The 56,710-nt window shown below is 65.5% G+C and carries 52 protein-coding genes and 2 pseudogenes (2 of these 54 cut by a window edge); 31 read left to right on the top strand and 23 right to left on the bottom strand.

The features are described from left to right. The 3 genes from P2PM1_RS13575 to P2PM1_RS13565 form a co-directional block, all read left to right on the top strand. Positions 1–233: the 3' portion of a tripartite tricarboxylate transporter substrate binding protein gene (locus P2PM1_RS13575; RefSeq protein ID WP_371636730.1), read on the top strand. Its footprint begins 727 nt before the window's first position; the window shows 233 of its 960 coding nt (coding positions 728–960); the start codon falls outside the window, past its left edge; its stop codon occupies positions 231–233. Positions 234–296: 63 nt separating this feature from the next. Continuing rightward, a complete protein-coding gene (locus P2PM1_RS13570) occupies positions 297–728 on the top strand; it encodes a tripartite tricarboxylate transporter TctB family protein (RefSeq protein ID WP_186386008.1) in 432 nt (143 codons plus the stop codon). A 17-nt stretch (positions 729–745) separates the two neighbouring features. After that, on the top strand, positions 746–1,810 hold the full coding sequence (locus P2PM1_RS13565) for a 4-oxalomesaconate tautomerase (protein WP_186399392.1): 1,065 nt from the start codon (positions 746–748) through the stop codon (positions 1,808–1,810). Between the two features lie 78 nt (positions 1,811–1,888). Here the strand turns inward: P2PM1_RS13565 and P2PM1_RS13560 are convergent, their stop codons facing one another. The 4 genes from P2PM1_RS13560 to P2PM1_RS13545 are packed head-to-tail and all read right to left on the bottom strand — an operon-like array spanning position 1,889 to position 6,326. Beyond that, positions 1,889–2,704 (bottom strand): amidohydrolase, encoded by an 816-nt coding sequence (locus tag P2PM1_RS13560; protein WP_371636715.1) that lies wholly within the window; start codon positions 2,702–2,704, stop codon positions 1,889–1,891. Positions 2,705–2,749: 45 nt separating this feature from the next. Continuing rightward, positions 2,750–4,687, bottom strand: a complete 1,938-nt coding sequence (locus P2PM1_RS13555; protein ID WP_208985268.1) for a TRAP transporter fused permease subunit — start codon at positions 4,685–4,687, stop codon at positions 2,750–2,752. Positions 4,688–4,718: 31 nt separating this feature from the next. Next, a complete protein-coding gene (locus P2PM1_RS13550) occupies positions 4,719–5,645 on the bottom strand; it encodes a TAXI family TRAP transporter solute-binding subunit (protein ID WP_186399389.1) in 927 nt (308 codons plus the stop codon). 27 nt (positions 5,646–5,672) lie between these two features. After that, positions 5,673–6,326 carry a TetR/AcrR family transcriptional regulator gene (locus tag P2PM1_RS13545; RefSeq protein WP_186395693.1) on the bottom strand — a complete coding sequence of 218 codons (654 nt, stop codon included), beginning with the start codon at positions 6,324–6,326 and terminating at the stop codon, positions 5,673–5,675. 125 nt (positions 6,327–6,451) lie between these two features. Between P2PM1_RS13545 and P2PM1_RS13540 the strand changes: the two genes are divergently transcribed. Then, positions 6,452–7,183 carry a transporter substrate-binding domain-containing protein gene (locus P2PM1_RS13540; protein ID WP_186399388.1) on the top strand — a complete coding sequence of 244 codons (732 nt, stop codon included), beginning with the start codon at positions 6,452–6,454 and terminating at the stop codon, positions 7,181–7,183. Positions 7,184–7,300: 117 nt separating this feature from the next. On the opposite strand, the gene P2PM1_RS13535 is transcribed toward P2PM1_RS13540, so the two are convergent. The 3 genes and pseudogenes from P2PM1_RS13535 to P2PM1_RS25810 all read right to left on the bottom strand — a co-directional run. Continuing rightward, positions 7,301–8,095, bottom strand: coding sequence for a cyclase family protein (locus P2PM1_RS13535; protein WP_186399387.1), 795 nt, complete (start codon positions 8,093–8,095; stop codon positions 7,301–7,303). After that, positions 8,092–8,958, bottom strand: coding sequence for an SDR family NAD(P)-dependent oxidoreductase (locus tag P2PM1_RS13530; protein ID WP_371636728.1), 867 nt, complete (start codon positions 8,956–8,958; stop codon positions 8,092–8,094). The genes P2PM1_RS13535 and P2PM1_RS13530 overlap by 4 nt, the downstream gene beginning before the upstream one ends. A gap of 6 nt (positions 8,959–8,964) precedes the next feature. Then, positions 8,965–9,228 (bottom strand): annotated as a pseudogene (locus P2PM1_RS25810) (Zn-ribbon domain-containing OB-fold protein); the annotation flags it as partial. Here P2PM1_RS25810 and P2PM1_RS25805 point away from each other — a divergent pair. Beyond that, positions 9,222–9,272: pseudogene (locus P2PM1_RS25805) on the top strand (hypothetical protein); the annotation flags it as partial. The pseudogenes P2PM1_RS25810 and P2PM1_RS25805 sit on opposite strands and share 7 nt — an antisense overlap. Before the next feature lie 72 nt (positions 9,273–9,344). On the opposite strand, the gene P2PM1_RS13525 reads toward P2PM1_RS25805, so the two are convergent. The 3 genes from P2PM1_RS13525 to P2PM1_RS13515 are packed head-to-tail and all read right to left on the bottom strand — an operon-like array spanning position 9,345 to position 11,776. Further along, entirely contained in the window at positions 9,345–10,526 is a 1,182-nt protein-coding gene (locus tag P2PM1_RS13525) for a thiolase family protein (protein ID WP_186399385.1), read from the bottom strand. A gap of 9 nt (positions 10,527–10,535) precedes the next feature. Next, on the bottom strand, positions 10,536–10,967 hold the full coding sequence (locus P2PM1_RS13520; RefSeq protein WP_186399384.1) for an organic hydroperoxide resistance protein: 432 nt from the start codon (positions 10,965–10,967) through the stop codon (positions 10,536–10,538). Further along, positions 10,964–11,776 (bottom strand): aspartate/glutamate racemase family protein, encoded by an 813-nt coding sequence (locus tag P2PM1_RS13515; protein WP_186399383.1) that lies wholly within the window; start codon positions 11,774–11,776, stop codon positions 10,964–10,966. Before P2PM1_RS13515 ends, P2PM1_RS13520 begins: the two co-directional genes overlap by 4 nt. Before the next feature lie 250 nt (positions 11,777–12,026). On the opposite strand from P2PM1_RS13515, the gene dctP reads away from it, so the two are divergent. From dctP to P2PM1_RS13460, 11 genes are all read left to right on the top strand, one after another. Next, a complete protein-coding gene (gene dctP, locus P2PM1_RS13510) occupies positions 12,027–13,043 on the top strand; it encodes a TRAP transporter substrate-binding protein DctP (RefSeq protein ID WP_186399382.1) in 1,017 nt (338 codons plus the stop codon). Between the two features lie 9 nt (positions 13,044–13,052). Continuing rightward, complete coding sequence (locus P2PM1_RS13505; RefSeq protein WP_186399381.1) at positions 13,053–14,168, top strand: C4-dicarboxylate ABC transporter substrate-binding protein; 1,116 nt, start codon at positions 13,053–13,055, stop codon at positions 14,166–14,168. A gap of 89 nt (positions 14,169–14,257) precedes the next feature. Continuing rightward, entirely contained in the window at positions 14,258–14,755 is a 498-nt protein-coding gene (locus P2PM1_RS13500; RefSeq protein ID WP_186386021.1) for a TRAP transporter small permease, read from the top strand. A gap of 4 nt (positions 14,756–14,759) precedes the next feature. After that, positions 14,760–16,076 (top strand): TRAP transporter large permease, encoded by a 1,317-nt coding sequence (locus P2PM1_RS13495; RefSeq protein ID WP_186399456.1) that lies wholly within the window; start codon positions 14,760–14,762, stop codon positions 16,074–16,076. A gap of 71 nt (positions 16,077–16,147) precedes the next feature. Continuing rightward, positions 16,148–17,782: an ATP-dependent acyl-CoA ligase gene (locus tag P2PM1_RS13490; protein WP_186399380.1), complete on the top strand. Its 1,635-nt coding sequence runs from the start codon at positions 16,148–16,150 to the stop codon at positions 17,780–17,782. Positions 17,783–17,920: 138 nt separating this feature from the next. Next, complete coding sequence (locus P2PM1_RS13485) at positions 17,921–19,570, top strand: AMP-binding protein (RefSeq protein ID WP_186399455.1); 1,650 nt, start codon at positions 17,921–17,923, stop codon at positions 19,568–19,570. An 83-nt stretch (positions 19,571–19,653) separates the two neighbouring features. Further along, positions 19,654–20,802 (top strand): acyl-CoA dehydrogenase family protein, encoded by a 1,149-nt coding sequence (locus P2PM1_RS13480; protein WP_186399379.1) that lies wholly within the window; start codon positions 19,654–19,656, stop codon positions 20,800–20,802. 14 nt (positions 20,803–20,816) lie between these two features. Beyond that, a complete protein-coding gene (locus tag P2PM1_RS13475) occupies positions 20,817–21,185 on the top strand; it encodes a hypothetical protein (protein WP_186386023.1) in 369 nt (122 codons plus the stop codon). A gap of 71 nt (positions 21,186–21,256) precedes the next feature. Beyond that, the gene (locus P2PM1_RS13470; RefSeq protein WP_208985267.1) at positions 21,257–22,012 is read left to right on the top strand and encodes an SDR family NAD(P)-dependent oxidoreductase; all 756 of its coding nucleotides are present in this window, start codon (positions 21,257–21,259) and stop codon (positions 22,010–22,012) included. 39 nt (positions 22,013–22,051) lie between these two features. Further along, complete coding sequence (locus tag P2PM1_RS13465) at positions 22,052–22,561, top strand: flavin reductase (protein ID WP_186386025.1); 510 nt, start codon at positions 22,052–22,054, stop codon at positions 22,559–22,561. A gap of 174 nt (positions 22,562–22,735) precedes the next feature. Continuing rightward, positions 22,736–23,530 carry a cyclase family protein gene (locus P2PM1_RS13460; protein WP_186395636.1) on the top strand — a complete coding sequence of 265 codons (795 nt, stop codon included), beginning with the start codon at positions 22,736–22,738 and terminating at the stop codon, positions 23,528–23,530. A gap of 51 nt (positions 23,531–23,581) precedes the next feature. On the opposite strand, the gene P2PM1_RS13455 is transcribed toward P2PM1_RS13460, so the two are convergent. From P2PM1_RS13455 to P2PM1_RS13435, 5 genes are all read right to left on the bottom strand, one after another. Continuing rightward, a complete protein-coding gene (locus P2PM1_RS13455) occupies positions 23,582–24,082 on the bottom strand; it encodes a MarR family winged helix-turn-helix transcriptional regulator (RefSeq protein ID WP_186399377.1) in 501 nt (166 codons plus the stop codon). Beyond that, entirely contained in the window at positions 24,075–24,554 is a 480-nt protein-coding gene (locus P2PM1_RS13450) for a MarR family winged helix-turn-helix transcriptional regulator (protein ID WP_186386028.1), read from the bottom strand. Before P2PM1_RS13450 ends, P2PM1_RS13455 begins: the two co-directional genes overlap by 8 nt. A gap of 85 nt (positions 24,555–24,639) precedes the next feature. Next, positions 24,640–25,119: a thioesterase family protein gene (locus tag P2PM1_RS13445; protein WP_186399376.1), complete on the bottom strand. Its 480-nt coding sequence runs from the start codon at positions 25,117–25,119 to the stop codon at positions 24,640–24,642. Beyond that, positions 25,116–26,675 (bottom strand): indolepyruvate oxidoreductase subunit beta family protein, encoded by a 1,560-nt coding sequence (locus P2PM1_RS13440; protein ID WP_186399375.1) that lies wholly within the window; start codon positions 26,673–26,675, stop codon positions 25,116–25,118. The genes P2PM1_RS13445 and P2PM1_RS13440 overlap by 4 nt, the downstream gene beginning before the upstream one ends. Then, the gene (locus P2PM1_RS13435; RefSeq protein WP_186399374.1) at positions 26,672–28,834 is read right to left on the bottom strand and encodes an indolepyruvate ferredoxin oxidoreductase subunit alpha; all 2,163 of its coding nucleotides are present in this window, start codon (positions 28,832–28,834) and stop codon (positions 26,672–26,674) included. Before P2PM1_RS13435 ends, P2PM1_RS13440 begins: the two co-directional genes overlap by 4 nt. 244 nt (positions 28,835–29,078) lie before the next feature. Between P2PM1_RS13435 and P2PM1_RS13430 the strand changes: the two genes are divergently transcribed. The 10 genes from P2PM1_RS13430 to P2PM1_RS13385 all read left to right on the top strand — a co-directional run bounded on the left by P2PM1_RS13430 (position 29,079) and on the right by P2PM1_RS13385 (position 43,179). Then, a complete protein-coding gene (locus tag P2PM1_RS13430; protein ID WP_186395632.1) occupies positions 29,079–30,593 on the top strand; it encodes an aldehyde dehydrogenase in 1,515 nt (504 codons plus the stop codon). 43 nt (positions 30,594–30,636) lie between these two features. Next, positions 30,637–32,007 carry an aminotransferase class III-fold pyridoxal phosphate-dependent enzyme gene (locus P2PM1_RS13425; protein ID WP_186399373.1) on the top strand — a complete coding sequence of 457 codons (1,371 nt, stop codon included), beginning with the start codon at positions 30,637–30,639 and terminating at the stop codon, positions 32,005–32,007. Positions 32,008–32,177: 170 nt separating this feature from the next. Next, entirely contained in the window at positions 32,178–33,272 is a 1,095-nt protein-coding gene (locus P2PM1_RS13420) for an NAD/NADP-dependent octopine/nopaline dehydrogenase family protein (RefSeq protein ID WP_186399372.1), read from the top strand. Positions 33,273–33,331: 59 nt separating this feature from the next. Further along, on the top strand, positions 33,332–34,276 hold the full coding sequence (locus P2PM1_RS13415) for a 3-hydroxybutyryl-CoA dehydrogenase (protein ID WP_244301513.1): 945 nt from the start codon (positions 33,332–33,334) through the stop codon (positions 34,274–34,276). A 194-nt stretch (positions 34,277–34,470) separates the two neighbouring features. Next, positions 34,471–35,919, top strand: a complete 1,449-nt coding sequence (locus P2PM1_RS13410; RefSeq protein ID WP_186399370.1) for an APC family permease — start codon at positions 34,471–34,473, stop codon at positions 35,917–35,919. A 327-nt stretch (positions 35,920–36,246) separates the two neighbouring features. After that, a complete protein-coding gene (locus P2PM1_RS13405) occupies positions 36,247–37,743 on the top strand; it encodes an aldehyde dehydrogenase (RefSeq protein WP_186399369.1) in 1,497 nt (498 codons plus the stop codon). Between the two features lie 33 nt (positions 37,744–37,776). Continuing rightward, positions 37,777–39,303 carry an ABC transporter substrate-binding protein gene (locus tag P2PM1_RS13400; RefSeq protein WP_186399368.1) on the top strand — a complete coding sequence of 509 codons (1,527 nt, stop codon included), beginning with the start codon at positions 37,777–37,779 and terminating at the stop codon, positions 39,301–39,303. A 165-nt stretch (positions 39,304–39,468) separates the two neighbouring features. Beyond that, on the top strand, positions 39,469–40,482 hold the full coding sequence (locus P2PM1_RS13395; RefSeq protein WP_186399367.1) for an ABC transporter permease: 1,014 nt from the start codon (positions 39,469–39,471) through the stop codon (positions 40,480–40,482). Between the two features lie 3 nt (positions 40,483–40,485). Then, complete coding sequence (locus tag P2PM1_RS13390; protein ID WP_186399366.1) at positions 40,486–41,337, top strand: ABC transporter permease; 852 nt, start codon at positions 40,486–40,488, stop codon at positions 41,335–41,337. 3 nt (positions 41,338–41,340) lie between these two features. Beyond that, the gene (locus P2PM1_RS13385; protein WP_186399454.1) at positions 41,341–43,179 is read left to right on the top strand and encodes an ABC transporter ATP-binding protein; all 1,839 of its coding nucleotides are present in this window, start codon (positions 41,341–41,343) and stop codon (positions 43,177–43,179) included. Positions 43,180–43,224: 45 nt separating this feature from the next. On the opposite strand, the gene P2PM1_RS13380 is transcribed toward P2PM1_RS13385, so the two are convergent. The 3 genes from P2PM1_RS13380 to P2PM1_RS13370 form a co-directional block, all read right to left on the bottom strand. Next, positions 43,225–44,517 (bottom strand): FAD-binding oxidoreductase, encoded by a 1,293-nt coding sequence (locus tag P2PM1_RS13380; RefSeq protein ID WP_186399365.1) that lies wholly within the window; start codon positions 44,515–44,517, stop codon positions 43,225–43,227. 74 nt (positions 44,518–44,591) lie between these two features. Continuing rightward, positions 44,592–45,014 carry a RidA family protein gene (locus P2PM1_RS13375; protein WP_186399364.1) on the bottom strand — a complete coding sequence of 141 codons (423 nt, stop codon included), beginning with the start codon at positions 45,012–45,014 and terminating at the stop codon, positions 44,592–44,594. A 98-nt stretch (positions 45,015–45,112) separates the two neighbouring features. Continuing rightward, positions 45,113–46,252, bottom strand: a complete 1,140-nt coding sequence (locus tag P2PM1_RS13370; RefSeq protein WP_186399363.1) for a tyramine oxidase subunit B — start codon at positions 46,250–46,252, stop codon at positions 45,113–45,115. 221 nt (positions 46,253–46,473) lie between these two features. On the opposite strand from P2PM1_RS13370, the gene P2PM1_RS13365 reads away from it, so the two are divergent. Further along, on the top strand, positions 46,474–47,535 hold the full coding sequence (locus P2PM1_RS13365) for an AraC family transcriptional regulator (protein ID WP_186386045.1): 1,062 nt from the start codon (positions 46,474–46,476) through the stop codon (positions 47,533–47,535). 84 nt (positions 47,536–47,619) lie between these two features. Here the strand turns inward: P2PM1_RS13365 and P2PM1_RS13360 are convergent, their stop codons facing one another. After that, positions 47,620–49,113 carry an MFS transporter gene (locus P2PM1_RS13360; RefSeq protein ID WP_186399362.1) on the bottom strand — a complete coding sequence of 498 codons (1,494 nt, stop codon included), beginning with the start codon at positions 49,111–49,113 and terminating at the stop codon, positions 47,620–47,622. 100 nt (positions 49,114–49,213) lie between these two features. Between P2PM1_RS13360 and P2PM1_RS13355 the strand changes: the two genes are divergently transcribed. Then, complete coding sequence (locus tag P2PM1_RS13355; RefSeq protein WP_186386047.1) at positions 49,214–49,768, top strand: TetR/AcrR family transcriptional regulator; 555 nt, start codon at positions 49,214–49,216, stop codon at positions 49,766–49,768. A gap of 30 nt (positions 49,769–49,798) precedes the next feature. On the opposite strand, the gene P2PM1_RS13350 is transcribed toward P2PM1_RS13355, so the two are convergent. From P2PM1_RS13350 to P2PM1_RS13335, 4 genes are all read right to left on the bottom strand, one after another. Beyond that, a complete protein-coding gene (locus tag P2PM1_RS13350; RefSeq protein ID WP_186399361.1) occupies positions 49,799–51,082 on the bottom strand; it encodes a TRAP transporter large permease in 1,284 nt (427 codons plus the stop codon). Next, positions 51,079–51,549 carry a TRAP transporter small permease gene (locus P2PM1_RS13345; RefSeq protein WP_186399360.1) on the bottom strand — a complete coding sequence of 157 codons (471 nt, stop codon included), beginning with the start codon at positions 51,547–51,549 and terminating at the stop codon, positions 51,079–51,081. The genes P2PM1_RS13350 and P2PM1_RS13345 overlap by 4 nt, the downstream gene beginning before the upstream one ends. 138 nt (positions 51,550–51,687) lie before the next feature. After that, positions 51,688–52,680: a TRAP transporter substrate-binding protein gene (locus tag P2PM1_RS13340; RefSeq protein ID WP_186399359.1), complete on the bottom strand. Its 993-nt coding sequence runs from the start codon at positions 52,678–52,680 to the stop codon at positions 51,688–51,690. Positions 52,681–53,005: 325 nt separating this feature from the next. Then, positions 53,006–53,755, bottom strand: a complete 750-nt coding sequence (locus tag P2PM1_RS13335) for a GntR family transcriptional regulator (RefSeq protein WP_244292899.1) — start codon at positions 53,753–53,755, stop codon at positions 53,006–53,008. Between the two features lie 120 nt (positions 53,756–53,875). Here P2PM1_RS13335 and P2PM1_RS13330 point away from each other — a divergent pair, with 120 nt between their 5' ends. The 3 genes from P2PM1_RS13330 to P2PM1_RS13320 all read left to right on the top strand — a co-directional run. Further along, positions 53,876–55,000, top strand: a complete 1,125-nt coding sequence (locus P2PM1_RS13330) for a cupin domain-containing protein (protein ID WP_186386051.1) — start codon at positions 53,876–53,878, stop codon at positions 54,998–55,000. A 14-nt stretch (positions 55,001–55,014) separates the two neighbouring features. Further along, positions 55,015–55,926 (top strand): fumarylacetoacetate hydrolase family protein, encoded by a 912-nt coding sequence (locus P2PM1_RS13325; protein ID WP_186399358.1) that lies wholly within the window; start codon positions 55,015–55,017, stop codon positions 55,924–55,926. Between the two features lie 187 nt (positions 55,927–56,113). Beyond that, positions 56,114–56,710 carry the 5' portion of a carbon-nitrogen hydrolase family protein gene (locus P2PM1_RS13320; protein ID WP_186399357.1) on the top strand. The gene runs 435 nt beyond the window's last position, so 597 of the gene's 1,032 nt are visible here — the first part of the coding sequence; it begins with the start codon at positions 56,114–56,116; the stop codon falls past the right edge of the window.

Here is a 56,710-nt window from a genome sequence, read left to right as displayed (position 1 = left end):
TCGTGGACGAGATCTGGCGCGGGATCGCCGTGAAGGCAGGCACGCCGGACGAGGCGGTGAACGCCATCCAGAAGGCCATCGACAAGGTCACCGCGTCTCCCGAATGGCAGACGTTCCAGGCGGACCAGAAACAGGAAAGCCCGGATTGGCAGGAGGACGAGTTCACCGCCAATGTCGGCAGGCAGCTTGACAGCCAGGCGGCATTCCTGAAGGCCGCAGGTATCACCCAGTAACGGATGCGGGCGGCGGCGTCCGCGCCGTCGCCCGTCATTCGACCCCGGCCACGGAGAACGGTCATGACGCGCTGGTTTCATTTCCTTGCCGCCGTGGGCTTCCTCGGCTGGAACGGGTTCTTTCTCGTCAGCGCACTGTCGCTGCCGGCCAGCGCTTCGCGCGGGGATGTCGGGCCGGCGGAACTGCCCGTCGGCATCGCCGCAGTCGGCATGGCGCTTGCCGTTACCTATGCCGCCGCGGCGCTTCTCGGCCGCGAGGGCGGCATCGACGGCGCGCTGTCCATCAGGCCGCTGATCTTCGCCCTGCTGTTCGCCGGCGTGATCCTGGCCGCGCCCCATACAGGCCTCGCGGTGGCTCTGGCGGCCGCCGTCGCGCTGGGCGTCGTGCTCATCGATGGAACCGCCGCAATTCTGCGGGCGGGGGCCGCCGGTCTCGGCGCTTGGGCTCTTGCCGCTTTGGGTTTCGGCGGACTGCTCGGTCTGCCTCTGCCCTGATGCCTGTATGGAGATGAGTGATGGATGACGGTATTGCCTGTATGATGATGCGCGGCGGCACGTCGAAAGGCGCCTATTTTCTCGCCCGGGATCTGCCGGAGGATGGCGAGGAGCGTGACCGACTGCTCCTGTCGATCATGGGCTCGCCGGATGCGCGCCAGATCGACGGCATCGGCGGGGCGGACCCGCTCACCAGCAAGGTGGCCGTGATCCAGCCGTCCAAACGGCCGGGTATCGATGTCGACTACCTGTTCCTGCAGGTCTTCGTCGACCAGCCACTGGTCAGTTCCGGCCAGAATTGCGGCAACATCCTTGCCGGCGTGGCCGCCTTCGCGGTGGAGCGGGGGCTGGTCCGGGGCGCGGACGGGGAGACGACCGTCACCGTCTTCATGGAAAACACCGGTCAGACGGCGCGCGCCACCATCCCCACCCCAGGCGGGAGACCGACCTATCGGGGCACGGCAGCGATCGACGGAGTTCCCGGCGGGGCCGCCCCGGTGCTCCTGAGCTTCGCCGATGCGGCCGGCTCCACCTGCGGCGCACTCCTGCCCACCGGCCGCGCCTGCGACGAGATCGAGGGCATAGCCTGCACCTTGATCGACAACGGCATGCCCGTTGTCGTCCTCAGGGCCGAGCATCTGGGCATCAGCGGCTACGAGACGCGCGAAGAGCTGGAGGCGAACGCGGATCTGCGCGCCCGTCTGGAGCGTATCCGCCTTGCCGCCGGCCCGCTGATGAACCTCGGCGATGTTGCCGAGAAAAGCGTGCCGAAGATGACGATGGTCGCCCGGCCGAGCAACGGCGGTACGATCATGACGCGGACCTTCATCCCCCACCGCTGCCATGCCTCGATCGGCGTGTTCGGCGCGCTCAGCGTGGCGACCGCCTGCCTCCTGCCGGGTTCGCCGGCACACGCCCTGGCCTCGATCCCCGAAGGAGACCGCAAGGCGTTGCGCGTGGAGCACCCGACCGGACAGTTGGAGATCGTCGCCGCCATGGACGAGACCAGCGGTGAGATCCGCGAGGCGGCCTTCGTGCGCACCGCGCGCAAGCTGTTCGACGGCCGCGTCTTTCCGCGCTGAACTGGAGAGGGAGAGGACGGACGCGGCGGCGCTTTCCGTCCTCTCCCGCTTTTTGCCTCCTCGCGGGTCTTGCAGCCGTCAGGACCAGTACAGCCGCGTCGGATTGTCCACCAGAAGTGCCTGAAGCTGCGCGGGTTTTGGCGCGATGATCTGCAGAAGATCGACCAGCGCGCCGTCGTCCGGCATGTTCTCCTTGATGTTGGGATGCGGCCAGTCCGTGCCCCAGAGAACGCGGGAGGGAAAGCTCTCCACCAGAAGCTGCCCGTATCGTGCCGCGTCGTGAAAGGGCGGTCCGGTGCGCGAAACGCGCTCGGAGCCGCAAACCTTCACCCAGAAACGTTCGTCTTCCATCAGGTCAAGGAGAAGCCGGAAGGCAGGCTGGTCGACACCCGCGCTGGCGTCGATCCGTCCCATGTGATCCACCACCATCGGCAGGTCGAGCGTCTTCAGGAAAGGCGCCAGTTCTTCCAGCCTGTGCGCGTCGAAATGGACGACAGCATGCCAGCCGAGCGGGATGACCTTGGCGACGATCGCCCGGATCGCGGCAAGATCGGCGGGAGCGCCGAGATGAGCCACGAAGTTGAAGCGAACGCCCCTCACGCCGCCCTCGTGCAGCGCCTGCAGGTCTTCCTCCGTAACGTCACGCTCGACCATCGCGACGCCGCGATAGCGGCCGCCGGCCGCGGCGATGGCGTCCAGCATCGCGCGGTTGTCGGTGCCGTGGCAACTCGCTTGTACCAGCACAGAACGCTCGATCCCGAGATGCCGATGGAGGGCGAAAAGCGTCTCCTTCGGCGCGTCGATGGGGGTGTAGGTCCGCGAAGGGGCAAACGGGAAGCGGGCCGCCGGGCCAAACACGTGGCAATGGGCGTCGCAACTCCCGGCGGGCAGCACGATTTCGGGCTTCTTCGGATTTTGATGAAACGGCAAAGCAGTCATTTATGGTCTCTGGTTGCGGGGAATCCGAGGGTCGGGCCTGGCCGCGGTGTTTGCGCTCCTGAAGACAGCGCCGACCAGCACCGCAAGCCCGACCGCGCGAGCGGCCAGGGTAAGCGCGTCGGTGGCGTCGACTGCCGTCGGCCATGCGACCAGAAGGGCACCTGCGGCGAAAGCGATCCTTTCGAGCCCGCTCAGGGGCCGCACGAGCCAGCCCGCGAACGCCACCGAGAGGCCGGCGATTGCGAGGGTGGCGAGCACGATCGAAATGGCGATCTGCATGCCGGTGCCGGTCATCAGGAGGCCGGGCATGGTCACGAAAGCAAAGGGCACCAGCAGCTTCACGAAGCCGAGGCGCATGGATTCGACCGCTGTGGCATTCGCGTCGGCGCCGGCGATGCTTGCCGCCGCATAGGCCGCAAGCGCCACTGGCGGTGTGATTGCCGAGACCAGCCCGAAATAGAAGATGAACATATGCGCCACGATCGGCGACAGTCCGAGCCGCGTGAGCGCGGGTGCCACGAGGACAGCCAGAAGCAGATAGGCCGCCGATGTGGGCAGGCCCATGCCGAGCACGAAGGAGGCAAGCGCTGTCAGCAGCAGGATCGCCCACAGATTCGCCCCGCCCAACTCGACGATGAGGCTTGAAAGCATCAGGCCCATTCCGGTCAGGTTGAGCACCCCGATGACCACGCCTGCGGCGGCGACCGCCGCAACGATGGGGAGGGTTGCGGTCAGCGTGTTGCGGCAGACCAGGGCGAGGTCCAGCGGCCCCATCCGTGTCTCCTTGCGCCACGGGCTGATCAGAAGGGCGAAGGCAAGGCAGTGGACGGCCGCCTGGGTGGGCGTCATGCCGCGCATGAGCAACACGACGAGAGCGATCAGCGGCAGGAGGAGATATCCGCGCCGCGCCAGCGTCTCCCAAAGAAACCGCCACCCGCCGGACGTATCGCGCTCCAGCCCCAGCCGGCCGGCTTCCAGCCGGACCGCGATCAGGAGAGCGAGAACGTAGAGCAGGCCCGGCACCAGTGCTGCAAGGGCGATCTGCTGGTAGGGCACGCCGATCATTTCGGCCATGAGGAAGGCCGCCGCTCCCATGATCGGCGGCAGGATCTGTCCCGCCGATGAGGCGGCCGCCTCGATCGCGCCGGCGAGCGTCGGCGAATAGCCGACGCGCTTCATGAGCGGGATGGTAAAGGTGCCGGTGGTGACCACATTGGCCACCGCGCTGCCGTTGATGGTGCCGAGCATCGCGCTTGAGAGTGCGGCAGACAGACCGGGGCCGCCCTGCACGCGCCCGGTCACGCCACGCGCGATGTCGACGAACACCTCGCCGGTGCCCATCTTCATCAACAGCGTGCCGAGCAGTGCGAACAGGAAGATGTATTCCACCGCCACACCCATGGGCACGCCGAAGACGCCTTCGGTGGACAGGAACAGCGTGGAGGCGAGGCGCGAGATGTCATAGCCGCCATGGCCGTATTTGCCGGGAATGAGATACCCGAAATAGGCATAGGCAAGGGAGACGGCGGACAGCACCACCAGCGCCCGACCGAGGGTGAGGCGCACGAGGATGATCACGACGAGAAGCAGCGTGAGAAAGATGATCTCGTCCGTGCGGGTCGCGATCGCCCCGCGCATGATGACGTCCAGATAGGAATGCCAGAGATAGGGGCCCGGCACGAGGGCCCCGGCCGCCAGCACATAGCATGCGACGCGGCGATAGCCGGGGCGCATGCGCAGCGCCGCCCCGGCAAGTCCCGCCGCCGCCACACCCGAAAAGAACAGGGAGCGCAGGAGCAGTGCCGTTATGCCGCCGAAATAGGCGCCATAGACGACAAGACCGGTGACCGCCAGCGCAAGCAGCGTGTAGATGATCGAGACCATTCCCGCTTCCCGCTTGCCGGTCAGATACCACGGCAGCCGGAGCTTGCTCATCATGTCGGCCATCGCAGGATAAAACCGGCCGGGACTAGCGGCGTTCATCGAAGTAGCGCTGCGCGCCCGGGTGAAGCGGGATCGGCGTGTTCGGCGCCGTTTCAAGCGCGATGGCGGCCGCCTGCGGATGCACCTGCGCCAGGGTGTCGAGATGATCGAAGACCGCCTTCGTGATGCTGTAGATCGTCTCTTCCGGTGCGCTCTCGCTGGTGAAGAGGGTCGCGGGGTCGTTGATGGCGATCACCGGCGCGTCCTGGCCGCTATAGGTGCCGGCGGGGATCTCATAGGACTGGTAGAAAGGGTAGCGTGCGACAAGATCTGCCAGCCGCTCGGTTTCCACGGAGATCAGCCGCATGTCCCGCTGGGCTGCGAGATCGATGAGGGCCGCGGTCGGGGCTCCGGCGAGAACCACCGTGGCATCGAGCGTGCCGTTCAGGAGGGCACTGGTGCCTTCGGTGTAGGAAAGGAACTGTGCGGTGCCCGCGTCGAAGACGCCGTAGGCTTCCAGGATGCGCTGGGCGAGAACGGCGGCATTTGATCCGGGAGGGCCGAGATTGATTCGCTTGCCGGCAAGGCCTTCGATCGTTGCGATGCCGGACTCTGCGGTGGTCGCGATCTGCAGAACCGCCGGATAGAGATAGGCCATGGCGGAGACCGGCAGCGCCCGCTCGAAGGGACCTTCGCCGACGGAGGCTTCGTAGAGCGTGGAGGACGAGGAGAAGCCGAACGTCATCTGGCCGGCGGCGACCCGGCGGATGTTTTCCACCGATGCGCCGGTAACCTCGGCGCGCGCGGTGGTGCCTGCCATGTTCTGGTTGAGCAGATCCGCCACGCCGGCTCCGATCACGTAGAAGAGCCCGCCGGTGCCTCCGGTGCCGATGGAGATGCGCTCTTGCGCCACTGCCGGACCGGCAATTGCAGCGGCAAGTCCCGCCGCAAGCACTGTCTTGAGAAAATCCATGAAACCCTCCCTTGCTGTGTGATGTTCTTATTCGGTCGCCTGACGCGTCTCCTCAGCCAGGCCCCGGAAGCTCGCATAGCTTGCGCCGACGAGTTGATTGATCGCCGCCTCGTGGTCGCTGCCGTCGACCTCCCCGTCGGAAAGCCGCGTCACGCGCTCCGGATTGATGAGGGCGTAGTAGAGGCCGCCGAGCAGGAACTGGCTGCGCCAGACGAGCCCCTCGTGCGACGCACCCGGCACGCATTCGCCGATCGCCTCCAGAAAGGTCCGGCTCATCGCATCGAAGGCGTTGGCGATGATTGCGCGCGCATCCTCGTTGCCTTCGGCGGACAGGACGGCGCGCATGCGGGTGAACTCGGCTCCTCCGCCGTCGTGATCGGAGGACGAGGAATAGGCCGGCACGATGTAGGCCCTGAGGATCGCCATCAGGCGTTCGTCCGGATTCTGGACGCGCCTTGCTTCTCCGAGCAGTTCCAGGCGGCGGCGGTTCATCGGCGCGGTGTGGCGATCGTAAATCTCGCGCAGGAGATTCGCCTTGGAGCCGAAATGATAGGTGAGGCTTCCCACGTTCACGCCCGCGGCCTTGGCAATCTCCCGCATGGAAACGGCGTTGTAGCCGTTGCGGGAGAACAGCTTCACCGCAGCTTCCAGCAGCGCCTCTCGGATGTTTCCCTGTCGCATCTTCAATCTGACTGCTTGACCAAATTTCTTATACAAATGTACAAATAAGATGTTCGAGTCAACAGCCATTCCGATGGCGCATGGCTCCTGCTGACACAAACCCAATCCGCACGGGGCCTTTGCTCATGACCGAGACCGCTGCCACAGCCGCCATAGCCCGCGAAATCGCGCCAAAAGGTCGCCTGCGCGTCGCGCTCAACCATGGCAATGTCGTCCTGGTGCAGCGCGGCGGTGCGGATGGGGAGGCGCGGGGGATTACGGTTGACCTTGCGCGCGCATTGGCCGGTCGGCTCGGCCTCGACGTTGAATTCGTCCATTTTCCGCGCGCGGGCGACGTGACGGACAACGCTGGTGCCGATATCTGGGACGTGTGCTTTCTGGCCGTCGATCCCCAGCGGGCGGAGCAAATCGCCTTCAGCGCACCTTATGTCGTGATCGAAGGGTGCTACCTCGTTCCAGACGGGTCGACCGCGGCAACTGCGGCGGACGTGGACCGGCTGGGATTACGGATCGGCGCGGTGCGGGGCAGTGCCTATGCGCTGCACCTGGCGCGCACCGCCGAGGGCGCGCAGATCATAGCATTCCAGCACTTCACCGAGGCTGCCGAGGCGCTGGCGGATGGTTCGGTCGACGGCTTGGCCGGCGTGAGACAGGCCATGGAGCAGCACGCCTCGTCCACCCCCGGGTACCGGCTCCTCGAGCCCCCTTTCATGGAGATCAGGCAGGCCATGGGCGTTGTGGCGGGGCGCCCGAACGCGGCGGAATTCGTTCGCCAGTTCATTGACGAGATGCGCGCGAGCGGCCGCGTCGCCGAGGCGGCGAAGCGGCACGGCATCGAGGGCGTGACGTTGCCATGAGCCTGTGGCTTCAGCTTTTGCTCCACGCGCCCGGAGCAGGCGCAGTCGCCGCAGGACCTTCACGACCAAGGGCTTGCGATGTGCGGCCGCGACCGACCGCCAAGGCACGACAGAGGGTCAGCCGTTCGACCCTTCTCCACTGACGAGAGCGAGCACGCGCAGCGGGCTGCCCGACCCGTTGAGGATCTTGAGTGGCGCGGTGATCAGGGTCGCGCCGGTTGCCGGCAACTGATCGAGGTTGCGCAGGCATTGCAAGCCGTATCGACCGGCACCGTGCAGGAAGTGGTGCGCCGGATGGGGCGGATTGAAATGCGCGGCCTGGCCGGCATCGGTGCCGATGGTCTCGGTGCCGAAGCCGAGGATGCCGCGCTCCTCCACCAGCCATTGCATGACCTGCGGATCGGGCCCTGGCGTATGCGCACCATCCGCTCTCAGGTTGGCATAATCTTTCGCGCTGCGCTTGGACCAGTCGGTGCGCAGCAGCACCCAGCTTCCTTCGGCGACCTGGCCGTGAACCCGCTCCCAGGCCTCCACGGCTGCTCGCGTCAGCAGGAAGTCCGGGTCGGCCGCCGCCTCGCGCGAGCAGTCGATGACGCAGGCCGGCGCGATCATGTGCTCCACGGGAAGCGTGTCGACGGCATTGTTTGGCAGGGCCCTGCCCGTGTGCCAGTGGATCGGCGCGTCGAAATGGGTCCCGGTGTGCTCGCTCAAGGTGATGTTGTTCCAGTACCATCCCGGCCCGTCCGCGTCGTAGCGGGATATCTGCTGGATGCGCAGGGGAGAGGCCTGTCCGAACTCGGGCGGCAGCACGATCACCGGAAACTCCGGCGACAGCGTGAAGGTGAGATCGACGAGGCGCAGCGATCCCGCTGCGATGGCGGCCGCAATGTCGTGTGGCGTGAAATCGGTCATTGTCCTGCCTGTCCGTTGCCCTGACGCGCCAGCTCGTGTTCCAGTGCCTTGGGGTTGGCCTGCAACCTGCGCCGGACATCCTCCGCAACGTCCCCGACGAACACATCCTCGATGCCCCTGTCCAGGGCCGACACGATCGCCTTGGCGAGGGTCTGCGGTGCGACCTTGGGCGGCGGCACGGTCTGGAACCATTCGGTGTCGAGCGGCCCCGTGAAGAGGTTGATGACGCGGATTCCGCCGGGTCGCATCTCCGCGCGCAGGCAGTGCGACAACGACAGGCAGGCGGCTTCCACCGCGCTGAAGGTGCCGTAGGCGGGCCAGTTGGCGAGAGCGTAGACGGAGAACAGGTTTACCCATGCGACGGCACTGTCGATACCGTCCGCCCCCCTGCCGCGCATCGCCGGACCGAAGGTCTGCGCCAGATGCACGAGGCCCAGATAGTTATGCTCGATCTCGCTGCGGATCGTTCCGGTGCCGCGCCGGTCGAGGAGACCGCCGGGGCGGGCATATTCGGCGGTGTTGACAAGGATGTCGACCTTGCCGCCGATATCGGCGGCGAGATCCCGCACGGATCGTTCGTCGGTCACGTCAAGCGGGACGATCTCGCAGGATTGCGGCAACGCCTCGCCGTCGAAGGGCTTCCATGGCTCCGCGATGCCGACATGCACCGTCGCTCCCGCGGCCGCCAGAGCCGCCGCGGTCGCCCGGCCAACCGCGGTGCGTCCGTCCGTCACCAGCGCGCGGCGAAATTTCGGGGAAGCCGTCATCTCCCGCCATTGCGGGTCGTCCGCCGCGTCGGGGGAAGTGTTGGCGGGCCTTGCGAATGCGGCGGCAAGGCCCGCCTTGTCCAGTTGCAGGGACATCGTCACCCGGTCTCCTTGCCCGCAACCGGCATGAAGATGCGCCAACACGACGGGGCCGCAATCGAGCTTGACCAGGGCGACGCGCCAGGGCGCGCGTTCCTTGAAATAGACATCGGCGGGGACGCGCACCGTCGTCTCGGAGACGACGAGACCGCCTGTCGGGGCGTCCTCCAGCGCAAGCTCGACCGACAGGCAGACGGGACAGGCATCGTGGGCGGGGTAACAGAACGTGCCACAGTCCCGGCAGCGCTGCAGGGCGAAGCGTCCTTCGGCAGCCGCCTTGGTCAGCAGCATCCCGGACCGGCTGCGGATGACCGGGGGGAGTGCCTGGCGTCTCGTGCGCTGCAAAGGGGTCCTGCGCGCGGGTTTCTGCAACGGTTCCACCATCACGACTCTCCCGCAAGGATCACCGCCCCGGAGGAGAGGCCGCGATCGTAGTTTATCATGCCAAAACCGGATGCGAGGCCAACCCGCGCACCCGGCACCTGTGTCGGTCCGGCGGTGCCGAGCACCTGGCGCACCGCTTCGGTGACCCCGAGATAGGCGCCGGCCGCGCCGGCTTGCCCGGCCGAGAGCTGGCCGCCGGAGGTGTTGTGCGGAAACGTGCCGTCGATGGTCAGATCGTGTTGCTGCACGAAGGCGGCGCCCTCCCCCTTCCTGCAGAATCCGAGGTCTTCCAGTTGCATCATCACGATGACCGGATAGTCGTCATATGTCTGCACGAAATCCATGCGATCCGGCCCGACGCCGGCCATCGCATAGAGGTCGTCGATGTCGGCGACCCAGCCGCCATGGTTCTGCACCACGTCGTCGAGGCGGGCATTGTGCCGTTCGATGGAGCCGAGGATGCGCGCGCCCTTTATGCCGGCGGATGCTGCGGTTTCCTCGCGCATGACCAGAAAGGCTTCCGCGCCGGCACAGGGCATGACGCAGTCGTAGAGATGGATCGGATCGGCAATGGGCCGGGCCGCCATGTACTGCTCCAGCGTCAGCGGCGTCTTCATCAGGGCGTTCGGGTTGCGCAGGGCATTGGCGCGCTGCGCCACCGCGATGCGCCCGAGATCCTCGCGGCGGACACCGAAGCGGTTCATGTAATGGCGGGCGATCAGCGCGAAGCTCGCATTGGCCCCGCCGGCGCCATAGGGATAGACGGCGTCCTGCGAGAAGCGAGAGAAATTCTCCAGGGTGCGACGGAACGAGTCCACGTGGTTGGTATCGCCGCCGACACAGGCGACCACATCGCAGTCGCGCGCCTGCACCGCGCGGGCCGCTCGGCGCAGCGCCGCGATGGCGCTCGCCCCGCCAAGCGGTATGTGGTCGAGCCAGCGCACGCTGAGACCGAGATGCTGGGTCAGGCCGATGGCGGTGTCCGGACCGACGGTGAAGCTCGACAGGCAGAAGCCGTCGAACTCGCGCGCGGAAATGCCGGAGGTTTCGGCCAGGGCACGCAGAGCGCGGGCTATCCACCAATGTGCGCTTTCGATCGAATAGCGCTCATAGGGGATCGTCACCGGCGCGGCGATCACCACTCCGTCATAGGGCGTTCTGGGGGAAGCGGGTTTGGGCATTGCAGCAGGTTACCCGTTGGCGATCGTCAGGACGACGTCGATGTTTCCGCGCGTTGCTTTCGAGAAGGGGCAGCGCTCATGCGCACCGGCCACCAGCCTTGCCGCGGTGTCATGGCTAACACCCGGCATCGCGACCACGAGTTCGACAGCGAACATGTAGCCGCCATCGACGGCGCCGACCCCCACCTTTGCCGTCACGGCCGCATCGGCCGGGACCGCGACCTTGTCGAGCCGTCCGACGAGCTTGATCGCGCTGAGGAAGCAGGCGGCATAGCCGGCAGCAAAGAGCTGTTCCGGATTGGTGCCGCCGCCGCCTGGTCCGCCGAACTCTGCGGGTATGGAGAGGGAGACATCCAGACGCCCGTCGCTGCTGGCGGCACGACCATCGCGCCCTCCGCTGGCCGTGGCCTCGGCGGCATAAACGATCTTCTCGGGCGTCATTTCAGGAAATCCTCTCGAAGGGAACGGGCAGGCGTACCTTGCGCGACAAGTTGGCGGAAGTCGTGCCTGGCGCGGTCGCCGGCAAGGCGGAAGCTCGGTCCCCGGCTCGGCTCGATGCCGCTGAGCGCCCGGAGCTGCCCCCACATCTCCGCCGATTTGAGGGCCACCGCCGCGCAGTTGAGAACGGGTGCGTGACCGATCTTGAAATCGCGTTCGCCCCCGATCAGCAGGCCAGGCAGCACTCCGGCGGGCACGATCACATCGGCGCCGCGCTCCACCATCGTCCGGGCGCAGGCGGAGAACTGCGCCAGCAGCCGCTCCCTGGCAAGGTCGTCGCCGGCGAAGCAACGGTCGAAATCCTCCGGTCGGCACCCCAGGCCCGCAACGTGCTGGACCCGGCCCGCAAGGCCGTATCGTTCCGCCTGTTCGAGATGCCAGACCTCGAATGCCGGATCCAGCGTCACCAGCCCCAGGCGCCGGCCGAGCTGCGAGGCGGCCAGGAGCGTGGCTTCGCCGACCCCGACCACCGGGATCCTCAGGGCCGACCGGAGCTCGTAGAGGCCGGGATCCTGGAAATGTCCCATGACATAGGCATCGAAGCCGTCGGCTTCCGCGCCGAGGCCGGCGTCCACGGCCTGTATGGCGCAACGAAACTCCGCCAGCCGGCCGAAATCTCGGTCGGGAGGGGACATGCCGAAGACGTCGACCCGCGTGCCGGGCGCCGCGATGTCGTTGAGAAAGGTTCGAAGCGTGTCCAGGTAGGACGCACCGACCGCCTCGTCGACGAAGCTCTGCCAGAAAATGCGCATCTAGCCGCCGCTCGCCAGCGAGGCGCGCCTTTGCGGCCGCTCGCCGCTCGCGAGCCGGGGTGACGTCCCGTGCCGACCTCCCTCCAAACCGTGGTGCACGCCTGCCCTCCCGCTGCGATCAGTAGCCATAAAATTATGCATCAACATAGATTGACATATAAATCATATTGCGCCTTACTGTCAATGCGCGGCAAGGGAAAACAGATAGATGCCCGGCCGCGAAGCTCGAGGAACCAGGGGGAGCTAGGTGATGAGGAACAGTCGGTTTTCCTGCATGCTGCTGGGAGTGACAGCACTTGCCGGGGTCTTCGTATCGGGGGCGCTGACAAGCGCGATGGCCGCCGACAAGATCCGGGCCATCGTCGCTCTTCCGATGCCGATTTCAGACAATGTCGATTTCTTCGAGTACATCAAGCTCATCAACGAGCGCGGCAGGGGCATCGTCGAGATCGAGGTCGTCGGCGGTCCCGAGGTCATCCCGCAGGACCAGCAGGCGGATGCTGTCCGAAGGGGCATCGTCGACATGCGATATGGCCCGGCCACCCACAATCTGGGGGCCATGCCCGAAGCCGATGCTTTCGTCGGCTCGACGATTACGGCGGCGGAGGCTCGCGACAATGGCGGCTTCGACGTCATGCGGGATGCGTTCAGGAAGCGACTCGGCGTGGAGTTCCTCGCGCTCCTGAAGAGCGGGGTCGAGTTCCGCATCTATGTCACCCAGGAGCCGGCGCGAACCGAGGACGGCGGTGTCGACCTTGCCGGCTATCGCCTCCGCTCGATGCCGGTTTACCGCGCCTTCTTCGAGTCCCTCGGCGCGGTCCCGATCTCCGTGCCGATCGCCGATGTCTATACCGGACTGGAGCGCAACACGTTCGAGGGGCTGGGCGCTGCGGCCACCGCCGTTCTCGATTTCTCCTGGGAAAACTACCTCAAGTACCAGATCGAGCCCGGTTTTCTGCAGACCGACCTCGTCGTTCTGATGAACCCCGACAAGTGGGAGAAGCTGTCTCCGGAAGCCCGGCAGATCATCGAGGAAACGTCGATCGAATACGAAAAGACGTCGAACGAGAACGTGGCGGCGGCCATCACCGACGTCGATCGGCGGGCGGCTGAACTCGGCATCCGGAAGGTGACCCTCGAGGGCGAGGCGCGGCAGAAGTTCCTGGATGCCGCATATGGCGCCACATGGGACCGTCTGAAGGCGTCGGGCTCGGAATTCCACGATGCGCTGCGGGCCACGTATTTCCGGCCAGAGAAGCTCCAATAGCCAGACCGGGTGACGCCCGCCACAGGCGGGCCGGCCATAGGGGGCGGCGGCCATAGGGCCGGCCGCATCACTCAGGTGCAAGCAGGAGGAACTCGAATGAAGACGTGTCTTGAAGCCATTCTCTCCCATCTCGGCTCAGGGTTCGGCAAGGCGCTTGCCGTCGTGCCTGCCGCGATGATGGTCCTTTCCGGCGTGAATGCCCATGCCGAGCAGCAATTGCGAGCGATCGCGGTATTCCCGCCCTCGGAAAACACGACCGAGGCCTACCGGGAGTTCATCGATCTGGTGAACGAACGGGGCAAGGGCATCGTCCAGATCGAATTCGTCGGAGGTCCGGAAGTCATTCCGGCAATGCAGCAGTTCGATGCCGTACGTCGCGGCGCGGTCGACATGACCTATGCTCCTGCGAGCTACAGCATGGGCACCGTCCCGGAAGCCGGCGCGCTGGTCGGCGCCACGGTGTCGCCGCAGACAGCCCGGGACAACGGCGGCTTCGAGCTCCTTCAGGGCATCTTCCAGGAGCGGCTGGGCGTGGAGCTCCTCGGCAGGCTGGCCCCGGCAGCCAACTTCCACCTGTTCCTTGTCGATGAGCCGAAGCGCACCGACGACGGCGGCGTCGACTTGACCGGACTGCGGATCCGCTCCGGGCCGCTCTTCAACGCCTTCTTCGAGGATCGGGGCGCGGTCCCGATCGTCGTTCCCGTGCCGGACATCTACACCGGTCTGGAGCGCCGCACATTCGATGCTCTGGGATACTCGATGCCGGCCGTGAAAGGCTTCTCCTGGGAGCGGTTCCTCAAATACCGGATCGATCCCGGCTTCTTCCAGACCGATCTCGTGATCGTCATGAACCCGACCAAGTGGGCAGGTCTCAGCGAGGAGGCGCGGCAACTCCTCAGCGAGGTCGCTCTCGAATACGAGCAGAAGTCCCATCGCGATGTCCAGGTCCTTTCCGACCGGATCAAGCACGAGTTGGAAACCGCAGACGGGGTCAAGACCATCACCCTGGAAGGCGAGGGGGCGCGGCGGTATCTCGACTCGGCCTACGGCTCGATTTGGGCGCAGTTGGAAGCCTCGGGAAGCAAATATTACGAAGCGCTCCGCGCCAAGTTGTACGACCGCTGATGAGCCGACGCGGCCGGGGGACGCGCCCCGGCCAGCGCCCGTGTCACCCTAGCTTCCATATCCTTTCCGGGTTTCTCAACGAGGACCAGATGCATATCCGTCACGTCTATGATTGGCTGATCGTCGGGCTGGCGACACTCGCCGGCATCACCCTGGTCTTCGTCACCGGCTCCATCATTGTCGACGTGATGCTGCGCAACCTCGGTTTCTCGCCGATGCGCTGGACCAGCGCGGTCGTGGAATATGCGCTGCTGTTCGTGACCATGGCCGGGGCTCCCTGGCTGGTGCGAACGAATGGCCATGTCGCAATCACGTCTTTCGTGGCGTTGCTGCCCGAGCGCCCGCGCCGGATCGTTGCCAGGGCAGGGCTGCTGTTGTCGATCGCCGTACTGTCCATCCTGTCCTGGAGAGCGAGCCTGCTGACCATGGAGACGTTCGCCTCCGGGACGGTGGATGTCAGGTCGATCAATATTCCGAGCTGGGTCCTCTACGCGATGCTGGCCGGCGGCTTCTGCCTGATGGCACTGGAGTTTCTCCGTCTGCTGCTGCGCGGAGAGACGTTCACCGGCGCATCGGGGGCTCATTGACATGATGCCCTGGTACGAAGCTGCTTTTCTCCTGATGGGCGGGCTGGTCGCGCTGATGCTCTTGGGCGTGCCGGTGGCCGTGGCTTTCCTTGCGATCAACGTCGTTGGCGTCGTCGTCTTCATGGGCGGGCTGGTCGGAATCGACCAACTGATCGCCAACTCGACATCCGCCGTCACGAATTTCACCCTGGTTCCGGTGCCCCTGTTCGTGTTGATGGGCGAGTTGCTGTTCCATACCGGGCTGGCCCTGCGCGTCTTCGATGCTTTCGACAAGTGCTTCGGCGGCATCCGCGGGCGGCTGTGCTACCTCTCGGTGGGCGGCGGCACGGTTTTCGCCACCCTTTCCGGATCGTCTATGGCCAACGCGGCGATGCTCGGCACCTCGCTGATGCCGGAGATGATCAAGCGCGGCTACAAGCGGTACATCATCATCGGACCGATCATGGCCGTCGGCGGGCTGGCGATGATCATCCCTCCCTCCTCGCTGGCCGTCCTGCTGGGGTCCCTCGCCCGTATCGATGTCGGCGCGCTGCTGATCGCCGGTCTGATCCCGGGGTTGCTGCTGGCCATCATGATCGTCGCCATGATCCGGTTCCTGATCGCCATCGATCCGGGGGCGGCGCCGGGCTATGTCGCGGAACGTGCACCTGTCGGCGAAATCCTCAAGGCGCTGCTGCGCGACGTGGCGCCGATGGGGCTGGTCGTCTTCGCGGTGATCGGCATGATCCTGCTCGGGTGGGCCACCCCGACGGAGTCGGCCGCGTTCGGCACCTTGTCCGTTGTCGTGCTGGCGGCGCTCTACCGTCAACTGGCCTGGGACTCGGTCCTCAAGTCGTTGCGGGGCACGATAGCGGTCTCCGTCATGATGCTGGTGATCATTGTCGGCTCGACGACCTTCTCGCAGGTGCTGGCCTTCTCGGGCGCTTCGGCGGGGCTGATTGCCAACGCCACCAGCATGGATCTCGCCCCCTATGTGATGCTGGCGGCAATGTTCCTGGTTCTGATCGTGCTGGGGATGTTCATGGATCCGCTCTCGATCATGATGCTGACACTGCCGATCTACATGCCGCTGGTGACGCTTTACGGCTTCGATCCGGTCTGGTTCGGGGTCGTGCTGCTCCTTGGCCTCGAACTCGGGTTGATCACGCCGCCCTTCGGTCTCCTTCTCTTCGTGATGGTCGGCGTCAGCCCTCCAGGCACCACCGTGGCGCAGGTATCTCTGGCGGCACTTCCGTTCATCGCATGCATCCTGCTGCTGGTTCTCCTGCTCATGTTCTTCCCGGAACTGGCGCTTTGGCTGCCAAACCTCATGCGGTCCTAGGGGAGAGACACGCGCCCGGCTCGCTTGGCGGACCGCAGCGCAGGCTTTGAAATCTGGAAACGGGAACCGACATGGACGAGACCCAACCGCCCTCCCGCGCCGCCAGTGCCGGGGACAGATACGCCCGGATCGCGGCGGCCTTCGCGCCGGCGGACCGGACGCTGCCGACAATCCTGCAACGTCAGGCCGAACGCTATGCGGACCGGGTCCTGTTCAAGTCGGGTCCGACGCAGTGGACCTATGCCGAGACGGCGGCGACGGCCGCGCGCTGGGCGCAGAGGCTTGCGAACGCCGGCGTCACCGCCGGCGACCGGGTGGCGATCATCTGCGGCAATCGGCCGGAGTTTCTGCAGATCTATCTGGGATGCGGATGGCTTGGTGCGGTGGCGACGCCGATCAACACGGCCTTTCGCGGCGCGCAGCTCGCGCATGTGCTCGGCAATGCCCTGCCGAAGCTTCTCGTGGTCGAGGCCGTGCACCGCCCCATTCTGGAGACGGTGTCCGACGAGGCGATCCCGGCGATGGTCTGGGACATCGGCGCCGAGGGTGTGCGGGGCCAGGACGGCACTGTGCTGGTGGACGATCCCGGCGACCCGACGCTGCCTGGACCAGCCCTCGGTCCGGGCGACACCGTGGCGATCCTCTACACATCCGGCACCACCGGACCGTCGAAAGGGGTGTGCTGTCCACAGGCCCAGATGTTCTGGTGGGGCGTCTATTCGGCGCGCGCCCTCGGCATCCAGGAAGGCGACGTCCTGTTGACGACGCTTCCCATCTTTCACACCAACGCCCTCAATGCCTTCTACCAGGCCCTGCTCAACGGCTGCACCTATGTCCTGGAGCCGAAATTCTCCGCGTCCGGCTTCTGGAGGAGCCTTCGCGAAAACCAGGCGACGGTGACCTATCTGCTCGGTGCGATGGCGGCGATCCTGCTGTCCCGGCCCGAAGCGCCCGAGGATCGGCAGCACCAGGTCCGGGTCGCGCTGGGGGGCGGGGTTCCCGAGCGTTTCCACGCAACCTTTCTGGAGCGCTTCGGCGTGCCGCTGGTGGATGGCTACGGGTCGACGGAAACCAATTTCGTCTTCGCCAGCCCTGTTCCGTCCGATCATCCCGGCAGCATGGGCTATCTGATGGACGGGGCCGAGGCCCGTATCGTCGATGGCAACGACGCGCCCTTGCCCGACGGGGAGGCCGGCGAACTGCTGCTGCGCCCGGTCGAGCCGTTCTCCTTCGCGACCGGCTATTTCAACATGCCGGACAAGACCGTGGAGGCGTGGCGCAATTTCTGGTTCCACACCGGAGACCGGGTGGTGCGCGAGCCGGATGGCCCCTATCGCTTCATCGACAGGGTCAAGGACGCCATCCGCCGGCGCGGTGAGAATGTCTCCTCATGGGAGGTGGAACAGGTCCTGTCGGGTCACCCCCTGGTGGCGGCGAGTGCGGTGTTTGCGGTGCCGTCGGAGTTTGGGGAAGACGAGGTGGCGGCCGCGCTGCAGCCGAAACAGGGCGCTGTCATCGATCCGGTCGAGATCATGCGATTTTGCGAAGACAGGCTGGCCTATTTCGCGGTGCCGCGCTTCCTGCGGTTCCTGTCCGAGATGCCGCTGACCGAAAACGGCAAGATCAGAAAGGTCACCCTGCGGGAGCAGGGCGTAACCCCCGATATGTGGGACCGCGAGAAGGCGGGCTACCGGTTGCGGCGATAGCCCGGCCGGGCCTGAACGCACGCCAGCCCGCCAGCACGGAGCCAGCGATGCCTTCAGGCCGCGGAGCGCCCGTTGACAAAAAATTGTAAATGACTAAACATATGCTAACTCATATTTGCAGGGAGGCAAATGGCTACCATGAGCGCGCAGGGGCACGGCAGCGTCGAGGATCTGCATTCCGAACTGGCATGGGATGCGTCGGTCTTCTCGCGTTTCCAGGCGACCGCGCTTGCCAAGGGTGAGGCCGCCTTCCTGAAGGTTCTGGATGAGCCGGCGGGCGGGGATCGCGTCGCGGCGGGCGTCGTCAGCTATGCGGTCATGCTGCAACGGGTGGAAGCGTGGAAAGCCGCCTTCCGCCAGCAAGGCTACGGACGCGGGCACCGGGTGGGGCTGCTGCTGAAGAACCGGCCGGATTTTCTGGAAGCCTGGTTCGCGCTCAACGCGCTCGGCGTCTCGGTAGTGCCGATCAACTCCTATCTTCGCGGGAGCGAACTCGAGTATATCGTCGCCCATTCCGAGATGACGGCCGCGCTTGTCCTTCCGGAGCGCTCGGCGGAGGTCGTGTCTGCCTCGGTGGCAAGCGGGCGGCCGATCCCGGTGTTTTCGCCCGGTGAACAGGTCCCCGCCCCCTTCGACGGTCCGCGCGACCAGGGTGAGGGCGATGCCGCGAGCGAGTGCGCCCTGCTCTATACTTCCGGCACCACCGGTCGCCCCAAGGGCTGCGTGCTGACCAACGAGTACTTTCTCTATTCCGGAGACTGGTACCGCGATATCGGCGGGACGATGGCCCTGCGGGAGGGCGACCGCATGCTTACCCCGCTCCCCGTATACCACATGAACGCCATGGCGGTTTCGGTAATGGCCATGGTGACTGTCGGCGGCTGTCTGATCCTGCTCGATCGCTTTCGGCCCACCACCTGGTGGGATCATGTCCGCGAGACCCGGGCGACATGTCTGCATTATCTGGGGGTGATGCCGTCGATGCTGATGGGGGCGCCGGCCTCGCCGCGCGACCGGGATCACTGCGTTCGCTTCGGTTTCGGAGCCGGGGTCGACAAGCAGCTTCACGGTCCGTTCGAAGAACGGTTCGGCTTTCCGCTGGTCGAGGCCTGGGCCATGACCGAAACCGGGAGCGGCGGCGCCATCTGCGCCAATCGCGAGCCGCGCAAGATCGGAACGAGTTGCTTCGGCCGCCCCTCGCCTGACGTGGAGGTGCGCATCGTCGATGAGGCCGGAAACGACGTCGAATGCGATCTGCCCGGCGAACTGCTCGTCCGGCGGGCTGGCCCGAACCCCCGCTTCGGCTTTTTCCGCGACTACCTCAAGGACCCGCAGGCGACCGACGAGGCATGGGCAGGCGGGTGGTTCCACACCGGAGATGTGGTGTCGCGCGACCGCGATGGCGACCTGCACTTCGTCGACCGCAAGAAGAACGTCATCCGCCGGTCGGGCGAGAACATCGCCGCGGTGGAAGTGGAGACCGTCCTCAATGAGCACCCGCTGATCCGCCAATCCGGAGTGACGGCGACGCCCGATCCGGTGCGCGGCGACGAGGTGGCGGCGCTGATCGTCCTTGAGCGGCCAGGCCTGGAGCCCGAGGACCTCGTCCGCTGGGGGCTGGAGCGGATGGCCTACTACAAGGTGCCCGGCTGGATCGCGTTCGTCGATGCGCTGCCGCTGACGGCAACCGAGAAGATCCAGCGCGCCGGGTTGAAAGCCCAGGTCGAGGAACTGATGGCCAAGGGTGCCCTGCAGGACATGCGGCATCTCAAGAAGCAGCAGCTTTGACGCGCAGGATGGCGACGAGCCGGGTCAGGCCGGCGGCCAGCATGCCGCCTCGACGCGGAACGCGAAATTCAGGAGGAGATCCGATGAACAAACCCCTCGCCAAGGACGTGGCGCGACCCGTTGTCCTCTCGGAGGTTCTGGGTGAAATTCGTGCCCGGCGCGACGAGTTCGAGAGGCTGACCTATGTTCCGCGCGACATGGTCGAAAAGCTCCAGAAGCTTGGCGTCTACCGGGCCTTCGTTCCCAAGCAGCTTGGCGGCGACGAGCTGGATCCGGCGTCCTTCTGCCGGCTTATCGAGACGATCTCGGCCGCGGATGCCTCGGTCGGATGGGTTGCAAGCTTCGGCGTGTCGGCGGTCTATCTGGGAGCCTTGCCGCCTGCGACCTACGAGGCGATCTACGGCAAGGACCCCGACACCGTGTTCGCCGGCTCGATCTTTCCGCCGCAGGCGGCAGAAGAAGTCGAAGGCGGATTCGAGGTGCAGGGGCGCTGGCCCTACTGCTCTGGCTGCATGGGCGCATCGCTGATCGGCGCGGGCATTCGCGTCGAGGGAAGCAGTTCGTCAGGTCTCCCGCGCATGGCGGTCATGCCGCGCGAGAAGGTCTCGATCAAGCACACCTGGGACTCCATTGGCCTGACTGCGACCGGCAGCCACGACATCGTGGCGGACTGCGTGGTGGTGCCGGAGGAGTGGACCTTCGTCCGCGGCGGCAAGGCGCAGCGCGACGAGCCGATCTTCCGATATCCGTCGATGGCGCTGGCAGCGCAGGTGCTCGCGGTCGTCGGGCTTGGAACCGCGCGTGAAGCGCTCGACTGGATCCATCGCGAGGCAACCGAGAAGCCGGCGATCACGGGGGCGCCCCCGATCGGCGCCCGGCCCTATATCCAGAACGATCTCGGCAAGGCCGAGGCAAGGCTGCGTAGCGCGCGCAGCTTCTTCTACGACGCGATCGAAGAGGCGTGGGAAGACGTCGTCGCCGGTCGGGAGCTCGATCGCGGCACCCATGTCCGCCTGCGCCTGAGCGCCACCGAGGCGGCGCATGCGGGCGCGGAAGCGACCCGAATGGCGTTCGTGATGGCCGGAACCGAGGCCCTTCGCAAGGGACATCTCGTATCGCGTTGCATGATCGACGCGGCTGCCGTGGCGCAGCATGCCTTCCTCGGTGCCGGCACCTGGACCTCCGCCGGCGCGGCGTTGCTCAGCCAGTCGACACCCCCAGGCTATCCTTAAGGAGACCAATCAGGATGACCGACCAGAAACCCATCCGCGTGCTGTTCTGCATTGCCGTCCAGCAGACCTTTTTCGAGTTGCCGTTCTCCGAGATCGGTCCTGTCTGGAAGGCGTTCGGCTCGATGATGAAGGGGATCTCCGAACTGCCCGGGGTCACGATCCTCGGCATGCTCGACGATGACGAAACCATGGTCGGCACGTCGCCGGCCGGCTTCCCCTGGACCGCCTATATCATGGCCGACGTGCCGGACCGGGAGACCGTGCGACAGGCCTGCAACCTGTTCCGCACGACCCCGGTCGGCGACACCGACTATCGGCTCTGGAAATATTGTCGCGTCGAGGCCCGGATGGGCCGGGCCCTCGAGGTGCCCGCCAATCTGTGACCGGACGGCGCTGGAACCACGATCCACATCTTGCAGGGAGCGTCGCGGGGCGGCGGGGTATCGCTATGGCAATGTCTTCTCCTGATCGGCCGCAGGTTGCCATCGTTACCGGAGCCGCTGCCGGGTTCGGAGCCGTGGTCGCGCGCACGTTCCATGCTGCGGGCAATCGCGTCGTCATCAGCGATGTCGATGCGGATGCCGCGTTCCGGCTGGCGAGCGAACTGGATCCTGACGGCGAAACCGCCGTTGCCATGCGGCTGGACATCCGCCGGCCGCAGGAGTTCCAGCAGGTGCTGGACGAGACGGTCGCGCGCTGGGGCACCGTCGAGGTTCTGGTCAACAATGCGGCCGTGACCAAAGCCCGGCCGCTGCTGGAGATCGACCCGGCCGAGTTCAACGAGGTGATGGCGATCAATGCCGGCGGCGTCTTTGCCGGCAGCCAGGTTTTCGGTCGCTATTTCAAGTCGAGGGGCTACGGCCGCATCGTCAATCTGGCCTCGCTGGCGGGGCAGAATGGCGGCACGGCGACCGGTGCGCATTACGCCGCCTCCAAGGGCGCGATCCTGACATTGACCAAGGTCTTCGCGCGGGATCTCGCGCCCTTCGGTGTCACCGTCAATGCCGTCGCGCCGGGGCCAATGGATACACCGCTGGTGCATGCCCTCGTTCCGGACGAGAAGATGCCGAGCCTGCTTGCCGGCATTCCGGTCGGCCGGCTGGGCGATCCGGAGTTCGTCGCGCTGATGATACTGCTGCTCGCGTCCCCTCAGGCGGCCTCCGTGACCGGTGCCTGCTGGGACGTCAATGGCGGCCTTTTCATGCGGTGACATCAGGCAGGCGCACAGCCTCACCGAAAGGAAGAGACCATGGAAGCGGATGCCGATACCTTCCGACAGGGCATGAGCTGCCTCGGGGCGGCCGTCAACCTGATCACCTCCGATGGGCCCGAAGGGCGCCATGGCATGACGGCATCGGCTGTCTGTTCGATCACGGACAGCCCTCCGACGCTGCTCGTCTGCGTCAACCAGAAGAACCGCTCGCACGACGTTTTCAACGGCAACGGCAACTTGTGTGTGAACGTGCTCGCCAGCCGCCACATCGAACTGTCGAATGCCTTTGCCGGGCGTACCGATCAGGACCGGTTCGCAACGGGGGCCTGGTCCACGCTGGCAACCGGCGCGCCGGTGCTGGAAGATGCCGTGGTCGCCTTCGACTGCAGGATCGTCGAACGGCGGGCCATCGGCAGCCATTCGGTGTTCTACGCCAGGGTGGTGGGAATGCTGATCTCGTCGGCGCCGGCCGAGACACTGATCTGGTTCGACCGCAAGTATCATTCCCTGACTGCGGAAGAGCCGGCTGCGCGGAAACCCGTGTAGGCGCCTCGCAGGCCGGCAAAGCCGACGCTCTCGGGCGTTGGTTGACACTGGAAGTGTATTCATAAGACTATGTATTGCCATGGAAACCATCGGGATCTGCCTTGGGGGCGGATCCGGTCCTGCACGGGCCGACCGATGATGGGGTGTCATCTGGCACTGTGGAGGACCGATCGCATGAGCGCAGCTTCGGGTGAGATTTTGCTGTCCCTCGTCGGGGCGATCGCCGGCGGGTCGATCAAGGTGGTGGACCTGACGAACACGCTCAGTCCGGACTTCCCCGTCATCGCGCTGCCACCGGAATTCGGCCAGTGCCAGCCGTTCCGTATGGAAACCGTGTCGCGCTATGACGAGAATGGGCCGGCCTGGTACTGGAACAATTTCTCGATGAACGAGCACACGGGCACCCACTTCGATGCGCCGGCGCATTGGATCTCGGGGAAGGACGTGGCGAACGGTACCGTCGATACGGTCGCGCCGGAAAACTTCGTCGCCCCCGCGGTCGTCATCGACATTTCCCGTCAGGCGGCGGCCGATGCCGATTTCGTGCTGACGCGCGCCTTCCTGGAGGATTGGGAGCGCACACATGGTCCCATTCCCGCTCGCCACTGGATCCTGCTGCGCACGGATTGGCACAAGCGGGTGGGGACGCCCGACTATCTGAATCTCAAGGACGACGGCGCGCATTCTCCCGGGCCGGACGCGGAGGCGGTGACGTTTCTGGTGAAGGAGCGCGACTGCATCGGTCTCGGCGTCGAAACCGTGGGAACGGATGCCGGCCAGGGGTTCGGGTTCGAACCGCCCCTGCCGGCGCATACGATCCTGCACGGCAACGGCCGTTTCGGCCTGCAATGCCTGCGCAATCTCGACCAGCTCCCGACATTCGGGGCGGTCATCGTCGCCGCCCCGCTCAAGATCGAAGGAGGGTCGGGGAGTCCGCTCAGGGTGATCGCGCTGACCGCCGGGCGGTGAGCCCGGTGGTGGGACCACGCGGCTTCGCCTCACTGGCGACCGCGAACCGGCTCAGGACGCGGCTTCGCCGAGATTGCGGATCATCGTCTTCAGCGTGCTGACGCAGGTTTTCAGGTCTTTCTCCGGAATCCCGGCGATCAGGCGTTGATGGTTGCAAACCATGAGCGGCCAAAGCGTGTGGAGAAGGCTCCGCCCCTTGTCGGTCAGGACAATTTCGCGGCGGCGAAGGTCCTTCTCCGAAATCTGCCGCTGAACCAGCCCGTCCGCGACCATCAAATCGATTGTCCTGCTGGCATTCGACTGTTCGATAACGGCATAGGCGGCAATCTCGTTGACGGTCAGTGTCGGGTGCATGTTGAGAACGGAAAGGGTCCGCAGCACGGTACTGTTAATCCCGTGCTCGTTGAGATCCCGGTTCTGATCGAGATTCCAACGGTTCGTCACCAGGTTCAGCAAGTACGGAATGTAATTGCGCAACTCCTCTACAGTGCTGAAAGGCTCCGATGTGCTCGCGCCCGATATGTCTTTTCTGGCGCGTCCGGCCTTAGTCATTTCGGCGTCCCTGTATGCCTGAAGACAGCAATCTGAGTGTCGTAAGCGCCTTTTCCAACTCTGGCAACGGCACCTCGGCGAAACAGCGCGCCAGCGTCTCGGCGTGAAGGGCATTGGCCCTGTCGAAAAGCTCTTTGCCTTTCGGAGTGAAGTGCACGATGAAGGACCGTCGGTCTTCCTGCGACATGGTCTTGGTGATAAGCCCGTCCGCAAGCAGGCGCCGGACCAGCCCGGACACGTTGCCGCTCGTGACCTTGAGATTGGCTGAGATCTGCCCGAGGCTGATGCCGGCAGGATAGCGCTCGATCTGCGCCAGAAACTCGAATTTGGCGACGGAAATGCCGAATTGAGCGCTCAAGGCGCCATTCAATTTCGAGAAAATCTCGCTTTCCAGCGAAAGCACCGACAACCAGATCCGTGTTTCAACTCTGCTCCTGTCCAGACCCTTGCCCTCGCTGATAGTCTTGCCCACTGCGACCCTCGCATCTGTCGGGAGGTTCCGGTTCAATGCCGCCCGAATTCGGCTCCGGCATCACGTGCGATTCCGGTCCCTTACTTCATGATTTTGCATAAATAAGCAAGGCGGCACGCAGGTCTTCCGGGATCGCGGTCGGGCGATGGTTGTCAAGGCTCGTCGTGACAACCGTAAAACGTCCTCTCAAGGCCTCTTTCTCTCCGCTGAAAGCATGAAGCAACAGGTTGAAAGAGGATGTCCCCACCCGCTCGACGTCGAGGGCCACGTCGAGCGTCGTGCCCATCCGGCAGGGCGCGAAGAAATCCGCATGCGCATTCACATATCCAAGACCGACGCGCCGCGCACCGATGATTTCGTAATAGTCGATGCCGAGCGCATGCTCATACCACTTCTCGATGACGACATTGAAGATGTCGAAGAACTTCGGCGTATAGACGATGCCTGCCGGGTCGCAGTGTCCGAACCGGATTTTCGTTGCGGTCGACCAAAGTCCGTTTTTGAGGTCTTTGAGAAGAAGCGGGATCGGCCGGGAGGCGACCGGAGTTTCGAGGGGCTTGTTCATAGGAATGACTTTATGGTTGCTATCGTGCCGTCCAGTTGCTTCTGGGACGCGTCCCGGATCGCGGCTTCTCGCAGGCGTCGCGCCCAGTCTGCGGCGTCCGCGCGTCCCTCCAGGAGGGCGATCGTGGCCACGACCTTGTCGAATTTCGACAGGCCGCGGGTATGGGTGTCGGAGTAGCCTTTGACGAGGCGCCGGCATTGGAGAACTTCCACGCCGAGCTGGTAATTGTTCGCCAGTGCGCGGGTGGCGGCTGCGAGCCAGGCATCCCGGTGCGCCGTCTCGACCTCATGGCGCAACGACCGGCGCCGGAGCCAGCGCAGGCTGCTCACGAGGTAGAGCATCAGGAACCAGCGCAAGGTGTAGGTCCTGATCCGTCGCCCCTTGCTGATCCGCCGGTCGAGCCAGGCGAAGAGGCGCGGTCGCGCTTCGATCCAGCGACCGAGCCGGGCGGGCAGGAGGCCGTTCACTTCCTCCATGCGCGGATGCATGAACTCGGTCGTCTGGAGCACCTGACCCTCCCGCAGGCCCATCTCCCGTTCGATGCGCGCTCGCCGTTGCGCGCGTGTCTTCAGGTCCGCCACGCGAATGACGTCGTCATAGGCCATGGCATTTGCCAGATACTTGGCCGCGGTCACCGTGAAGAGATGTCCCTTGCCGGCTCCCCCCGCCTCCGCGTCGGCGGCGTGCAGCCGATCGAGCAGGTCGAGATACTCGCGCCCATAGTCGAGGTCCTGATAGTCGACGACCTTGCGCAGGCCAGCTTCGGCCATCGCATGGGCGGCGTCCGGCAGGATCTCGCGCAGGCGGGTCAGCAAGGGGAGGAACCGAGGGTCGACGGTGGCGGCCTCCGCAGGCGGCTCCTCGGGTTGCTCACCCGTCTGCGCAGGCGCCGCGCCCGAGGTGGCGCGGGTATATGCTGCCTCGAAGGTGCGGATGCTCGCTTCCACGCCTCGGCCGCCTTCGCGGATGACGGTCAGGTAATCGTCCTGGCCGAAGGGCAGGATATCGGCACCGGCAAGCGCACCGAACATCGCCGCCGAGATGACGCTGCCGTTCCTGACGGCCAGGGCGTCCATGTCGAACACGATCTCGCGCCGTGCCGTCACGCCGATCGCTTGCGAGACAGCGGACTTGTCGGCAATCCCTTCGCCGGGGGCCATTTTCTCGGTGATGGCCAGCGAGCGATGGTTGGAGGCGATCAGCGTGGTCCGGTCGGGCGTGACGATTCCTCGCAGGATCGACCGGCCCGCTTCCATGAACTCCGACGCGAGCACCACATCGACATCCCCGGGCGTCGGCATCTGGGCAAGGATGGGCCTGCGTCCGTCGAGCGGCGGCATCATCTCGACATAGTAGATCGTGGCCCCGGTCCGCTGCGCCACACCCGGTACGGATGTCGACTGGGCAACCCAGCCCTGGTTCTCGGCCAGTTTCACAATCCAGTCGGTGAGCACGCCGCCGCCCTGTCCGCCCATCGCCACGATGGCGATGGAGATCGGACGCTCCGTCGCCGGGCCGGCCGCCGGAAGCGTCAGCTTGACTGTGTCGTCTTTCATGTGCTGGCCGCGCTGAACTGGATACGGCGCATGGCGCGCCTCCTTTGCAAGACCCGGATGATGGTCATAGCAAGGCTCGCCTTGAACTTGTCCCAGCGGGTCGGGTTGTGGATCACGTCGGCGCGGAAGAAGGAGGGACAGAGCACGGCAGCCTCCGCCACCTCCCCGCAATTGCCGCAGGCGACGCAGGAATTGTCGATCGAGGCGACGGGGTCGTCGCGCAGCGGGTCGTCCAACTGTTTGACCGACAGCGATGGGCAGCCCGAGAGCCGTATGCAAGCATGGTCTCCCGTGCACACGTCCTCATCGACACCGAAACGCTCCTTGACCACGCGCTGGCCGCCCTTGATGGCCTTGGCGATCTGCGGCTTCACCCGGCGCTGCTTGTTGAGCATGCATTCCGACGAGGCGACGATGATCTTGGGACCCTCCTCCTTGGTGGTCAGCGCTTCCTTCAGCGTGTCGCGCATCTTGGTGACGTCATAGGTCCGGTCAACCTGGCGAACCCATTTGGCGCCGATACCGTGCAGGGCCTCGACAATGGAGTTGTTGGTGCTCCGGTTTGCGTTCTGGGCGCGCGAAGAGAGAATGTCCTGACCGCCGGTCGCGGAGGAATAGTAGTTGTCGACGATGACGAAAACGCCGTCGTGCTTGTTGAAGACGGCGTTGCCGATGCCGCTGGTCAGCCCGTTGTGCCAGAAGCCGCCGTCGCCCATTATCGCGATCGAGCGCTTGTCGGCCTTGACGTTGAAGGCCGAGGTCGAGGCCGGGCCAAGGCCGAATCCCATCGTGGTCGCGCCGAGGTCGAAGGGCGGCAGGATCGAGAACAGATGGCAGCCGATGTCGGCCGAGACATGGTGCGTTCCCAGTTCCTCTTCCACCAGCTTCATGGAGGCGAAGATCGGTCGCTCGGGACAGCCGGTGCACAGGCCGGGCGGGCGCGGTGGTACGACGGTCTGCAGGCGCTGCACCTCGGGCAGGGCGAGCACTGGCTTCGGGTCGGGCAGGGGCGGGCGGTTGCCGAGAAGGTGCGGGTCGTTGGTTGCCAAGAACGTCTCGATCCCCTGCATCAGCACCTGGGCGGTGTAGTCGCCGCCCATCGGCAGGACATCCTTGCCGGAAACCCGCGTGTTGATGTCGCGTCGCCGCAGCACGGTATTGATGGCCTGCTCCAGGTATTCGGGCTGACCTTCTTCGACCATCAGCACCGCATCCTTGTCACGACAGAATTCGGCGACCTCCGTGTCGATGACCGGATAGGTGACGTTCATGACGTAGAGCGGAACCTTGGTGTTTCCGTAGGCATCCGAAAGTCCGAGATACTGAAGTGCGCGGATGACGCTGTTGTACATCCCGCCCTGCATCAGGATGCCGATCTTCCCTTCGCTCGGGCCCATCCACTCGTTCAGCTTGTTGTCGCGCACGAAGTCGATGGCGGCGGGCAGGCGCTTGTGGATCTTCTCCTGCTCGTGCTCGTAGGCCGCCGGCGGCAGAACGATGCGGCTGAGATCCCGCTTGGGGTTGTTGAGGGCGTCTTTCAGCGTGAAGACCGGCTTGACGTTGTCCTTGGCGACGAAACTGCCATGCATGTGGCAGGTCCGCACCCGCACCTCCAGCATCACCGGCGTGTTGGAGGCTTCCGAGAGCAGGAAGCCCTTCTCGATCAGGTCGACGATGCAGGTATGGTCGGGACGCGGGTCGAGCAGCCACATCTGCGACTTCATGGCGAAGGCATGCGTACGCTCCTGCATGATCGACGATCCCTCGCCGTAGTCCTCGCCGATGATGACCATCGCGCCGCCGGTGACCCCGCCGGACGACAGGTTGGCCAGTGCGTCGGAGGCGACATTGGTGCCGACGGTCGACTTCCATGCCACGGCCCCGCGCAACGGATACATCACCGAGGCGGACAGCATCGCGGCCGCCGTCGCCTCGTTGGCAGAGCTCTGGAAGATGACGTCGAGTTCGTCGAGGACGTCCTTGGCGTCAGCCAGCACGTCCATCAGGTGTGAAATGGGCGAGCCCTGGTAGCCGCCGACATAGGACACGCCGGACTGCAGCAAGGCTTTGGTGATGGCGAGGATTCCTTCGCCGCTGAATATTTCCCCATCCGACAGGCGCAGATCCTCGACCTCGCGAGCAAATGAGCGTTCAGCCATGGCTGGAGTCTCCCTATAACAGTATGCACCAGCATAGATTTATCAGTTAAGTATGTCAACGCGCCACACCGCCTGACCATCCGCCGCGGGACCGATGCTGCTGCCGGTGTCTCCGTCAATCGCCCTCTCGGGGCACCGTAGCTGAGCCCCGCTTGCAATCCAACCATAATATGATGTAGCATAATCTTATAAGTGAAATAAAAATCGCGGCGCTGAGGGGCGCCAATCATGGAGGGAGTGCGACATGCGCATCGCGCAGCCAGACAAGCCGGTTGAGGAAATTTCGCCCGCCGTTCGCTCGTTCATCGGGTCCGACATCCGCATGGTCGTCGGCAGGCACCGCGAGCGTGCCGCCTCGGGTGAGAGCATCACGGTCTACGATCCGGCGACCGGGCGGGAGCTTGCCTGCGTACCCCGCGGCGGGGCCGAGGATGTCGACCGTGCGGTCCGGGCCGCGCGCGCCGCGCTCGACGGGGAATGGTCGACCATGCTCGCCGCCCAACGCCAGCGCCTGATGCTGAAGCTCGCCGATCTGATCGAGGAAAACGGCGAGGAACTGGCGCAGCTCGAGACGCTCAACAACGGCAAGTCGGTCATGCTGTCGCGCCTCATAGAGGTGGGCGCGTCGGCGGAATATGTGCGCTACATGGCCGGCTGGGCCACCAAGATCACCGGCTCGACCATCGATGTGTCGATCGCCGTACCGCCCGGCGCGCGATACCAGGCGTATACCCGCAAGGAGCCGGTCGGTGTGGTCGCCGCGATCACCCCGTGGAATTTCCCGCTCAACATGGCCTGCTGGAAGATCGCACCGGCACTCGCCTGCGGCTGCACGGTGGTGCTGAAGCCGGCCGAGGAAACGCCGCTGACCGCCATTCGTCTTGCCGAACTGTGCCTTGAGGCCGGCTTTCCGGAAGGTGTCGTCAATGTGGTGACTGGCACGGGAGAGGAAGCGGGGGCTGCGCTCGTCGCCCATCCCGGTGTCAACAAGATCGCCTTCACCGGGTCCACCGAAACCGGCAAGCTGATCGGCGCCCGCGCCATGCAGGATGTGAAGCGCGTCACGCTCGAACTCGGCGGCAAGGCGCCGATGATCATGTTCGACGACATGGATCTCGATCAGCTTGGCATTGCGGCCGGGATCGGCGCCTTTTTCAATGTCGGGCAGACCTGCTGCGCCGGGTCTCGCATCTATGCGCAGAAAGGCATCTATGATCGGGTCGTGGAGACCTTCGCCGGCATTGCTGCCTCGCTGCCGATGGGCTCGGGTCTTGATCCGGCAAACCAGATCAACCCGCTGGTGTCGGCCCGGCACCGCGCGCATGTCAGCGCCTGCATCTCGCGTGCCCTCGAGCAAGGTGCAAGGCCCGTGGTCGCGGCCGAAGCGTATGACGGCGACGGCTATTTCGTCCGGCCCGAGATTTTCACGAATGTCGACCAGTCCATGGCGATCATGCAGGACGAAGTGTTCGGTCCCGTCGTCACCGTGACGCCGTTCGAGGAGCCGGAGGAGGCGATCCGTCTTGCCAACGACACCCGCTATGGGCTCGGCGCCTCGATCTGGACCACCAACCTCAACAAGGTTCTGCGCCACGTACCGAAGATCCAGGCCGGCACGGTCTGGGTGAACACCCATAATCTTCCCGACCAGAACATGCCGTTCGGCGGCGTCAAGCAGTCGGGCCTCGGCCGGGAGCACGGGAGTGCCGCGCTCGATGCCTATCTCGAAACCAAATCCGTCTGCATCGCAGTCGGCTGAAGCAGGAAGCCGGGCCGAGCCGGCGTTGAAGGAGGGCAACACCATGCTGGACAGGCGCGACAATTTCCTTCGTGAGCACAACACGAAGCACCAACTGCACCCGATGATCCACCCGCTGCTTTCGCGCGAGCACCCACCCCAAATCATCACCGATGGCGACGGGGTCCATGTCACCGATATCGATGGCAAGACCTATGTGGACGGCATTGGCGGTCTGTGGAACGTCAATGTCGGTCACAATCGCAAGGAGGTGAAGGACGCGATCATCGCCCAGATGGACCGCATCAGCTACTACTCCTCCTTCGCCGGTACCACGACCGGACCCTCGATCGAGCTGTCTGCGAAGATCATTGGGATGGCAGCCGAGGAGGAGGCAGACAAGGTTCTGTTCTCGGCGAACGGGTCTGACGCGGTCGAGACGGCGCTGAAGCTGGCGCGGCAGTACTGGCGGCTCGTCGGTGAGCCGCTGCGCAGCAAGTTCATTTCGCTCAAGCAGGGGTATCACGGGGTCCATTTCGGCGGCGTTTCCGTCAACGGCAGCACCTATTACCGCTCGTCCTACGAACCGCTGCTGCCGGGGTGCTTCCAGATCGATACCCCTTGGCCCTACCGAAATGCCTGGACAGAGGATCCGGAGGAGCTTGCCGGCATCGTCGCCACGCTTCTCGAGCGCGAAATCCTGCATCAGGGACCGCACACGGTCGCTGCCTTCATTGCCGAGCCGGTGCAGGGTGCCGGTGGTGTCATTGTTCCGCCGGCGAGCTTCTGGCCGAAGGTGCGCGAGGTGCTCGACCGCTACGGCGTTCTGTTGATTTCCGACGAGGTGGTCACGGGGTTCGGGCGCAGCGGATCGATGTTCGGCGCGCGGGGCTGGGGTGTGAAGCCGGATATCATGTGCCTGGCCAAGGGTCTGTCCGCCGGCTACATCCCGCTCGGCGCCACCGTGCTCAACAAGCGCGTGGCCTCCGCCTGGTATCAGGGCGTCACGCCCGAAGGCTTCATCATGCACGGCTATACCGCGACGGGGCATCCGCTCGCCTGCGCCGCCGGCATCGCCGCGCTGGAGATCGTGGAGCGTGAGGACCTGCCGGCGAACGCGGCGGTGCAGGGCAAGCGCCTGCTCGACGGGCTCCAGCACCTGCCCGGCCTGTCATCGATCGTCGGCGAGGTGCGCGGCAAGGGCCTGATGGTCGGCATCGACCTTGTCGCCGACAAGAAGACCCGTCAGCCCCTGGATCCGGGAACGGGCTTCGGCGAGGCGGTGGCTGCCTTCGCGCGCGAGGAGGGCGTGATCGTGCGGCCTGCCGGCGCCACGATCATCATGTCGCCACCGCTCGTCATTGCTGCCGAGCACGTCGACAAGATCGTCGATGCGCTCACCACGGCCTTCACACGGTTTGAAAAGCTGAAATAGCCGGCGATCGGGAGCGCCGGGGCGGGAACCCGGCCGGTCCATCGACGGTCCATCGGTATCGGCGCGGCCCAGGATTGGTGCCGGCACCTCGCCGTGCAGCGGGCGTGTGTCTTGCGGTCAGGGCGCCTGACTCACCACAGATCTCGAAAATCCAGGGAGGAATGTTGTCTATGCGGATTGCAGTACTGGGAGGCGGCAACGGGTCGCTCGCCGCCGCGGCGGATTTCGCGCTGGCCGGACACGATGTCGTCCTGTGGCGGCGCAATGCGGAGGACGTGGCGCGCCACCTTTCTCTAAACAACATTATCGCCCTGCGGGACGGCAAGGGACGGCGGGAGGCGGTCCTTGCCGAGGTGACCGACCGGATGGGCGACGCGCTCGCCGGGGCGGAACTGATCTTCTGTCCGGTCCCCGCCACGGCGCACGAAACGCTCGCGCCTGTACTGGCTCCGCATCTGCGGCCGGGCCAGGTCGTCTACATGCCTCCCGGCACGCTCGGTTCGCTGATCTTCGCCGGTGCGGCGCAGGCGGCCGGCACGGCGGACGGGGTTGCCTTCGCCGAGTCGGGCACTTTGCCCTGGCTGGTGCGCAAGCATGGCTTTGCGGAGATCGTCGTCAGCGCGCGCGGCACGCGGCTTCCGACCGGTGTGTTTCCACGCTCCGGGATGGATCGGGCGCTCAACGTGATCGGGCAGGCCTTTCCCGGTGCGATAGAGCCCTGCGGCGACGTTCTGTCGGCGGCACTGATGAATGCCGGCCCCGTCATCCACCCACCGGTGATCACCATGAATGCCGGACCGCTCGAACATTTCGACGCATGGGACATCCACAACGAGGGTACACAGCCCTCGATCCGCCGGGTGACGGACGCGCTCGACGCGGAGCGGATCGCGGTACGGGAGGCGCTCGGCTACCGGGCTCCGCATTTCCCGCTCGCCGACCACTACAGCGACGAGGGCGAGGAGTGGATGTATGGGCGGGAGTCTCATCACGAACTGAAGGAGTCGGGCGACTGGCGGGAGAAGATCGTGCTCACCGAGCATCGCTACATGATGGAGGATGTTCGCCTCGGTCTCTCCCTCCTGGTGTCGATCGCTGATCTGGCCGGTGTCGCCGTGCCGATCGCGGCAGGCCTGCTGGCGATCGGCTCGGCGGTGTGCGGCGAGGATTTCGCCCGCAACGGGCGTCCGCTCTCCAGCGTGGGGCTCGGCGGATACTCGCGCGAGGACATCGCGGCGTTTCTTGAGCGGGGGTATTCGGCATGAGCGGCAATGTCACCGGCGCGAGCCCGCGCGAGAAGGTCGTCGCCCTTGGCGCCGGCCGCATGGGCAGGGGCATTGCCATCGTCTTCGCCTATGCGGGCCATCCGGTCACGCTGATCGACTTCAAGGAGCGGCCGGCGGAGGAATTCGCGGCTCTCGCCGAGGAGGCGCGCGGAGAAATTCTCGAGACGCTCCTGTTGCTGAAGGACCTCGGCCTGTTCGAAGGGAGCGGAGCGGCCGAGCGCATCGCCGGCCGCGTCACCGTGTTGCCGAAGTCGGCGGCGGGGGATGCGCTGGGCGAGGCGGACCTCGTCTTCGAAGGCTTTCCCGAAGTCCTGGAACTCAAGCGGGAGGCGCTTCGCGAGGCCTCGCGCCTGTGTTCGCCCGAGACGATCATCGCCTCCACGACCTCGACCATCCTGGTCGACGATCTGTCGCCGGCGGTCGAGGGGCCGGCGCGTTTTCTCAACGCGCACTGGCTCAACCCCGCCTTCATCGTGCCCCTGGTCGAGCTGTCGCCCGGCAAGGCGACATCGGATGCGGTCACACAGCGCCTCGTGGCTCTGCTCGAACAGATCGGAAAGGTACCGGTGCTGTGTGCGTCGACCCCCGGCTATATCGTCCCGCGCATCCAGGGTATCGCGATGAACGAGGCGGCGCGTCTGGTGGAGCAAGGCGTTGCCTCTGTCGAGGATGTCGAGAAGGCGGTGAAATATGGCTTCGGCTTCCGCTTCTCGGTGCTGGGGCTGCTGGAGTTCATCGATTGGGGTGGCGGCGACATCCTTTATCACACCAGCCGCTACCTGTCGGGGGCGCTCAACGATGAGCGCTATGCGTCGCCGCCGATCATCGAACGCAACATGGCGACGGGCCGGATCGGCCTGAAGACCGAGGCAGGCTTCCTCGATTACCGGGCCATGGACGTTGCGAAGTACCGGGAGGAGCGCCTGGCCGCGTTCATCGATCGCCTCCGCCACCTGGAACTGGCCAAGCCGCCGGTGCTCTGAAAAGCCTGTGTGGCCGCGAGGATGCGCGCCGTTGGGGAGCGCATCCGGTCGCATCGTCACGGCGGGCTCAACGTCTCCGCGATCGGCAGCAACTGAACCTATGCTCGGTACGTCGGAACCGATCACACGGCATAAAGTTTGACAAATAAGAATATGTAAGATCATGTAATATAGTTGACAGAGGAGGGGAACCCATGACGTCCAAAACTGCTGCAGGTCAGGCAGAGGTGTTGGCCAGAAACTCGCTCGGACTGGCGCATATCGTCTTCTTCGTCGTTGCCGCCGCCGCACCGCTCACCGCGGTTGTGGGGGCCACTCCGGTGGCTTTCGCATTCGGCAACGGGCCCGGCGTCGCCGGCGCCTTCCTTCTTGCTGGTGTGATGTATCTGCTGTTCAGCGTTGGCTTCACGGCGATGAGCCGCCATGTGCGGGGGGCGGGAGCGTTTTACACCTACATCGTCCAAGGGTTGGGAAGGCCCGTCGGCGTCGGCGCGGCGATGATCATCCTGTTGGCCTATAACGCGGTACAGCTCGGCATCTATGCGCTTTTCGGCGTCTTTGTCGCGGCTGCGCTGGAGCCGCTCGGCATCGATCTGCCCTGGTGGGTCTCCTCGATCGCCGGCATCGCCATCGTGACGGCGCTGGGACGGCGCAACATCGCCTTCAGCGGCCGCGTGCTGGGATTGTGCCTGGTTGCCGAGGTTCTGATCCTGCTGCTCCTGGGCGTGGGCATCCTGTTGCGTGGCGGCGGTCCGGAGGGGCTGAGCCTTGATGTCTTCGCGCCGTCGACGGTGTTCACGGCCGGGCTGGGAGCAACGCTCGTCTTCGTCATTGGCTCCTATATCGGCTTCGAGGCCACGGCGATCTTCGCGGAAGAGGCGAAGGAGCCGCGCCGCACGATCCCGCGCGCAACCTATGCGGCGGTCGGGCTGATCACGGTCTTCTATGCGTTCTCGACCTGGGCCATCGCGCAATATTACGGACCTTCCCAGGTGGCGGCGGCGGCCCAGTCCGGCCTCGAGGAGTTCTATTTCACCGCCTCCGCCGACATTCTCGGGCCCTGGTCGGTGCCCACCATGAGCATCCTGCTGATCGTCAGCCTCTTTGCCTGCGTGCTATCGTTCCACAACACGATCAGCCGTTATTTCTTTGCCCTCGGCAGGGAGGGAGTGCTCGCCTCGGCGCTGTCGCGGGTGCATCCCCTCCACCGGTCTCCTCATGTCGCGGGCCTTGCGCAGAGCGGTCTTGTCGGGTCGGTTCTGCTGATCATGGCGTTGGCGGGGCTCGACCCCTATGGGGTCATCTTCTCATGGATGTCGGTGATCACCGTGCTCGGGGTCCTGACCGTGCAGGCCCTTGTCAGCCTGGCGGTGATCCAGTTCTTCCGCACTCTGCCGGCGGGCGAGCGTCCGGGGGCGTTCGCCGCGCTCTTCGCCCCCGCCCTCAGCGTCCTGTGCCTGGGTGGCGCGGTGGGTCTGGTAATCAGCAACATCGAGTTCCTGTCGGGGACGGAAAGTCCCATCGTGCAGACGTTCCCCGTTCTCATAGCCGTGGTCGGCATCGGTGGCGCCCTCTTTGCCACCTGGCTCAGGAGCAACCGTCCCGTGCTCTATGCGAGATTGGGCAGGGCGCTCGAGCAGTAGTCCGGCAGGATCCTCCGCGTTCCCGTGGAGCAGCGCGGTCCACGGCCCTTCTCCCCTAGCCGGGCGTGGGCCTCCTCCCTGACGGCAGCCCGGCGTGACCCCTCACGCCGGGCTGTTCTTTTTGCCAATGGCGCTTGGCCGAAACGGCATAGTTCACGGTCGAAACCGAAATGGACCCGCCGTTGGGCGATGACCTAGTCTTCCTCGATAACAGGAAGGGGAACGAAGAGTGTCCGTGATTGCCTTGCCGGATGCGGCAGCCCTCGCCGAATGTCCGCCGATCCTGTGCGTTTCGCCGTGCGGCGACCTGTCCGGGAGCGCTGCTCGATGACTGCCGCCGCGCGCGCCGAGGGGCTCTTGGCGAAGATCCCTTGCGGGAAACTGTTCATCGGCGGACAGTGGCGCGAGGCCGGCGACCGGACACAGATCCCCGTCATCGATCCGGCCAGCGAGCGTGTCATCGCCCATATTCCGGCGGCCACCGCGCAGGATGTCGACGAGGCCGTCGAGGCCGCCCATGCCGTTTTCACCGATCGCAGATGGCGGCGCATGCGACCGCTCGACAGAGGGCGGCTGCTCGAGCGCCTTGCCATGCTGATCGAACGAGAGGCCGACGAACTCGCTGCCCTGGAGACGCTCGACAATGGCAAGCCGCTCTGGATCTCGCGCAACATTGACATGCGCTTTGCCGTCGACGCGCTTCGCTACTATGCGGGCTGGGCGTCGAAGATCACCGGCGAGGTCATCACGCCGTCGCCGTTGGTCGACGACGGCGGCATCTATCGCACCTATACCGAGCGCGTGCCGGTCGGCGTGGTGGCCGGGATCACGCCCTGGAACTTTCCGCTCGGCCAGGCCATCCAGAAGCTGGCCCCCGCGATCGCCTTCGGCTGCACGGTGGTGCTCAAGCCTTCGGAAATGACCTCGCTGACAAGCCTCCGCCTCGCACAGCTTATCGAGGAGGCGGAGTTTCCGGCCGGCTCGGTGAGCATCGTCACGGGCTTCGGTCACGAAGCGGGCGCCGCCCTGGTGCGTCATCCGAGGGTCCGCAAGATCGCCTTCACGGGGTCGACCGCAACTGGTCAGGCCATTCTTCTGGAGGCGACACGCAGCCTCAAGCGGGTCACCCTGGAGCTTGGCGGCAAGTCGCCGACGATCGTCCTCGCCGACGCCGACCTTGAGGGCGCGATCGAGGGCGCGGCGAATGCGATCTTCGCCAATTCCGGCCAGGTCTGTACGGCCGGGTCCCGGCTGCTGATTGCGGCACCGGTGTTCGAAGAGGTGGTGAAAGGGGTGGCGGAGCGCGCCGGGCGGCTCCGGCTCGGCAGCGGGTTCGATGCCTCGACGGACCTCGGGCCGCTCGTCTCGGCAGCCCAACGCGAGAAGGTCTCGGCCATCGTTTCAGCCGCGATCGACGGCGGTGCCGAGGTCCGGGCCGGCGGTCACTGCCCTGCGGGCGCCGGCTATTTCTTTCGCCCGACCGTCCTGACCCGGCCGGATCCGGCCTGTGCAGCGGCGACCGAGGAGATTTTCGGGCCGGTCGTCGTCGCCATGCCGTTCTCCGACCGCGGCGAGGCCGTTGCTCTCGCCAATGCCACGCCATTCGGCCTCGGAGCGTCGATCTGGACGCGCGACCTCGACGCCGCGCATCTGCTGGCCGAGGATATCGAAGCCGGCACGGTCTGGCTCAACACGCATAACGTGCTGGATGTCGCGGTTCCTTTTGGCGGCATGAAGATGTCGGGCCTCGGCCGGGAGTTCGGCAGCGAAGTCGTGCACGCCTACACCGAAGTCAAATCCGTATCGATGCGATTGCGGCCCTGACCGCCGGACACTGCCAGCCAGAGGAGAGCGACAATGAAGGACATCGACAGACGCTTGTTCATGAAACTGGCCGGGGTTGCTGGCGGCGCGTTGCTCGTGCGACCGGATTTCGCGCTTGCCGGCGACATCGATACGGTCTCCATCGCCTGGATGACCGATCCGGTGACCTGGGACCCGAACCAGCGGCTGGCGCCAGATCCGCAGACCGTTCTCAAGATGCTGTTCGACCAGCCGCTGAACCAGACGGCCGACCTTGAACTGGTACCCAACGTGGTCACGCAGTGGAAGCTTGCGGACGATGCGCGCAGCCTTCATGTCGTGCTTCGGGACGACGTCACCTTCTCGGACGGGACCCCGCTGACGGCCGAGGACTTCCGCTTCACCTTCTTCGAGCGCCTTCAGCGCGGCGACGAGATCGACCTTATTGTCGGCTTCGGTGTCGTGTCGGACATCGAAGTGGTCTCGCCGGTAGAGGCCGTCATGCGGTTCAAGGACCCGTTTCCGACGGCGCCGCAATGGCTCGGTTTCAGCGCGAGCTACATCGTCTCCAAGGCATATGCCGAAAAGGTGGGGGTCGAGGGCATGCAGACGGCACCGATGGGATCGGGGCCCTATGTGCTCAAGGAATATCGGCGCGACAGCCGCATCGTGTTTGTCCGTCGGGATGACTACTGGGGAGACCTGCCCTCGGTCCGGCAGATCACCTTCGAGATCATCCCCGATCCCACCGCGCGCCTGGCGGCGCTGGAGTCCGGGACGGTCGACATCGCGCTGGAACTGTCGATCCGCGATGTGAAGCGGCTGCAGCAGGGCACCGCGTTCAACGCCATCGCGAACCCGATCGCGCGGATCATCTATGTCACCGTGCGGGCGGACGGCGCCTTCGCCGACCACAATGTCCGTCTGGCGGCGCACAAGGCGATCGACAAGGCGACGCTCAGCCGGGCCTTCTTCGGCGGCGACGCCGTGACCATCGACGTTCCGACGATCCCCGGCATGCCGGGCAACCCACAGGACTTCGCCTTCGCCTACGATCCGGAAGGGGCGGTGGAACTGCTGGCGACCTCCGGTCATGGCCCCGACAAGCCGGTCAAGCTCGGGTTTGCGACGACGAACGGTCAGTTTCCGGGCGACTACGATCTGGCTCGCGCCATCGTGACGATGTGGAGGAAGGTCGGTATCGAGGCCAGCCTGACCGTGATCACCGAGGCGCAATGGTACGAGCTCAACGCCACCGGCAAACTGCCCGACGCCTCGCTGTTCGTCTGGGAAAACGGGACCGGTGATCCGGAGCTGTTCGCCGGCCATATGTTCAACCAGGATCTGCCCTTCTCCACCTATCGGACCGAGGAGGTGACGGCCCGGGTCCAACTCCTGTTCTCGGAGCCGGACTACGAGACGCGCATCCGGGGCTATGAGGATCTGAACGCGTATCTGGTCGAGGAAGGAGCCATCATCCCGCTTCTTCAGGCCATTCAGACCATCGGCTTCCGGAAGGGCCTCAACTTCAAGCCATGGTCGAACGGCCTGGTGTTGCCGGGGGCCATCACGCCGGCCTAGGGCGCCATGCGTCTATCAAGACGCACAAAAGGCCATCCGGCTGTTTGACTCTCCGTATCGTGCTTTCCGAAAGCCGGGTTCGGTTTTCGGGCCGATGCTGTGGCAGCTTCAGAGGGATCCGCGCGGGGAACGGTCCCGCGCATCACGCCGGAGGGGGGCGTCGAGGTGTTCAGGGCACTGCTATGGGTGGTCGCAAGGCGGTTGGCGGCGATCATGCCGGTATTCGCCGTCGTTTCGATGCTCGTCTTCCTGGCGCTCAGGGTGCTGCCGGTGGATCCGGCGCAGATGTCGCTTCCGCCATCGGCGACGATCGAACAGGTCGAGGCCAAGCGGATCGAGATGGGTCTGACCAAACCGGTCTGGGAGCAATACGCGGTCTGGCTCGGCAGCGCGGTACGCGGCGATTTCGGCGAGTCCGCCCAATATCGCATGCCGACCTCGACGCTCGTTCTCCAGCGCCTTCCGGCCACCATCGAGCTTGCGACATGTGCTCTGGCCTTCGCCATCGTCTTCGGCGTTGCCATGGGGCTGCTGATCTTCGCCGCGCGCGGGACGGTTCTTGCATCGGCCGGCATGGTCGTCACCTCGGTGATCATGGCCCTGCCGGACTTCCTGCTGGCACTGTTGTTCATCCTGTTGCTGGGCGTGTTGATGCCGCTGTTCCCGGTGAACGGCAGGCTCGCTCCGGGACTGTCGGTTCCCGACCTCACCGGCTTCCTGCTCGTCGACACTCTGGCCGCGGGGGAGCCGCGGCTGTTTCTCAACGCCCTGTCCCACATGGCGCTCCCCGTTCTGGCGCTGGGGCTGGCCTTTTCGCCGGCCATCATCCGCGTCCTGCATTCCAGCCTCGTCGCTACCTATCAGCAGAGCTACATCCGGCAGGCGCGGCTACGCGGGCTCAGCGACCGCAGCATCCTGTTCGGGCAGGCGCTGAAGAATGCCATCCTGCCGGTCGTCGTGCTGGTCGGCACGCAGTTCGGCGGCCTGTTTGGCGGCACGTTGCTGGTCGAACTGATCTTCTCCTATCCCGGCCTCGGCAACCTGATGCTGAGAGCCATGCAGACGGTCGACCTCAACGTCATCATGGCGGTTGCCCTCATCTATTGCGCGACCACCCTGATCTTCAATTCGCTTGCCGATGCCGGCGTCTATCTCCTCAATCCCAGGCTGAGAAGCTGAGCGATGCATGGTTTCGCCCGATATGCGGACATCCGGCTGATCCTGAGCGGAGGGGCGGTCTCGGCCATCCTTCTGATGGCGCTGCTTGCGCCATGGATCGCACCCCATGAGCCGAACGACCAGGATCTGCTGAGCATCCTGATGCCGCCGGTTTTCGCCGGCGGGTCGGCGGAGCACCTGCTGGGGACCGACAGCCTCGGCCGCGATATCCTGTCGCGACTGATCCATGGCGCGCGCACCGCCATGACCGTCGCGATCTTCGCGTCCTGCGGCGCCATGCTCCTTGGCAGTGTCCTTGCCTGCATCGCGGGCTATTTCGGCGGCAGGATCGACTGGGCAATCTCGCGGCTGGTCGAGATCTGGTTGTCCTTCCCGCCGGTCGTTCTGTCGATGCTGCTGATCGTCGGGCTCGGCATCGGCACGGACAAGGTCATCCTCGCGATCATCCTCGTCGACTGGACCCGCTTCTGCCGGGTCCTGCGCACCGAAGTTCAGGTGACGCGGCGACAGGACTATGTCGCCTATGCGCGCCTTGCCGGCTTCTCCCACGGACGCATCATCCTCCGGGAAGTGCTGCCCGGCGTGCTGCCGATGATCGTCACGCTGTTCAGCCTGCAGATGGGGATCTCGGTCGTCGTGGAAGCGATCCTGTCCTTCGTCAGCATGGGCGTTCCCGCCGACGTGCCCGCCTGGGGCCAGATGATCGCGGATGCACGCATCGATATCTACTCGGCGCCCTGGGGGCTCGCTTTGCCGATCCTGATGATCTTCGTCACGGTCCTGAGCTTCAACGCGCTGGGTGACAGCCTCAATCGTGTCCTTGATCCCCGCTCCTCAGCCAGACGGCCGGTTTAAGTGATGAAACAGCAGAATGTGCTTGAGATCAGCGGGCTCGACGTCTCGCTTCCCACCGGCGATCGGATCCTGAGCGGGGTCGACCTGGCGATCGGAGGCGGCAGGATCCTTGGTGTTATCGGCGAGTCCGGAGCGGGCAAGTCGATGATCGGCGCCTGCATTGCCGACACGCTGCCGGGCGCACTCGCTGTGTCCGCCGGATCGATCGAGTTCGACGGCCTTCCGCTGGGCAGCATGACGCGGGCGACACGGCGCGACTTGCTGGGACGCGACATCGGGTTCATTCCCCAGGAGCCCATGACGGCGCTCAATCCCGCCCTGACGATCGGGCAGCAGTTCGGCGGTCATCTTGCCCGGATCGGCTTCAGATGGCCGAAGGAGCGCAAGGAGCGGACCATCCAGCTTCTGGAGGACGTACATCTTCCTCGGTCGAGGGAGTTGCTTTCGCACTACCCGCACCAGCTCTCCGGCGGCATGCTGCAACGTGTCCTCATCGCCATGGCATTCGCGTCCAATCCGAAGCTGGTCGTGGCCGACGAGCCGACGACCGCGCTCGACGTCACGATCCAGGCGCGGGTGGCCGAGCTCATCGCAAGAATGGTCGAGACCCACGGGGCCTCGGTTCTCTTCATCACCCACGATCTGTGTCTGGCGGCCGATCTTTGCGACGAGGTCGCGGTGCTTTACGCCGGCCGTATCGTGGAAAGCGGTGCGGCGGAAACCATCATCGGCAGTCCTGCGCACCCCTATTCGCGCTGCCTCAGTCTCGCAACACCCACCCTCTCGGGGCCGCCGAGGCCGTTGCTGACCCTGCCGGGAACCATGCCGAGCGCGTTGGAGCGAAGCGTCACGGCGGGCTGCGAACTCGCCCCGCGCTGCCCGGTCGCCGAGATGAGATGCCACACGGACAAGCCGCTGCTTGCCAGCACCACCACCGGCCATCGCAGCGCCTGTCACTTTCCCGAGCGCGTCTCCGCCATCCAGGCTCCGGCCGAAGGGCCTCAGGCCGCGGCACGGGAGCCCGGGCCCGACGTCGTACTGCGTGCCGAAGGATTGGCGAAAATCTATATTGCGCGCGACTGGATTGGGCGCATGCGCCGGGTCGAGGCGCTTCGGGGCCTCGACTTCGAGGTGCGCGAAGGCGAGTTCGTCGGCGTGGTCGGGGAGAGTGGATCGGGCAAGAGCACGCTGACCAAGCTGATCCTCGGTCTCGAGGACGTGACGACCGGGCGGCTCGATGTGGCCGGGTTTGCAGGATCGGACCGCTCTGCCGCCACCTTACGGGCGCTGCGCGACCAGGTGCAGCTCGTGTTCCAGGACCCGCAGTCGGCGCTCAATCCGCGGCGCAGCATCGGCAGCCTTGTCACGCAAAGCCTCGAGGCGCGCGCGGACCGGCCGTCGCGGGCGGCCCGCAGCGCCATCGCCAGGGACCTGCTCGCCAAGGTGCTGTTGCCGCCGGACGTCATCGATCGCTTTCCCGACCAGCTTTCCGGTGGCCAGAAGCAGCGGGTCAACATCGCCCGAGCGCTGTGTTCCAACCCGCGGCTGCTGGTCGCCGACGAGATCGTGTCCGGCCTCGACGTGTCGGTTCAGGCGCAGATCCTCGAACTGCTGAAGGCGCTTCGCGAAGAGGCCGCGATTTCGTTGCTGCTGATTTCCCACGACCTTGCGGTCGTTCGGCACATCTGTGACCGGACAGTGGTGATGTTCAGGGGAGAGATCGTCGAGCAGGGGCCGGTCGAGGAGGTGTTCGGCAACCCAAGGCACGACTATACCCGTGCGCTTGTCGCCGCTGCGCAAGGGGGGGCCTCCCTGCGCAAGACCATGTCCCAAAGCCAGTGAAGGCTGGTCGAGAGTGGCTTTCCGCGGCTCCGGCCCGATCCGCGCTCAGAACCGGTCGAACCGATAGGGTTCTGGGTCGACGATCGGCGATGCGCCGGTGACGAGGTCGGCGGCAAGCTGGCCGGCTGCCGGCGATGTGCCGAAGCCGTGGCCGGAGAAGCCGGAGGCTATGGTCAGGCCGGGAAGGGCGGCGACCGGCGAGATCACCGGCAGCGAGTCCGGAGTGACATCGATCATGCCAGCCCAGGCCTGGCGGATGACGACATCCTTGAAGACCGGCCAGGCCAGCGCAAGGTTACGCAGCGCCTCGGCGTTGAGCGCGTCGTTCACGGGCGGATCGAGTGTTCGCACCAACTCGAAGGGCGAGGCCCGGTCGCCACTCCAGCGGCGGGCGAGCAACAGATCGCGCAGCAGGTCTCGGCCGAACGAGATCCGCACATTCTTCAATTGCGCTCGCAAGGTCGACAGGTAGCGATGGCCGATCAGCAGGTGGTCGAGCATCAGCGGGGCGACCAGCGCGCCGCGCTGGGTGATCGTGTAGCCGCCGTCATGGCGCTTGCGGAACGAGAAGTCCGGGGCGCCGACGGCGATCTCCGTCGGCCCGTCCATGGGGGCTGTGCGCGCGACCGAGGCGACCAGCGGCAGAGCCGGCAGCGACAGGCCGAGGTTGCCGAGAAAACGGCGCGACCACACCCCGCCCGCCAGCAGCACCTGGTCGCAGCCGATCTCTCCCCGTTCCGTGATGACGCCGCACACCCGCCCGGCCGCTGTTGAAAGCGTGCGCACGGCGCAGTCTTCGATGATGACGGCGCCCTTTGTCAGGGCCGCGCGGGCGACCGCGCTGGAGGCGAGCGTGGGTTCGGCGCGCCCGTCGGAGGGGGTATGAATGCCGCCGACCCAGCGACCCGCGCCACCGGGGACAAGCCGATCGATCTCGGCCGGATCGAGCAGGCGGGAATCGAGTTCGAGGTCCTCAACCGATGCGAGCCAGTTGCGGTGCCCCGCCATTTCGGCCTCGGTCCGGGCGAGATAGATGATGCCGGCCTGGCGGTAGCCGATATCGGCGCCGAGGCGCTCGGGCATCGACGCCCAGAGCCGGTCCGATTCGAGAGACAGGGGAATGTCGGCCTTTTCGCGGCCCATCTTCCGGATCCAGCCGAGGTTTCGCGAGGATTGCTCCCCGGCGAGGCGGCCCTTTTCCAGCACCGTCACCGGCACTCCGCGCTCGGCGAGCGTCAATGCGGCGGTCAGTCCGACAATGCCACCGCCGATGATGGCGACGGTCGTTGCGGCAGGGAGTTCGGCAGAGGTGTGGACGGGGAGGATGACGGGAGCCACGGCTCTTTTCCTTGGTTTCGGGGCGCCGGGTCAGCGCGGGCAGGACGCGGTGCGGCAGCGGTCGGCAAGCCGGCTCACAGCGAGATCTTCATCATCCTGGCGTTGGCGGTGGCAGCGCCGCGATAGGCCGTCACCTCGATCTCGACCCGATATTCGGGCGCTCCCAGTGCCGGGCAGGTCATGGTGAGGGTCGGATTGATCCCGCGCATCTTCTCGCCATAGGCGGTCATGACGGTTTCGACATCCTGCGGAAACTGGACGAAGACGCGCGCCGCGACGACGTCGGCAAGGCTTGCGTCGACCGCCGCAAGGGCCGTCTCGATATTGGCCAGAACCTGGAGCGTCTGCTCGGTCAGATCCTCCGGGATCGTCTTGGTACGGGGATTGCGGCCGGCGGTGTTGGAAACGAAGATCAGATTGTCGATGGCGACGAGGCGCGAATAGCTGCCGTGTTCCTCGAATTTCGAGCCGGTCTTGACTTTGACGATGTCTGGCATGGCGGGATCCCGGTGAGGATGATGATGACGGCTGGCTCACGGCCAGCGGTGGAGGGAGGCGGTGGAGGATGGCGCCGCGGGTTGCGACGGCGAGGGGGTCAGCGCAGGGCCGGCTCGTCCCACAGGGTAAGCCGGGTGCCGATGCCCAGTTCCAGCGCCTTGCGGTAGACGACGGTGCCCCAGGCGACGTCCTCGACCGGCATGCCGCCGACCGACATGATGATGATCTCGTCGTCATCGCGCCGGCCGGGCGCCTCGCCGGCGACGATCTCGCCGAGGTCCTCGAGCTGGTCGCGGTCGATCCTGCCTTCGGCGGCAAGGTCGAGGAAGCGGATGCCGACCGCCGGGACCGAGGCATGGACGGGTTTCGGGTTTTCCTCGTACCAGGCGTCGTACAGGCCGGTATTGTCGAGGACCTTGCGGATCTCCGGGGCTTCCATGCCGACATCGATGTTGCACAGTGCCGGCATGGACAGGAACGTGCCGGGGCGCACCCATTCGCGCCGCACCGTCGGATAGGTGGAGGGGTCGCCGGTGGCCCCCGAGCCGCAGAAGGTGACGATGTCGCAGTCCCGCACGACGTCTTCGATCTCGTCCACCACCTCGACATTGGCGATCTGGGGATAGGTTTTGTCCAGCCAGGCGAGGAAGGCCTCGAGATTGGCGCGGCCGCGGCCCTTGATCTTGACGGTGTCGATGCCGGGACAGACCGCCATGAAGGCCGACAAAGAAGTCTTTCCCATGACGCCGGGGCCGAGGAGCCCGACCACCCGGGACTCGGGGCGGGCCAGATGGCGGGCGCCGACGCCGGGAACGGCGCCGGTCCGATAGGCCGACAGAAGATTGGCGGACATGAAGGCGAGCGGCGCCCCCGTGTCCGGATCATTGAGCACGAAGGTCAGGATCGAGCGCGGCAATCCCCTCGCCCTGTTCTCGATGTTCGAGCCGTACCACTTCATGCCGGTGGTCCGGAACCGTCCGCCCAGATAGGCGGGCATGGCCATGAACCGGCGGTCGGCGGTCGCCTTGGGCATGTCCGGAAAGGGAGATGTCTCGGGAAACAGCACGATCGCGCCATGCGAGTTGTTGTTCGCGCCCGCCATGCGATAGTCGCCATGGTGAAGCAGGCGGAACATCTCCTCCATTGTGTCGACGCAGGCGGCCATGTCGGTGACGCCGGCGCGGATCATGTCGGGCTCGGACAGGTAAATGAAGTCAATCCTGGGGGAGGCGGTCATTTTGCTCGGCATCTTTCGTGACGGGTGAGCGAAAGGTGCCGCTGGTCCCGTCCAAGGTAAATTGCCGGGACGGTTGAAGCCTTTGCAAAACCGGCCAAGGCCGGGATCCGGGCCGGCCCTTGCGCCGTGCCGTCCGATCGGCGCTGAAGGGGCGATCGTTATTTTACAAAAACAGTCGAGTTTGCTAAAAAGAAAGACAATCCAGATCCGGGACTATCCCTATGGTTGACGTTTCTCCTCATCGCCCCACTTCGGCCAAGGATGAGAATGCGACGATCCGTTCTCTGTTTCTGGCAGCGCTGTTCAACGCCCTGCCCGACAGGACGGACGAACTCGGCCCTTTGCTCGACGCACATGGCGTCTTCGGATCGCAGGTCACTCACCCCTACCAGCAACTGCCGCTGCATCGTTATGTGTCGCTGCTCGAAAGCGCGGCGGCGACGTTCTCGCAGCCCTTTCTGGGGCTGGAGATGGGGGCTCGCTTCGGCCTGACGGAGTTGGGGCCGTTTCACGCCCTGCTCAGTGCCTCGCGGGATCTGCGCGATGCGCTGGCCACCTTTGCCCGGTTCCAGAGCCGCTGGCAGACACAGACGCTGCTGTCGGTGGACCGGTGGGCGGATGCGACGAGTTACGGCTACCGCATCGACAATCCGGCCATCTGGCCGCGCCGTCAGGACGCCGAGTTCACCATCGCGGGTCTGATGACGCTGGTGAAGCAACTCACGACGGCGACCTGGTCGCCGGTGGAAGTGCATTTCGAACATTCAGTGGCGAGCCGGGAGAAGCAGCTTCAAGCCTTCTTCCGGGCGCCGGTGCTTGGCAACCAGCCGTCCAATGGGCTCGTCATCCTCGACGAGGATCTGGACCGGCCGTTTCCCCGATCTGCGCGTTCTGCCGATGACGGGCTGAAGAGCATTCTGGAAACCCATCTGCTCGACCTGATCCGCCCAGAGGCAGCCGCGAGCAAGAGCGTCGCCCAGCGGGCGAAGGAGATCATCGCGCGGCGTCTTGGGCAGGCCTCGGTCGACTGCGACGTGATCGCCGCCGATCTCAACATGTCGGTGCGCTCCCTGCGCCGCCGGCTGGTGGAGGAGGGCACGTCGTTCCGGCGCGTGTTGCAGGAAACGCGGCAGGCGAGGGCCGAGGCGCTGCTGGAGGACAGCGGGATGCCGCTCGCTGCCGCGGCGCAGGTGCTCGGTTATGCGGACACGGCGACGTTCTCGCGAGCCTTCAAGCAGTGGACGGGGGCGGCGCCGCGGCGCTACGGCAAGAAGGCGCCGTGAGGCGGGCGTGCCGTCCAGGGTTCCGGACCGGGCCTTCGCTTCCGGCACCTGGAATACGCCCGCACCCCGCTCCCGTCCCCGCGCTCAGGCCCGTCCGGTTCTGGCGCCATGCCGTGCGACCATCGCGATTGCAATGGAAACGGCAAACATCAGCGCCATTGCGGCTCCCATTACGGCAAGGAAGGCGCTGTCGAAAGCCGCATGCGCCCGGCTGACGAGCAGGGTGGCGAGACCTTCCGGCAGCGCTTGCGCCGCGAGCAGCGCCCCGTCGATACCGTTCTGTGCCAGATCCGGAACGGCAACGCTGGCCGGCAGGCGGAACGAGGCCGCATAGACCGCCGACATCAGGCTGCCGAGAATGGCGATGCCGAAGGCGCCGCCGAGTTCGTAGGACACTTCCTCGACCGAGGCGACCATGCCCGCCCTGTCGGGGGGCGCGCTGAGCAGCATGGCGCTGGAGGCGGCGGTCATCGCTGCGCCGATGCCCAGGCCGATCATGATGAAGGCACCGATCCGGATCGAGAGCCCGGACTGGTAGCCGACGAGATAGGCGAGAACGCCGGCCGCCGCGAGGGCGAGGGACGACCACAGAACGCGTTCGGTGCCCACGCGCGGCAGCACCAGCCCGGCCAGCGGCCCGGCGACGAAGGCTGCGAGCGGGATCGGCAGGATGGCAAGTCCCGCCTGCAGGGGCGACAGGCCGACCACCAGTTGCAGCCGCTGGCTGACGACCAGTTCCGTCCCCATGAGCGCCGCCGAGGCGACGAAGGCGGCGGCGACGGCCGAGGCAAAGGTGCGGTTGCGAAACAGGGCAAAGTCGAGCATCGGCGTGCTGGAGGAGCCCTGACGGCGCACGAAGGCGACCGCGAACACCAGCCCGACAGCCACGGCGAGGATGGCCGTCGCAGGGGACGGCTCCGCCTTGCCGGCCTCCTTGATGGCGAGGGTCAACCCAACCAGGGCGATCATGATCTGGGCCGAGGCCAGAAGGTCGAACGGACGGTTCGGATTGCCGCGACTTGCCGGAAGCGCAACAAGGGCGAGCCCCAGCGCAAGCAGGACGATCGGCACGTTGATGAGAAACACCGAGCCCCACCAGAAATATTCCAGCAGCAGGCCGCCGACCACCGGCCCCAGGGCCGCGCCGCCCGAGGCAATGGCGGCCCAGACGCCGATGGCGACGGACCGCTCTTGCGGATCCTCGAAGGTGTGGCGGATGATGGCGAGCGTTGCCGGCATCATCATGGCCGCGCCGATGGCGAGGGCGACGCGCGCCGCGATCAGCATCGTCGGGGTGGAGGAAAACGCGGCGGCCATGGAGGCGCTGCCGAACACGACGAGGCCCGTGACGAACAGTCTCTTGTAGCCGAACCGATCCCCCAGCGCGCCCATGCCGGGCAGCAGCCCCGCGACGGTCAGCGCGTAGGCGTTGACGATCCACAGCTTCTCGCTCGGCGATGCGTGCAGATCGTGGGTGAGGCTCGGCAGGGCGAGATAGAGCACCGTCATGTCGATGACGATGAGCAGAAGGGCACTGGACAGCACGCCAAGGACCAACCAGCGGAGATGCGATTGCATGGAATTCACCATCAGGGTTCGCGCCCGGTCTTTCCAAGCGGCTGGACCGGGATCAGACGTCCTTATATAAATACATACGTATTGAATGAAAAGGGGTGACATGGGCCGAAAGAAGACAATCGACCGCGAGGCGCTGCTGGATGTGGCTGAGGAGATCGTGACGACGAAGGGCGCCGCGGCTTTGACCATTGATGCCGTCGCCAAGGCAGCCGGCATCACCAAGGGCGGTGTCCAGTACAGTTTCGGCACGAAGGACGCCCTGATCGACGCGATGCTGGACCGCTGGGCGAAGAGCTATGCCGAGGAGTTCGCCAGGATCGCCGGCTCAGATCCCGACGCGCTGACGGCGATGCGCGCCCATGTCGAGGCGACGCGGCGCTCCGATGCGGCGTCCAATGCCAAGGCGGCCAGCCTTCTGGCGGCGTTGCAGCAGACGCCGGAGCACCTTGCCTCGACCCGCCGCTGGTATCGCGAGCGGCTCGCCATGCTCGATCCCGCGACCGGTGAGGGCCGGCGCGCCAGGCTGGCCTTCCTAGCCACGGAAGGGGCGTTCGCATTGCGGTTCTTCGGCCTGATGGACATGGACGAGGGCGAGTGGGAGGACGTCATGAAGGACATTGCGGAAAGCCTCGGCCCCCAAGGCGAGCGGTCATAGGCCCGCAGTCGCCCGTTGCGCTTGCGCAGCTCATCTGAAGGCGGAGGTCAGGACAGGCGCCAGGATGGTGCACAGCGTGACGAAGAATGCGATCCCGAGAAAGGGCAGGATTTCACGTACCAGGGCACCGAGCTTCACATTCGCCGCGGCTGAGGCGATGAACAGTCCGGCCCCGACGGGAGGGGTCAACAGGCCGATCGACAAGGTGAGACACACCATGACGCCGAACTGGATCGGGTCGATGCCATAGACGGTGACCGCGATGGGCAACAGGATGGGCACCAGGACGATCAGCGCCGCCACACCGTCGAGGAAGAAGCCGATGATCGTCAGGAACAGGAACGTCAGCAGCAGGAAGGCGATCGGATCCGAGGTGATCCCCTGAAGCAGCAGCGCGATGGTCTGCGGCACCATGTTGAAGGTCAGGACCCATCCGAACACCTTGGCGGCGGCGATCAGGAACAGCACCATGGCGGTGTTCCCGGCCGTTCGTACCAAGGCTTGCCGGAGGCTCGCGAAGGTCAGCTTGCGAAAGTAGAGCGAGCCGACCAGCAGCGTGAAGACCACCGCGATGGCGGCGGATTCCGTCGGCGTGAACACGCCGAAGGCGATGCCCCCGACGATGATGCCGGGAATCGAGAGGGTAACGAGCAGATCGAGGACGACGCGCCCGCGCGCGGGCTCCCCGGCTTGGTTCCCGGTGGCCGTATCCGGCCTGGCCGGACTGCCACCGTCCCGGCGCGGCACGCGGATCGAGATCCACAGGCACAGCAGGAAGAACATCAGCAGGCCTGGCAGGATTCCGGCCATGAACATGTCGGCGACGGAAACCTGGGCCACCACGCCGTAGATGATGAAGATCATCGAGGGGGGAATGAGAGGGGCGATCAGACCGGCCGAGGCCGTCAAGGCGGCGGCGAAACCGCGCTTGTATCCGTCATCCTCCATCGCCGGCACCATCACGCGGCTCATCACCGCGATCTGCGCCGTCGCCGAGCCCATGATCGAAGCGAGCATCAGGTTGGCGATGAGCGAGACATAGGCCAGGGAGTTGGGCAGTCGCCGCAGCGATGTCCGGGCGGCGGAAATCAGGCGCTGCGTCAGCCCGCCCTCGTTCATCACCTCTCCCAGCAGGATGAACAGCGGAATGGCGAGCAGGTCGAAGATCTCCAGCGAGGAGAACAGCACCTGGGGCAGGGCGTTGAGCAACCGCCAATTGCCTTCGGCGGCCATGAAGATGAACGCCGAGCCGATCAGCACGAAGGCGATCGGCAGTCCGATCAGCAGGAACAGGGCAAAGGAAATCGCGGTCATCTGGCGGTGCCCCTGGCGGTGTCCAGGACGAGAATCTCGACGATGTGGGACAGGGTGTGCAGCAGCGAGAGCCCGCAGAACAGCGGGATGATGGCGAGGAACGGTCGTTTCGGCATGTTCAGCGTCAGGGCCTGCTCGAAGGCGACAGCCGGTCCGTTGAACCATTTCCAGGCCGCGTAGAGCATCCCGGCCAGCATGGCGAAGACCAGGATCTCCACGACGAGGCGGATCGCGCGGACAAACCGCGGCGGCAGCGCGTCGACCAGCGACACCCGGACCAGGTCGCCCCGGCCGATCGACGCCGCAGCCGCCAGAAAGGCCATCCAGATGAGGATGTAGACCGCCAGTTCCTCGGCGAAGAACAGCGGCGCGTTCAGGACATACCGTCCGAACACGTTGACCGACAGGATGAGCGTGAACGCCACGATCAGGACGCAGGCCGCGAAGGTTTCCACGGACTGCAGCAAAAGGCTTGTTCTTCGGAGCGTGATGGCGAAGCGATGCATCTTGCTGGCGCGGTCCTGCTCTTGGATCGGTAGGGGCTGGCCCGGCTCGGACCGCTCGATGGGCGCCTGTCTCGCGTCAGGCGCCCATGAGGCGCACGGTTACTGCGCCCGCAATCCCCGCACCTGCTCCTGGAACCGCTTGACCACGTCGATGTCGCCGAACTCCTTCTGGAAGGCGGCGTTGGCCTCGGAGAAGGTGTCTTCCAGGCCCTCTGGCTCCGACACGTCGATGGCGGCAAGCAGACGCTCGCGGTTCTGCACCTCGCGGGCGACCTGCTCCTGCTTGGCCCATTCGAGGACCTCGTCGAGGACGCGCGAAAAGGCTGCCTGGTGCTCCGCCGACAGATCTTCCCAGGCTTCCTGGCCCATCAGCACAGCCAGCGGCCACGCCATATGGTTGGTCAGGGTGAGCTGCTTGCCCACGTCCTGCAGGCTGAAGCCGGTGAGCGCGTCGAGATCGATGTCGACCCCGTCGAGCAGTCCGGACTGGAGCGACTGATAGACGTCCGTCAGGCTGACAGGGGTCGGAATCGCCCCGAGCGCCTGATACCAGATCTGCGTCGCCCGGAACGGCGTGATGCGGATCTTCTGGTTGCGCAGGTCGGCGACGGCGGTGATGGGCTGGCTGCGCATCAGGATATGCCGCTGGCCGGCAAAGACATAGCCCTTGCCGAGGATCCCCAGTTCGCCGAGGCTCTCCAGCATCTCCTTCGCGGCCTCGGTGTCCGCCGCCTGTACGGCCATCTCCACATTGTCGATCAGGAACGGGGTGAACCAGGCGTTGAACGTTGGCTGGCGGGCGGTGACGGCCGCGACCGACGGCCACGTCATGTCCAGCAGTCCGCTCTGCATCTGCTGCAGCATGTCCGCCTCGGAACCGAGCTGGCCGCTGGGGAACACGCTGACCGTGAGCTGGCCGCCGGTTTCCTCGGCGATCTTCTCGGCAAAGCGATTGGCGGCCAGGGTCACCACGTGGCTCGGCGGCGTGATCAGCCCGAGACGCAGGTCCCGCGCTTCGGCGGCGCCATTGGAAAACGAGGCTACGGCAAGGGCGATGCCCGCCAGTGCCGACGACAAGACGCGACAGTTCATGATGCTTCCCCTCTGTGTGTGGACGCGGGCCTGCCGGATCTGGCTGCAGACAGCCGCGACGCCTTTCTTTCGAAAAAGAGAGCACCTTTACAATTATCGGTCAAGACGCAAGATGATGGACTGTGATCGAAATTTTTACAATCTTACGATCTGAATTTGCCGGGCGCGGCCCCGCGAAAAGGACGCAATTCGAGGCGCGTCGCGCCGTCAACGGTTTCGGCGTGGCGGGGGTCTCAATCCGGGAGAGAGGCGTCGGCCAGGGCGCCCCCGATGGTTCTCGAGCATCGGGGGCGTGCCTGCGTCTGCTGCCGGCCGGTCGGGATGGTCAGGCGACGGCGGCGCCACTGCGGGACATGGACGCTTCGATCAGTTCCGATGTCTTGCGATAGTGCGCGGCCAGCAATCCGGCGGCCTCGTCGGCGCGCCGCGCCAGTGAGGCATCCATGATCTCGCGATGTTCCCTGGGAATGTTGCGGCTGGTGGCTGGATTCTTGCCGCTCAAGGCCGGAAGCCGGTAGCGCTGGGTTTCCGTGTAGAGCTGGTCGGCAAGGGCAATCAGCCGACGCGAGCGGCAGGAGGCGATGAGTGCGCGGTGGAAATCCTTGTGGCGGCTTTCCAGGGCAGAGATATCGTCGTCGCCGCCGTCTCCGGCGCGTTGCTCCATCCTTCGCACCTGAAGGTCGAGCGCGTGAAAGGTGGACACGACCGTGGCTTCCCAGTCGTCGTCGCCGTGCTGGATCGAACGCCTGAGAGCCTCGCACTCGATCAGGATGCGCGTTTCGGTGGCGTCCCACATCTCCTCGACCGAAACCGGGGCAACGGAAAAGCCGCGCAGTGCTGCGGTGACGACAAGGCGCTCGGTCTGGAGGCGGTTGAGCGCCTCACGCAAGGGCGAGAAACTCAGGCCGTAGCGCTGCTTGAGCAGTTCCAGGCGCAAGGGCTGGCCCGGCGAAAAGACATTTTGCACGATGTCGTCCCGCAGCCGACGATAGGCCACCTCGGCGAGTGTCTCCGCTCCGCCCTGGGCCGCCGCGGCTGCACCGCTCTTCGCTTTGGTCACATCTTCCGTGCGCACCTTGGCTGTCTCCTCATGATTTGTCCTTCTGATTTACATCAGTTCGCCGGAAATCGCAAAGGCCTATTGATTTCGAAAATCCAGCGTGTCATGTAATATCCAGCACAACAGGAGGCCCTTATGACCAAGGCAAGGGAGAACTATCGCGAGGATGTTGCCGGGCGCGCCAATGTGGAGGACACGCCCGAACTCCTGGCCTATTACAACGATCTGGAGCGTCTCGACGCCGGCGCCCTGTGGACCGTTGCCAACAAGATCGAGCCGTGGCAGCCGAAATCCGCGTCGGTTCCCGTCCTGTGGCGCTACCGCGACCTGCGTGACCATGTCCTGCGCTCCGTTGACCTGGTCACGCCCGAGAAGGCCGGCCGCCGGGTGATCTATCTGAACAATCCGGGCCGCCAGGATGTCGCCGCCGCCGTCGGCTGGCTCTATTCCGGCCTGCAGGTCATGCATCCGGGCGAGACCGCCTCGGCGCATGCGCATTCCGCCTCCGCGCTGCGTTTCATCATGGAAGGGGCGGGCGCCTACACGATCGTCGACGGTCACAAGATGACGCTTGGCGCCAACGACTTCGTGCTCACCCCCAACGGCACCTGGCACGAGCATGGCGTTGCCGAGGACGGCGCCCCCTGCATCTGGCAGGACGGGCTCGACATCCCGCTCGTCAATGCGCTGGAAGCGAATTTCTACGCCGTGCATGAGGATCTGCGGCAGGTCGTCGGCTATCCGGTCAACGATTCCACGGCGATCTGGGCCAATCCCGGCCTCCAGCCGGTCGGCACCGACTGGGGCAAGCCCTATTCGCCGCTGTTGAAGTTCGAGTGGGGCCCGACCTACGAGGCGCTGCAGCGCTATTCCAGGGTGACGGACGGATCGCCCTATGACGGCGTCCTGATGAACTATGTCAATCCGCTGACCGGCGGTCCGGTGATGCAGACCATCGGCGCCTCGATGCAGTTGCTGCGGCCGGGCGAGCGCACGAAGGCGCACCGCCACACCGGCAGCTTCATCTACCAGGTCGCCAAGGGGAAGGGCTATTCGATCATCGATGGGAAGCGTTTCGACTGGCAGGAGCGGGATATCTTCTGCGTTCCGTCCTGGGCCTGGCATGAGCATGGCAACGCCTCGGAGAGCGAGGACGCCTGCCTCTTCACCTTCAACGACCTGCCGGTGATGCAGTCGCTCGGCCTCTATCGCGAAGAGGCCTTTGGCGACAATGACGGCCAGCAGCCGCTTGTAGCCTGAGGAGCGCCGATCCCATGCGTCTTGTCACGTATCGCAGCAGCATCGAGGCGGAGGCCCGCCTCGGTGTCCTTGACGGAGATCTGGTGATCGATGTCGAGAGGATCGGCCTGCGGGCCGGTTTGCCTCTGCCGTCGAAAATGCTCGACTTCATCGACCTTGGCCCGGTGGCGGTTTCGGACCTGCGGTCAATCATCGAGGACAGCCGGACAGGGTTCCGAACCGGCGTCACGCTGCCGCTGGGCAATGTCAGGCTGCTGGCGCCGATCCCGCGACCCCGCAAGAACGTCTTCGGAATCGGGCTCAACTATGTCGAGCATGTCGCCGAATCGGCGCGCACGCTCGACACCTCGAAGGACCTGCCGAAGCAGCCGATCCTCTTCTCCAAGCCGCCGACGACGGTTATCGGGCCCGGTGAGGCGGTGCAGCACGACGCAAGGATCACCCAGCAACTGGACTGGGAGGTGGAACTGGCGGTGGTGATGGGGCGGACGGCCAGCCGTGTGTCCGAGGACGAAGCGCTCGCCCATGTCTTCGGCTACAGCGTGATGATCGACATCAGTGCTCGCGACAATCGCCGGGCAGGCCAATGGATCTATTCCAAGGGCCAGGACACGTATGCCCCCTTCGGCCCGTGCATCGTCACGGCCGACGAGATCGGCGATCCTCACGCGCTGGACCTTTGGCTGACGGTCAACGGCGAGACGAAGCAGAAGTCCAACACGCGCCACATGCTGTTCAAGGTGCCGGCATTGATCGCCGACATCAGCGCGGCGATTGCGCTGGAACCCGGCGACATCATCGCGTCGGGAACGCCGGATGGCGTGGGCGCCGGTCGGGATCCGCAGGAATGGCTATGGCCCGGCGATGTCATCGAGGCCGGCGTCGAGGGTATCGGCACGCTGCGCCACCCGGTCGTCGCGATCTGATCCGAACAGGACGGGCAAGTCGTCAAAACGGTACGGCTTGCCGCCGCGGGCCGCGCTTCCATGGTCCGTGACACGTCAATGCCGGCGGGGTGTCGTCGACGACGGCGTCCTGTCGGCGGCAAGTGCGCGCGGCCCCGCTAGACCCGTCGCGGCCTGACGCGACCCCATCTCACCCGGAGGGAGTGGCATGCTCGATCTGCCCAAATTCAAGGCTGCCGCAGTCCAGGCGGCTCCCGTCTTCCTCGATACCGAAGCGACCGTGGCGAAGGTCTGCGGCCTGATCCGGGAGGCGGCCGAGGCCGGCGCCCGGCTCGTCGCCTTCCCCGAGGTCTTCATCGCCGGCTATCCCTACTGGAACTGGATCATGAACCCGGTGGAGGGAAGCCCCTGGTTCGAGCGGCTGGTACGCTCGGCCATCGAGATCCCGGGGCCGGAAATCGCCGAGATCGCGCAAGCGGCCGCCCGCCACCGGATCAATGTGGTGGTCGGCGCGAACGAGCGCAGCCGGCACGGCATCGGCACGATCTACAATACCCTCGTCACCATTTCGGACGAAGGCCAAGTGCTCGGGCGCCATCGCAAGCTGGTGCCGACATGGGCCGAGAAGCTGACATGGGCGCCGGGCGATGCGTCGGCCCTGCGCGTGCATGACACCAGCATCGGCCCGCTCGGTTGCCTTGCGTGCGGCGAGAATACCAACACGCTGGCGCGGTTCGCGCTGCTTGCCCAGGGCGAACTGGTGCATGTCGCCAACTACATCTCCCTGCCGGTTGCGCCGCCCGAC

Source organism: Stappia sp. P2PMeth1 (assembly GCF_900185735.1).
Taxonomy (GTDB): Bacteria; Pseudomonadota; Alphaproteobacteria; order Rhizobiales; family Stappiaceae; genus Stappia.
Note: the sequence above shows the minus strand (reverse complement) of the source record. Positions and strands in the feature narration are given on the sequence as shown.

Bases quoted from the DNA above. Each gene is read 5' to 3' on its own strand.
- P2PM1_RS13385 (WP_186399454.1), top strand. From the start codon at position 41,341: ATGAAACAGCAGAATGTGCTTGAGATCAGCGGGCTCGACGTCTCGCTT.
- P2PM1_RS13495 (WP_186399456.1), top strand. From the start codon at position 14,760: ATGCCCTGGTACGAAGCTGCTTTTCTCCTGATGGGCGGGCTGGTCGCG.
- dctP (WP_186399382.1), top strand. From the start codon at position 12,027: ATGAGGAACAGTCGGTTTTCCTGCATGCTGCTGGGAGTGACAGCACTT.
- P2PM1_RS13415 (WP_244301513.1), top strand. From the start codon at position 33,332: ATGGGCAGGGGCATTGCCATCGTCTTCGCCTATGCGGGCCATCCGGTC.
- P2PM1_RS13545 (WP_186395693.1), bottom strand. From the start codon at position 6,326: ATGCGACAGGGAAACATCCGAGAGGCGCTGCTGGAAGCTGCGGTGAAG.
- P2PM1_RS13455 (WP_186399377.1), bottom strand. From the start codon at position 24,082: ATGACTAAGGCCGGACGCGCCAGAAAAGACATATCGGGCGCGAGCACA.
- P2PM1_RS13570 (WP_186386008.1), top strand. From the start codon at position 297: ATGACGCGCTGGTTTCATTTCCTTGCCGCCGTGGGCTTCCTCGGCTGG.
- P2PM1_RS13365 (WP_186386045.1), top strand. From the start codon at position 46,474: ATGGTTGACGTTTCTCCTCATCGCCCCACTTCGGCCAAGGATGAGAAT.
- P2PM1_RS13525 (WP_186399385.1), bottom strand. From the start codon at position 10,526: ATGCCCAAACCCGCTTCCCCCAGAACGCCCTATGACGGAGTGGTGATC.
- P2PM1_RS13465 (WP_186386025.1), top strand. From the start codon at position 22,052: ATGGAAGCGGATGCCGATACCTTCCGACAGGGCATGAGCTGCCTCGGG.
- P2PM1_RS13440 (WP_186399375.1), bottom strand. From the start codon at position 26,675: ATGAAAGACGACACAGTCAAGCTGACGCTTCCGGCGGCCGGCCCGGCG.
- P2PM1_RS13435 (WP_186399374.1), bottom strand. From the start codon at position 28,834: ATGGCTGAACGCTCATTTGCTCGCGAGGTCGAGGATCTGCGCCTGTCG.
- P2PM1_RS13375 (WP_186399364.1), bottom strand. From the start codon at position 45,014: ATGCCAGACATCGTCAAAGTCAAGACCGGCTCGAAATTCGAGGAACAC.
- P2PM1_RS13520 (WP_186399384.1), bottom strand. From the start codon at position 10,967: ATGACGCCCGAGAAGATCGTTTATGCCGCCGAGGCCACGGCCAGCGGA.
- P2PM1_RS13500 (WP_186386021.1), top strand. From the start codon at position 14,258: ATGCATATCCGTCACGTCTATGATTGGCTGATCGTCGGGCTGGCGACA.
- P2PM1_RS13555 (WP_208985268.1), bottom strand. From the start codon at position 4,687: ATGATGAGCAAGCTCCGGCTGCCGTGGTATCTGACCGGCAAGCGGGAA.
- P2PM1_RS13480 (WP_186399379.1), top strand. From the start codon at position 19,654: ATGAACAAACCCCTCGCCAAGGACGTGGCGCGACCCGTTGTCCTCTCG.
- P2PM1_RS13350 (WP_186399361.1), bottom strand. From the start codon at position 51,082: ATGACCGCGATTTCCTTTGCCCTGTTCCTGCTGATCGGACTGCCGATC.
- P2PM1_RS13470 (WP_208985267.1), top strand. From the start codon at position 21,257: ATGTCTTCTCCTGATCGGCCGCAGGTTGCCATCGTTACCGGAGCCGCT.
- P2PM1_RS13420 (WP_186399372.1), top strand. From the start codon at position 32,178: ATGCGGATTGCAGTACTGGGAGGCGGCAACGGGTCGCTCGCCGCCGCG.
- P2PM1_RS13330 (WP_186386051.1), top strand. From the start codon at position 53,876: ATGACCAAGGCAAGGGAGAACTATCGCGAGGATGTTGCCGGGCGCGCC.
- P2PM1_RS13405 (WP_186399369.1), top strand. From the start codon at position 36,247: ATGACTGCCGCCGCGCGCGCCGAGGGGCTCTTGGCGAAGATCCCTTGC.
- P2PM1_RS13355 (WP_186386047.1), top strand. From the start codon at position 49,214: ATGGGCCGAAAGAAGACAATCGACCGCGAGGCGCTGCTGGATGTGGCT.
- P2PM1_RS13410 (WP_186399370.1), top strand. From the start codon at position 34,471: ATGACGTCCAAAACTGCTGCAGGTCAGGCAGAGGTGTTGGCCAGAAAC.
- P2PM1_RS13425 (WP_186399373.1), top strand. From the start codon at position 30,637: ATGCTGGACAGGCGCGACAATTTCCTTCGTGAGCACAACACGAAGCAC.
- P2PM1_RS13370 (WP_186399363.1), bottom strand. From the start codon at position 46,252: ATGACCGCCTCCCCCAGGATTGACTTCATTTACCTGTCCGAGCCCGAC.
- P2PM1_RS13475 (WP_186386023.1), top strand. From the start codon at position 20,817: ATGACCGACCAGAAACCCATCCGCGTGCTGTTCTGCATTGCCGTCCAG.
- P2PM1_RS13490 (WP_186399380.1), top strand. From the start codon at position 16,148: ATGGACGAGACCCAACCGCCCTCCCGCGCCGCCAGTGCCGGGGACAGA.
- P2PM1_RS13530 (WP_371636728.1), bottom strand. From the start codon at position 8,958: ATGTCCCTGCAACTGGACAAGGCGGGCCTTGCCGCCGCATTCGCAAGG.
- P2PM1_RS13540 (WP_186399388.1), top strand. From the start codon at position 6,452: ATGACCGAGACCGCTGCCACAGCCGCCATAGCCCGCGAAATCGCGCCA.
- P2PM1_RS13515 (WP_186399383.1), bottom strand. From the start codon at position 11,776: ATGCGCATTTTCTGGCAGAGCTTCGTCGACGAGGCGGTCGGTGCGTCC.
- P2PM1_RS13535 (WP_186399387.1), bottom strand. From the start codon at position 8,095: ATGACCGATTTCACGCCACACGACATTGCGGCCGCCATCGCAGCGGGA.
- P2PM1_RS13360 (WP_186399362.1), bottom strand. From the start codon at position 49,113: ATGCAATCGCATCTCCGCTGGTTGGTCCTTGGCGTGCTGTCCAGTGCC.
- P2PM1_RS13445 (WP_186399376.1), bottom strand. From the start codon at position 25,119: ATGAACAAGCCCCTCGAAACTCCGGTCGCCTCCCGGCCGATCCCGCTT.
- P2PM1_RS13340 (WP_186399359.1), bottom strand. From the start codon at position 52,680: ATGAACTGTCGCGTCTTGTCGTCGGCACTGGCGGGCATCGCCCTTGCC.
- P2PM1_RS13325 (WP_186399358.1), top strand. From the start codon at position 55,015: ATGCGTCTTGTCACGTATCGCAGCAGCATCGAGGCGGAGGCCCGCCTC.
- P2PM1_RS13550 (WP_186399389.1), bottom strand. From the start codon at position 5,645: ATGGATTTTCTCAAGACAGTGCTTGCGGCGGGACTTGCCGCTGCAATT.
- P2PM1_RS13400 (WP_186399368.1), top strand. From the start codon at position 37,777: ATGAAGGACATCGACAGACGCTTGTTCATGAAACTGGCCGGGGTTGCT.
- P2PM1_RS13485 (WP_186399455.1), top strand. From the start codon at position 17,921: ATGAGCGCGCAGGGGCACGGCAGCGTCGAGGATCTGCATTCCGAACTG.
- P2PM1_RS13430 (WP_186395632.1), top strand. From the start codon at position 29,079: ATGCGCATCGCGCAGCCAGACAAGCCGGTTGAGGAAATTTCGCCCGCC.
- P2PM1_RS13460 (WP_186395636.1), top strand. From the start codon at position 22,736: ATGAGCGCAGCTTCGGGTGAGATTTTGCTGTCCCTCGTCGGGGCGATC.
- P2PM1_RS13390 (WP_186399366.1), top strand. From the start codon at position 40,486: ATGCATGGTTTCGCCCGATATGCGGACATCCGGCTGATCCTGAGCGGA.